Origin of the sequence: Pseudoduganella guangdongensis, from assembly GCF_009857475.1 — a bacterium.
GTDB lineage: Bacteria > Pseudomonadota > Gammaproteobacteria > Burkholderiales > Burkholderiaceae_D > Rugamonas > Rugamonas guangdongensis.
This window is the reverse complement of sequence record NZ_WWCJ01000029.1, coordinates 1-56,966: the sequence shown is the minus strand read 5'-3', so window position 1 is coordinate 56,966 and position 56,966 is coordinate 1. Positions and strand designations below refer to the sequence as shown.

52 protein-coding genes, 1 tRNA gene and 1 pseudogene (1 of these 54 running past the window's edge) are annotated in these 56,966 nt (G+C 64.1%); 30 read left to right on the top strand and 24 right to left on the bottom strand.

The annotated features are described in order from the left end of the window. Positions 1-1,374 carry the 3' portion of a polysaccharide deacetylase family protein gene (locus GTP41_RS25395; protein WP_229503069.1) on the top strand. The gene continues 1,302 nt to the left of window position 1, outside the view, so the window shows 1,374 of its 2,676 coding nt (coding positions 1,303-2,676); its start codon lies beyond the left edge, outside the window; it ends in the stop codon at positions 1,372-1,374. A 54-nt stretch (positions 1,375-1,428) separates the two neighbouring features. Here GTP41_RS25395 and GTP41_RS25390 read toward each other — a convergent pair whose 3' ends face one another. After that, a complete protein-coding gene (locus GTP41_RS25390; protein ID WP_161028385.1) occupies positions 1,429-1,821 on the bottom strand; it encodes a RidA family protein in 393 nt (130 codons plus the stop codon). A gap of 101 nt (positions 1,822-1,922) precedes the next feature. On the opposite strand from GTP41_RS25390, the gene GTP41_RS25385 reads away from it, so the two are divergent. After that, positions 1,923-2,828: a LysR family transcriptional regulator gene (locus GTP41_RS25385; RefSeq protein ID WP_161028384.1), complete on the top strand. Its 906-nt coding sequence runs from the start codon at positions 1,923-1,925 to the stop codon at positions 2,826-2,828. 39 nt (positions 2,829-2,867) lie between these two features. Then, positions 2,868-3,497: a pyridoxamine 5'-phosphate oxidase family protein gene (locus GTP41_RS25380; RefSeq protein ID WP_371867408.1), complete on the top strand. Its 630-nt coding sequence runs from the start codon at positions 2,868-2,870 to the stop codon at positions 3,495-3,497. Positions 3,498-3,512: 15 nt separating this feature from the next. Here GTP41_RS25380 and GTP41_RS25375 read toward each other — a convergent pair whose 3' ends face one another. Next, on the bottom strand, positions 3,513-3,752 hold the full coding sequence (locus GTP41_RS25375; protein ID WP_161028383.1) for a hypothetical protein: 240 nt from the start codon (positions 3,750-3,752) through the stop codon (positions 3,513-3,515). Between the two features lie 50 nt (positions 3,753-3,802). Between GTP41_RS25375 and GTP41_RS25370 the strand changes: the two genes are divergently transcribed. Beyond that, the gene (locus GTP41_RS25370; protein ID WP_161028382.1) at positions 3,803-4,498 is read left to right on the top strand and encodes a YjjG family noncanonical pyrimidine nucleotidase; all 696 of its coding nucleotides are present in this window, start codon (positions 3,803-3,805) and stop codon (positions 4,496-4,498) included. On the opposite strand, the gene GTP41_RS25365 is transcribed toward GTP41_RS25370, so the two are convergent. The 3 genes from GTP41_RS25365 to GTP41_RS25355 form a co-directional block, all read right to left on the bottom strand. After that, entirely contained in the window at positions 4,470-5,528 is a 1,059-nt protein-coding gene (locus tag GTP41_RS25365; RefSeq protein ID WP_161028381.1) for an acyltransferase family protein, read from the bottom strand. The genes GTP41_RS25370 and GTP41_RS25365 overlap by 29 nt on opposite strands. A 68-nt stretch (positions 5,529-5,596) precedes the next feature. Further along, complete coding sequence (locus tag GTP41_RS25360) at positions 5,597-6,514, bottom strand: aldose 1-epimerase (protein WP_161028380.1); 918 nt, start codon at positions 6,512-6,514, stop codon at positions 5,597-5,599. After that, positions 6,504-7,403: an SMP-30/gluconolactonase/LRE family protein gene (locus tag GTP41_RS25355; RefSeq protein ID WP_229503068.1), complete on the bottom strand. Its 900-nt coding sequence runs from the start codon at positions 7,401-7,403 to the stop codon at positions 6,504-6,506. The genes GTP41_RS25360 and GTP41_RS25355 overlap by 11 nt, the downstream gene beginning before the upstream one ends. A 130-nt stretch (positions 7,404-7,533) precedes the next feature. On the opposite strand from GTP41_RS25355, the gene GTP41_RS25350 reads away from it, so the two are divergent. The 4 genes from GTP41_RS25350 (at position 7,534) to GTP41_RS25335 (ending at position 15,844) form a co-directional block, all read left to right on the top strand. Next, complete coding sequence (locus tag GTP41_RS25350) at positions 7,534-8,553, top strand: LysR family transcriptional regulator (protein ID WP_161028379.1); 1,020 nt, start codon at positions 7,534-7,536, stop codon at positions 8,551-8,553. A gap of 69 nt (positions 8,554-8,622) precedes the next feature. Then, positions 8,623-10,581 (top strand): glycoside hydrolase family 97 protein, encoded by a 1,959-nt coding sequence (locus tag GTP41_RS25345; RefSeq protein ID WP_229503067.1) that lies wholly within the window; start codon positions 8,623-8,625, stop codon positions 10,579-10,581. 11 nt (positions 10,582-10,592) lie between these two features. Further along, positions 10,593-12,725, top strand: coding sequence for a glucosidase family protein (locus GTP41_RS25340; RefSeq protein ID WP_229503066.1), 2,133 nt, complete (start codon positions 10,593-10,595; stop codon positions 12,723-12,725). A 128-nt stretch (positions 12,726-12,853) separates the two neighbouring features. Next, on the top strand, positions 12,854-15,844 hold the full coding sequence (locus GTP41_RS25335) for a TonB-dependent receptor (protein WP_161028377.1): 2,991 nt from the start codon (positions 12,854-12,856) through the stop codon (positions 15,842-15,844). Here GTP41_RS25335 and GTP41_RS25330 read toward each other — a convergent pair. From GTP41_RS25330 to GTP41_RS25320, 3 genes are all read right to left on the bottom strand, one after another. Continuing rightward, positions 15,841-17,007, bottom strand: coding sequence for a glycerophosphodiester phosphodiesterase (locus GTP41_RS25330; RefSeq protein WP_161028376.1), 1,167 nt, complete (start codon positions 17,005-17,007; stop codon positions 15,841-15,843). The genes GTP41_RS25335 and GTP41_RS25330 overlap by 4 nt on opposite strands. Before the next feature lie 65 nt (positions 17,008-17,072). After that, entirely contained in the window at positions 17,073-17,336 is a 264-nt protein-coding gene (locus GTP41_RS25325; RefSeq protein WP_202419884.1) for a HigA family addiction module antitoxin, read from the bottom strand. Between the two features lie 3 nt (positions 17,337-17,339). Then, positions 17,340-17,549 carry a hypothetical protein gene (locus tag GTP41_RS25320; protein WP_161028374.1) on the bottom strand — a complete coding sequence of 70 codons (210 nt, stop codon included), beginning with the start codon at positions 17,547-17,549 and terminating at the stop codon, positions 17,340-17,342. Positions 17,550-17,665: 116 nt separating this feature from the next. Here GTP41_RS25320 and GTP41_RS25315 point away from each other — a divergent pair, with 116 nt between their 5' ends. The 7 genes from GTP41_RS25315 to GTP41_RS25285 all read left to right on the top strand — a co-directional run bounded on the left by GTP41_RS25315 (position 17,666) and on the right by GTP41_RS25285 (position 23,435). After that, complete coding sequence (locus GTP41_RS25315) at positions 17,666-18,790, top strand: DUF945 family protein (RefSeq protein ID WP_161028373.1); 1,125 nt, start codon at positions 17,666-17,668, stop codon at positions 18,788-18,790. Between the two features lie 12 nt (positions 18,791-18,802). Continuing rightward, positions 18,803-19,825 (top strand): tetratricopeptide repeat protein, encoded by a 1,023-nt coding sequence (locus GTP41_RS25310; protein ID WP_161028372.1) that lies wholly within the window; start codon positions 18,803-18,805, stop codon positions 19,823-19,825. A gap of 49 nt (positions 19,826-19,874) precedes the next feature. Next, positions 19,875-19,950 (top strand) — tRNA-Lys (locus tag GTP41_RS25305). Between the two features lie 82 nt (positions 19,951-20,032). Next, positions 20,033-20,338, top strand: a complete 306-nt coding sequence (locus tag GTP41_RS25300) for a YciI-like protein (RefSeq protein WP_161028371.1) — start codon at positions 20,033-20,035, stop codon at positions 20,336-20,338. A gap of 88 nt (positions 20,339-20,426) precedes the next feature. Further along, entirely contained in the window at positions 20,427-21,011 is a 585-nt protein-coding gene (locus GTP41_RS25295) for a hypothetical protein (protein ID WP_161028370.1), read from the top strand. Between the two features lie 32 nt (positions 21,012-21,043). Further along, positions 21,044-22,108 carry an aromatic ring-hydroxylating oxygenase subunit alpha gene (locus tag GTP41_RS25290; protein ID WP_161028369.1) on the top strand — a complete coding sequence of 355 codons (1,065 nt, stop codon included), beginning with the start codon at positions 21,044-21,046 and terminating at the stop codon, positions 22,106-22,108. After that, positions 22,092-23,435, top strand: a complete 1,344-nt coding sequence (locus GTP41_RS25285; protein WP_161028368.1) for an amino acid permease — start codon at positions 22,092-22,094, stop codon at positions 23,433-23,435. The genes GTP41_RS25290 and GTP41_RS25285 overlap by 17 nt, the downstream gene beginning before the upstream one ends. Here the strand turns inward: GTP41_RS25285 and GTP41_RS25280 are convergent. Then, positions 23,347-24,462 carry a sterol desaturase family protein gene (locus GTP41_RS25280; RefSeq protein ID WP_161028367.1) on the bottom strand — a complete coding sequence of 372 codons (1,116 nt, stop codon included), beginning with the start codon at positions 24,460-24,462 and terminating at the stop codon, positions 23,347-23,349. The genes GTP41_RS25285 and GTP41_RS25280 overlap by 89 nt on opposite strands. Then, positions 24,452-26,005, bottom strand: coding sequence for a DUF1444 domain-containing protein (locus GTP41_RS25275; protein WP_161028366.1), 1,554 nt, complete (start codon positions 26,003-26,005; stop codon positions 24,452-24,454). The genes GTP41_RS25280 and GTP41_RS25275 overlap by 11 nt, the downstream gene beginning before the upstream one ends. 99 nt (positions 26,006-26,104) lie before the next feature. On the opposite strand from GTP41_RS25275, the gene GTP41_RS25270 reads away from it, so the two are divergent. From GTP41_RS25270 to GTP41_RS25255, 4 genes are all read left to right on the top strand, one after another. Further along, positions 26,105-26,710 carry an IMPACT family protein gene (locus GTP41_RS25270; protein ID WP_161028365.1) on the top strand — a complete coding sequence of 202 codons (606 nt, stop codon included), beginning with the start codon at positions 26,105-26,107 and terminating at the stop codon, positions 26,708-26,710. Between the two features lie 58 nt (positions 26,711-26,768). Beyond that, a complete protein-coding gene (locus GTP41_RS25265) occupies positions 26,769-27,689 on the top strand; it encodes a GGDEF domain-containing protein (protein WP_161028364.1) in 921 nt (306 codons plus the stop codon). A 58-nt stretch (positions 27,690-27,747) separates the two neighbouring features. Then, positions 27,748-28,524 (top strand): hypothetical protein, encoded by a 777-nt coding sequence (locus tag GTP41_RS25260; RefSeq protein WP_161028363.1) that lies wholly within the window; start codon positions 27,748-27,750, stop codon positions 28,522-28,524. A gap of 94 nt (positions 28,525-28,618) precedes the next feature. After that, entirely contained in the window at positions 28,619-28,825 is a 207-nt protein-coding gene (locus GTP41_RS25255) for a DUF2970 domain-containing protein (RefSeq protein ID WP_161028362.1), read from the top strand. Here GTP41_RS25255 and GTP41_RS25250 read toward each other — a convergent pair. Further along, positions 28,744-30,381 (bottom strand): methyl-accepting chemotaxis protein, encoded by a 1,638-nt coding sequence (locus tag GTP41_RS25250; protein ID WP_161028361.1) that lies wholly within the window; start codon positions 30,379-30,381, stop codon positions 28,744-28,746. The two genes, GTP41_RS25255 and GTP41_RS25250, sit on opposite strands and share 82 nt — an antisense overlap. A 103-nt stretch (positions 30,382-30,484) precedes the next feature. Here GTP41_RS25250 and GTP41_RS25245 point away from each other — a divergent pair, with 103 nt between their 5' ends. Further along, positions 30,485-31,882: an L-cystine transporter gene (locus GTP41_RS25245; RefSeq protein WP_161028360.1), complete on the top strand. Its 1,398-nt coding sequence runs from the start codon at positions 30,485-30,487 to the stop codon at positions 31,880-31,882. A gap of 19 nt (positions 31,883-31,901) precedes the next feature. Continuing rightward, on the top strand, positions 31,902-32,558 hold the full coding sequence (locus tag GTP41_RS25240) for a thiol:disulfide interchange protein DsbA/DsbL (protein ID WP_161028359.1): 657 nt from the start codon (positions 31,902-31,904) through the stop codon (positions 32,556-32,558). An 83-nt stretch (positions 32,559-32,641) separates the two neighbouring features. On the opposite strand, the gene GTP41_RS25235 is transcribed toward GTP41_RS25240, so the two are convergent. Next, the gene (locus GTP41_RS25235) at positions 32,642-33,229 is read right to left on the bottom strand and encodes a M23 family metallopeptidase (RefSeq protein ID WP_161028358.1); all 588 of its coding nucleotides are present in this window, start codon (positions 33,227-33,229) and stop codon (positions 32,642-32,644) included. A gap of 221 nt (positions 33,230-33,450) precedes the next feature. On the opposite strand from GTP41_RS25235, the gene GTP41_RS25230 reads away from it, so the two are divergent. From GTP41_RS25230 to GTP41_RS25210, 5 genes are all read left to right on the top strand, one after another. Continuing rightward, positions 33,451-33,903: a VOC family protein gene (locus GTP41_RS25230; RefSeq protein ID WP_161028357.1), complete on the top strand. Its 453-nt coding sequence runs from the start codon at positions 33,451-33,453 to the stop codon at positions 33,901-33,903. Continuing rightward, the gene (locus tag GTP41_RS25225; protein WP_161028356.1) at positions 33,900-34,331 is read left to right on the top strand and encodes a hypothetical protein; all 432 of its coding nucleotides are present in this window, start codon (positions 33,900-33,902) and stop codon (positions 34,329-34,331) included. Before GTP41_RS25230 ends, GTP41_RS25225 begins: the two co-directional genes overlap by 4 nt. Positions 34,332-34,456: 125 nt before the next feature. Beyond that, the gene (locus GTP41_RS25220) at positions 34,457-35,221 is read left to right on the top strand and encodes a histidine phosphatase family protein (RefSeq protein ID WP_161028355.1); all 765 of its coding nucleotides are present in this window, start codon (positions 34,457-34,459) and stop codon (positions 35,219-35,221) included. After that, on the top strand, positions 35,218-36,144 hold the full coding sequence (locus GTP41_RS25215; RefSeq protein WP_161028354.1) for an NAD(P)H-hydrate dehydratase: 927 nt from the start codon (positions 35,218-35,220) through the stop codon (positions 36,142-36,144). Before GTP41_RS25220 ends, GTP41_RS25215 begins: the two co-directional genes overlap by 4 nt. Before the next feature lie 13 nt (positions 36,145-36,157). Continuing rightward, positions 36,158-36,514, top strand: coding sequence for a hypothetical protein (locus GTP41_RS25210; protein WP_202419883.1), 357 nt, complete (start codon positions 36,158-36,160; stop codon positions 36,512-36,514). Between the two features lie 139 nt (positions 36,515-36,653). On the opposite strand, the pseudogene GTP41_RS25205 reads toward GTP41_RS25210, so the two are convergent. The 7 genes and pseudogenes from GTP41_RS25205 to GTP41_RS25175 all read right to left on the bottom strand — a co-directional run bounded on the left by GTP41_RS25205 (position 36,654) and on the right by GTP41_RS25175 (position 49,759). Then, positions 36,654-38,924: pseudogene (locus GTP41_RS25205) on the bottom strand (alpha-amylase family glycosyl hydrolase). Positions 38,925-39,043: 119 nt separating this feature from the next. Next, complete coding sequence (locus GTP41_RS25200) at positions 39,044-40,480, bottom strand: OmpP1/FadL family transporter (protein ID WP_161028353.1); 1,437 nt, start codon at positions 40,478-40,480, stop codon at positions 39,044-39,046. 172 nt (positions 40,481-40,652) lie between these two features. Continuing rightward, positions 40,653-41,306, bottom strand: coding sequence for a PEP-CTERM sorting domain-containing protein (locus GTP41_RS27225; RefSeq protein WP_202419881.1), 654 nt, complete (start codon positions 41,304-41,306; stop codon positions 40,653-40,655). 123 nt (positions 41,307-41,429) lie between these two features. Continuing rightward, positions 41,430-44,639, bottom strand: coding sequence for an efflux RND transporter permease subunit (locus GTP41_RS25190; RefSeq protein ID WP_161028352.1), 3,210 nt, complete (start codon positions 44,637-44,639; stop codon positions 41,430-41,432). Between the two features lie 75 nt (positions 44,640-44,714). Beyond that, on the bottom strand, positions 44,715-47,924 hold the full coding sequence (locus GTP41_RS25185; RefSeq protein ID WP_161028351.1) for an efflux RND transporter permease subunit: 3,210 nt from the start codon (positions 47,922-47,924) through the stop codon (positions 44,715-44,717). Positions 47,925-47,937: 13 nt separating this feature from the next. Next, on the bottom strand, positions 47,938-49,122 hold the full coding sequence (locus tag GTP41_RS25180; RefSeq protein ID WP_161028350.1) for an efflux RND transporter periplasmic adaptor subunit: 1,185 nt from the start codon (positions 49,120-49,122) through the stop codon (positions 47,938-47,940). 217 nt (positions 49,123-49,339) lie between these two features. Continuing rightward, positions 49,340-49,759, bottom strand: coding sequence for a divergent PAP2 family protein (locus GTP41_RS25175; RefSeq protein ID WP_161028349.1), 420 nt, complete (start codon positions 49,757-49,759; stop codon positions 49,340-49,342). Between the two features lie 69 nt (positions 49,760-49,828). Here GTP41_RS25175 and GTP41_RS25170 point away from each other — a divergent pair, with 69 nt between their 5' ends. From GTP41_RS25170 to GTP41_RS25155, 4 genes are all read left to right on the top strand, one after another. Then, positions 49,829-50,863: a DUF475 domain-containing protein gene (locus tag GTP41_RS25170; protein WP_161028348.1), complete on the top strand. Its 1,035-nt coding sequence runs from the start codon at positions 49,829-49,831 to the stop codon at positions 50,861-50,863. Next, positions 50,860-51,222: a DUF8785 domain-containing protein gene (locus GTP41_RS25165; RefSeq protein WP_161028347.1), complete on the top strand. Its 363-nt coding sequence runs from the start codon at positions 50,860-50,862 to the stop codon at positions 51,220-51,222. Before GTP41_RS25170 ends, GTP41_RS25165 begins: the two co-directional genes overlap by 4 nt. A 193-nt stretch (positions 51,223-51,415) precedes the next feature. Continuing rightward, positions 51,416-51,835 (top strand): SRPBCC family protein, encoded by a 420-nt coding sequence (locus tag GTP41_RS25160; RefSeq protein WP_161028346.1) that lies wholly within the window; start codon positions 51,416-51,418, stop codon positions 51,833-51,835. Positions 51,836-51,865: 30 nt separating this feature from the next. Beyond that, positions 51,866-52,690, top strand: a complete 825-nt coding sequence (locus GTP41_RS25155) for a carboxylesterase family protein (RefSeq protein ID WP_161028345.1) — start codon at positions 51,866-51,868, stop codon at positions 52,688-52,690. A gap of 759 nt (positions 52,691-53,449) precedes the next feature. On the opposite strand, the gene GTP41_RS25150 is transcribed toward GTP41_RS25155, so the two are convergent. From GTP41_RS25150 to GTP41_RS25135, 5 genes are all read right to left on the bottom strand, one after another. After that, the gene (locus GTP41_RS25150; RefSeq protein WP_161028344.1) at positions 53,450-53,704 is read right to left on the bottom strand and encodes a hypothetical protein; all 255 of its coding nucleotides are present in this window, start codon (positions 53,702-53,704) and stop codon (positions 53,450-53,452) included. 74 nt (positions 53,705-53,778) lie between these two features. Beyond that, positions 53,779-54,246: a hypothetical protein gene (locus GTP41_RS25145; protein ID WP_161028343.1), complete on the bottom strand. Its 468-nt coding sequence runs from the start codon at positions 54,244-54,246 to the stop codon at positions 53,779-53,781. Positions 54,247-54,316: 70 nt separating this feature from the next. After that, positions 54,317-54,631, bottom strand: a complete 315-nt coding sequence (locus tag GTP41_RS28175) for an immunity protein CdiI family protein (protein WP_503826761.1) — start codon at positions 54,629-54,631, stop codon at positions 54,317-54,319. Positions 54,632-54,704: 73 nt separating this feature from the next. Continuing rightward, positions 54,705-55,109 (bottom strand): hypothetical protein, encoded by a 405-nt coding sequence (locus GTP41_RS25140; RefSeq protein WP_161028342.1) that lies wholly within the window; start codon positions 55,107-55,109, stop codon positions 54,705-54,707. A gap of 1,308 nt (positions 55,110-56,417) precedes the next feature. Then, positions 56,418-56,930 carry a hypothetical protein gene (locus GTP41_RS25135; protein WP_161028341.1) on the bottom strand — a complete coding sequence of 171 codons (513 nt, stop codon included), beginning with the start codon at positions 56,928-56,930 and terminating at the stop codon, positions 56,418-56,420. Positions 56,931-56,966 lie beyond the last annotated feature (36 nt).

Sequence of the window (56,966 nt, the reverse complement as noted above, 5' to 3'; positions counted from 1 at the left end):
TACAGCTTTGCCACCTGGGACGGCAGCGAATTCACCATCACCAAGGCAGGCAAGCCGGCGCCCGACAAAGTCGCCGTCAGCACGGGCTATGCCGACAGCTATGCGGTGGTCATCGGCATCAACGATTACCAGAAGTGGCCCAAGCTGCACTACGCCGTGCAAGATGCGAAGGCGGTCCGCGACACGCTGGTCAACCGCTTTGGTTTCGACAACAGCCGCGTCTTCACCCTGACCAATGGCGAGGCAACCCGCAACAACATCCTCGCCCTCTTCCACGACAAGCTGGCGAACGCCAAGCTAAAAAAGGACGACAGGATCTTTGTCTTCTTCGCCGGCCATGGCGCGACGCGCCAACTGAGTTCTGGCCGTAGCCTGGGCTACATCGTGCCGGTGGATTCCGATCCGGACCAGGTCAGCGTGGATGCGATCCCCATGTCGGAGCTGCAAAACGTCGCCGAGAGCGTGAACTCCAAGCACCTGCTGTTCGTGATGGACGCCTGCTACAGCGGCCTTGGTCTGACCCGCGCCGGCGGCACGTCCGCCTTCTTGCGCGACAATGCGCGTCGCATTGGCCGCCAGATGCTGACTGCGGGCGGCGCCGACCAGATGGTGGCGGATGGCGGCCCGAATGGGCATTCGGTCTTCACCTGGACGCTGCTGCAGGCACTGGGCGGCAAGGCCGACTTGAATAGCGACGGCATGATAACCGCCACCGAGCTGGCCGCCTACGTGGCGCCGGCCGTGGCCAGCGTGTCGCAGCAGACACCGGCTTTCGGCAGCCTGCCGGGTTCGGAGGGCGGCGAGTTCGTATTCCAGTTGCCTGCCGAGGCCGAGTTCCTGAGCGAGGGAAGCGCCCAGCTTTCGCCGGAAGCCATCGCCCTTAATAGCAAACTGGATACCGGACGGCGCCAGCAAGCCGATGGCAACAGCGTCGTCGTGAAAAACCTGCAAGGCGAGGAGCAGAAGCTGGCCGCACCGAAGCCGGTGGATGCTTCCAGCCGGCAGCTGGCACAACGCGCCAATGACCGTGGCCTGCAGTTGTATAAGGAAAAGCAGTACGCGCAGGCGGAAGCTGCCTTCACCGAAGCCTTGAAGTACCGCCCGGACTTCGGCCTGGCCGCCAATAACCTTGGCTTCGTGTACTACAAGCAGGGCAAATATGCGGAAGCGGCGCGCTGGTTCGAGAACACGACCAAAATCGATGCTTCGCGCGCCATCGCATACCTGAACCTGGGCGATGCGCTCCAGCGGCAAGGCGATCTTGAGCGGGGCCGGAAAGCCTACACCAGCTTCCTGGAGCTGGCGCCCAACCATTCAAGTGCGGGATATGCGCGTGAACAATTGGCGAAACTGGGGACTGGCAGGCCGCAGTAGCACCTGCCCCCGACCTGCAACCGCCAGGCGTCAAGGCTGGCGGTGCAGGTTTTTTCAGCCCGGAACCCGGGCAATCACTTTGATCTCGAAGTCGAACCCGGCCAGCCAGTTCACCCCGACTGCGGTCCAATTCGGATAAGGCGCTTGCGGAAACATCTCGTCCTTAAGCGCCAGGACCGTAGCGAACTGGCGTTCTGGATCGGTGTGAAAAGTCGTCACGTCCACGATATCATCCAACCCGCATCCGCCCGCCTTTAGGGTCGCCTTCAGGTTCTCAAATGCCAGGCGCACTTGCGCTTCAAATTCCGGCTCCGGCGCCCCGTCGGTGCGGCTTCCGACCTGGCCGGACACAAACAGCAAATCCCCTGACCGAATCGCAGCCGAGTATTTATGGACTGCGTAAAGTTCATGCCGCCCCGCAGGGAAAATGGTTTCGCGCTTATTCATGATGCTTAACTCCGTGTGGTGAACAGTGCGGTCACTATAAATCGGACTATCATTCGGATAAACCGCAAAAACATCACCACACTGTTTGAGAAAACCAAACTATGGACAAACTAGAGGGCATGCGCGCATTCGTCCGGGTTGTTGAAGCCGGCAGCTTTACCAAAGCCGCAGAAACGCTGGACGTGAGCAAAACCACGGTCACGCAACTAGTGCAGCAGCTGGAGGCCAGCCTGCGCATCAAACTGCTCAACCGAACCACGCGTAAGGTGAACGTGACAACAGCCGGCGCCGCCTACTACGAGCGGGTGATCCGCCTGCTGGCCGAGCTTGACGATATCGAAGACAACATCCTCACCGAATCCAGCGCGCCGCGCGGCCTGCTGCGGGTGGATGTGCCCAGCCCGTTTGCCAACATCCTCCTGGTGCCGGCGCTGCCCGAATTCCACGCCCGCTTCCCGGATATCCAGCTCGAAATCGGCGCCAGCGACCGCAAAGTCGACCTCATTGGCGACAACGTGGATTGCGTGGTGCGCGGTGGCGAAATCGAAGACAGTTCCCTCGTTGCGCGACGCATCGCCGACCTTCAGTTAGGCGTGTACGCCGCGCCATCGTACCTGGACCAGGCAGGCACACCGGCGCATCCGGACGATTTGCGTAGGCCCGGCCACCGCATTGTCCAATACCGGTGGCGGAATGGTTTGCCATACGTGATGGAAAAGTCCGGGGAGCGTGTTAAAGTCAGCGGCCGCTACTTCCTGGCGATCGATGACGGCAACGCTTACCTTACCGCCGGTCTGGCAGGGTTGGGCGCACTATGGCTGCCGAAATACATGGCCAACGCCCATGTCGCCAGCGGCGCACTCGTTCCGCTGTTCACAGACTGGCACATCGAGCCTATGCCGCTGCACGTGGCATATCCGCCGAACCGCTATGTCCGCAGGCAGCTTCGGGTGTTCATTGACTGGATCGTTGAGCTGATGGCGCGGCACGATCTGCAGCGGCGGTAGAATCCCTACTCTTCTTCACCATTCCGAGGACGCAAACAAGTGAGCCCACATTCCGCATCAGGCCTGATCGACACGCTGGAGCAACTGGAAGCGCTGTTCGGCGAGGTAGGGCAGGCGTCGATCCAGAAAGAGCAAGCCTTCATCCATCCGCACTACCGCGCCATGATCGAAGCATCGCCGTTCGCCGTGCTGGCAACGTCGGGACCAGGTGGGCTGGATGCCTCGCCGCGCGGCGATACACCAGGCTTTGTGGTGGTGGAAGATGAACAGACCTTGCTGCTACCCGACCGGCGCGGCAACAACCGTATCGACAGCCTGCGCAACCTGATCGCCGACCCGCGCATGGCCTTGCTGTTCCTGATCCCGGGCTTGGGCGAGACACTGCGGGTGAATGGCACAGCGCGCATCAGCGTCGCACCGGAGCTGCTGCAACGCTTTGCGGTAGACGGCAAGCCGCCAAAGTGCGTGCTGGTGATTCGGGTGGAGACGGCATACTTCCAGTGCGCGCGGGCGATTCAACGCTCGCGCTTGTGGCTAGACTCAGCGAATGGCCTGGCGGCCGGGTTGCCCAGCCCCGGCACCATGCTGGCCGACTTCAGCAACGCGCAGATCAATGCCGAGCAATACGACCGGGAGCTGCCGGAGAGGCAAAGAACCACGCTCTATTGAGGCGCACCTCTCGTGTCAGAGGAAGTGCTTAACGAACAAAACTCCGAGGAAAATTGCGGCAATAAGTTGCTTGAACCGCCCCACCAGCCCCACGGGATAACTATCTTTGATTGCGGCCAAGCCGAAGATGACTGCCACAGCGATGCTGGTAAAGCGCACACCTTTGTCCCGGGAAATGTAGCAATCCAGTACGATGGCAATTGTCGCGACGAGGAAAAGCAGTCGCGTTCCAATTTGCGTAGGTCGATATTCCATTCAAAAATTACCAAATAAATAAAACCGCGCAAGCTTAGCGGCAAACCACTATGAAGCACAACCTTTTCTTATTCGACCTGGACGACACCCTCCTCGATTTCCGCGCTTCGGAAAAACTCTCGTTTGAGCGCGTCATGCACGGCCTTGGATTCGAGCAGCCGATCGATGGCCTTTTCCAGCAGTACCAAGCCTTCAATATGGCGTTGTGGCGGGCGTTCGAGGCCGGCACGGTGACGAAAGAACTCCTCAAGGTAGAGCGCTTCCGCCAAACCTTCCACGCCAATGGCCTGGAAATCGATCCGGCAGCGGCAAGCCACCGCTACCTTGAGTCGCTGTCGGAAACGGTGGTGCTGGTGGATGGCGCGCGGCGCGTTTGCGAGGCGCTGGCGGAGATTGGAGAAGTGGGCATCATCACCAACGGTGTGGCGCATATCCAGGACCGCCGCATTGCCAGCTCGGGGCTGGGCGGCTACATCTCGTTCACGGCGACTTCGGAAGCGTGCGGCTACGCCAAGCCGGATAGCCGCTTCTTCGAGTTCGCCACAAACATGGCGCGCACCTTCGCCAAGCATTCAACCATCATCATCGGCGACCGCCTGGACGCCGACATCCTCGGCGCCAACCGCTTCGGCATCGACAGTTGCTGGTTCAATCCAAATCAGCAGGACAACGACAGCGAGGCGCTGCCAACGTTCAGCGTTTCCCGCCTCGACGAGATTATGCCCGCGCTGCGTGGCCGGGCATAACGCTGCGCGGCGTGCTGAAATAGCGGCCTAGCGGGAGTTCGATCCAGCGGTGGAAGGCGGCGCCGGCGGCGAGGCTGGCGGCCCACGCGCACAGCATGCCGAGGCCCTGCAGCTCCGGCTCGGGCGGCACGAAGCGGGTGAAGGCGGCATTCACCAGCAGGCTGACCGGGAAGTGGATCAGGAACACGGCGTAGGAAATCTGCGCCAGCCAGTTGATGACGGCCCAGTCGCGCCCCTCCCCCGGCGTGCGGATGCGGCCGAACAGCACCAGCACGCACGCCACTACCAGGGCAAGCGCGATGCGGCTGCGGTAGTCGACCACCAGGGCCACCAGCGCAAGCACAACCGCCGCCAGCATCAACGCCACGGCGCCGGCCTTACGGCGCGGGTCGCTGGCCCACCATGCGGCCATGCCGAGGGCATAGCTGCCGAAGAAGTACGGCGCCCAGCTGTCCCACGATGAATCAAGATTAAAGTGCAGCAGCGACAAGGCGCAGCCAATCGCCACCAGGATCGGCAGCATCCAGGCGCGGCGGCCGGACAGCCACAGCATCGCCACCACCAGCGCATAGAGCTGGAAATCGATGGCGACGTACCAGGCGCCGGCGGATAACGCGGGATATTCAAGCACGCTTTGCAGCAGCAAGGCGTGGGCCGCCAGCTGCCCCAGCGTGGCGGGGTCGGAAATGGAGTCGTGCGTCATCCACATGGCGGCCAGCGCGGTGGCACCGGCAGCGAGCAGGGTGGCGGCGATGAAGGGTGGCGCGAGCTTAAGGTAGCGGCGCCAGATGGCGCCCAGCGGGTCGGCGATGCCGGGCTGCGCCTGCGGTGCCAGCGATTTGGCGGCGAGGAAGCCGCCCACCACCAGGAACACCTGCACCGCGATACGCGCGCTGTCGGCCAGCCAGTCCACCAGTTCGGGCAGCATGTGGCGCACGTGGTCGGCCATCGGGCCGTAAAAGGCCAGATGATGCAAAACGATCAACTGCGCTGCGCCTGCTTTTAGAAAATTGATAACGCCAAACTTCATTACGTCTGCTGCCGATAACGCGAAAGGCCGTCATCTTAACCGAGCCCAGCAGAAAGGTGGCGCGCGGCTTACCTGATGGAAGTCTCTAATCGCAGGCTGGTCTGCAGGGTGGCGCCGGACGCCAGCACGCTGCCGCCGGTGGTTTCGGGCGGGTAGCCCTGCAGGTTGAGCCAGTCGGTGCAGTTGCTGACCGGCTCCACGCAGAACCAGGGCGATTGCGGCGGCATATACAGGGCGAGCAGCGTCAGGGGCGCCAGGGCGCGCAGGGTGAGCGCGGCGTGGCGGTGGAAACCGCTGGCGGGCCAGTCCACCCGTGCCACGCCCTGCCAGCCGCAGAAGTTGTTATCCAGGCGCAGGCCCTGCACCGTGCGGCCTTGCGCCAGCTGGTTCAGCAGGGGCGGACGTTCCAGCTGCGTGGGCAGGCATTCGGCGTCGGTGGCCCACATGCCGGCCAGGTCGGCGGCCAGGCGCGTGCCGCGCCGGCGCGGCAGGTAGGGGTGGTGGCCCAGGCCGACCGGCATCGGCGTGGTGCCAAGGTTGCGGATGGAGAGGTCGATCAGCAGGCCCTGGTCGTCCAGACGGATCTCCTGCGTGGCCAGAAACGGCCACGGCCAGCCGTCCGCGCCTTCATGGCTCAGGGTCATGCGCGCGTGGGCCGGGCCGATGCGCTTGGATTGCCACGGCATTTGCCAGCCCAGGCCATGCAAGGCGTGCGGCGAGGTGCTGTGGTGCGGCTGCAGCGCGATATGGCGGCCGCCATACGTGGCGCGGCCCTCGCGCAGGCGGTTGGAGAACGGCAGCAAAGGAAAGCTGGCCATGGCGCGCGCATCGCGGGCGCGCAGCGCGCTGTCTTTGGCGGGGCGCAGCCAATGCCAGCGGCGGCCGCCTTCCAGCTCGCTGTAGAAGCGCGCGATCGAGCCGCCGATGCCAGGGGCAAGCTGGGCGCGCAAAGCGCCGTGCCGCAGCTGCAGGAGATTAGTGCGCATGGATCTGGAACCGGCTTTCGGCAAGGCCGCGCACTTCCATCACGGAGACGCGGAACAAGGCGCCGGCACGCGGTTGCAACGCCAGTTGCGCGGGTGAGAGGGATTGGCGCGAGCTGGTGACGAACAGCTCGTCCATCCCTTCCCCACCCAGCGACAAGGAGCCCGGTTGCGCCACGGGCAGCGGCAAGGTGCGTTCCAGTTCGCCTTGCGGGGTATAGCGCGCCAGCTGCCAGCCGCCCCATTGCGCGGTCCACAGGTGGCCGCCGGCATCGACGCAGGCGCCGTCCGGCACGCCGATGGCGAGCGTGGCGAAGACGCGCACGTTCGCCAGCGAGGGGTAGTCGCAGCACAGGATGCGCGAGTCGCGTGAATCGCAGAAGTACATGGTGGCGCCGTCGGGCGAGAAGCAGATGCTGTTGGCGATGCCCACCGGCGGCAGGTCGAGCATTTCCAGCGCGAAGTCGCTGTTCAGCCGGTAGAAGCGGCCCAGCGCGGCGTGGCCGGGCGCCTCGTTCATGGTGCCAAAGACGAAGCGCCCGCTGCGGTCGCAGCGTCCGTCGTTGATGCGCACGCCTTGCGGCAGGTCGAGCTGATGCAGGGTGTGGATGTTGCGGTCGGCCACGTTGAACAGCGCCAGGCGCGTGGCCATGCCAAGCAGGACAACGCCCTGGCGCGAAGTGGGCGCGAGCGAGGCGACGCGTTCCGGCATCTCCCAGCGGCGCAGCATATTGCCGTTGCTGGCGCATGAATACAATGCCGCGCCTTCGATATCGGTCCACCACAGGCGCTTGCTGTCGGCGCACCAATGCACTCCTTCTCCCAGCATGTCGCAATGCGCGGTCAGCGCGCGCGCCGTGCTGCCCATATCTGTCCGCCACTGGTATGCCATGCACTTCCTTCGTGAAAATTGTGCTGAATATGCTAGTGGTGCGCGCGATATGAGTCCAATCAACATTTGGACAACACTGATATCAATTCAGGTATGTTAAAAGCGGGGCTTGAACTGAAAGAAAGCCGCCATGACCGCCATTAATCCGAACTGGTTCCTGCGTGCGCGCCTGAAGACGCGCCAGCTGCTGCTGCTGATCGCCATCGATGACGAGCGCAATATCCACCGCGCGGCCGAGGCGTTATGCATGACGCAGCCGGCGGCGTCCAAGCAGCTCAAGGACCTGGAGGACATGCTCGGCATCTCGCTGTTCGAGCGCCTGCCGCGCGGCATGGAGCCGACCATTTACGGCGAGAGCATGATCCGCCATGCGCGCATGGCGCTGACCAGCCTGGCGCGCGCGCACGAGGATATCGTTGCGCTTAAATCGGGCCTGGCGGGCCAGGTCGATGTGGGCAGCGTCATGACCCCTGCCCTGCGCTTGCTGCCGCGCGCTATCACCCGCGTCAAGCAGCAGGTGCCGCAGTTGCGCATCGGCGTGCAGATCGAGTCGAGCAATGAGCTGCTGGCGCGGCTGGAGCGGGGCACGCTGGACTTCCTGCTGGCGCGTATGACCAGCTTCCATGACAACGCGAACCTGCAGTATGAGGAGCTGGCGCCGGAGCCGGTGGTGGCGGTGGCGCGCGCCGGCCATCCGCTGGCGGCACGCAAGGACTTGCGTTTGCAGGACCTGGCGCAGGCGCCTTGGATCACGCCGCCGCCCGGCAGCATCCTGCGCCAGCGCTTCGACCAGCTGTTCCACAATGCGGGGCTGGAACCGCCGGTCGATGTGGTCGATACCAGCGAGATCGTGCTGATCACCAGCATGCTGCAAATAAGCGATGCGCTGAACGTCATGTCGGCGGATGTGGCGCTGCGCTACCAGGAGCTGGGGCTGCTGGCCATCCTGCCGCTGGAACTGGACTGCCGCATGGATGCGTTCGGCATTATCCGCCGCCGCGACCGTATTTTGTCGCCGGGCGCGGAGTTGCTGCTGCAGGCGATCCGCAGCGAGGCGACCGCGCCGCAGCCGCAGCCGACCCCGGTGCCGGTGCCCGTGCCGGCGCTGGTGCAGGCCATCGATACCGCATTCGATATCGAAATCGCATAAAAAGTCATTGGATCGGTATCGCGCCGGGCGCTTAGCATGGCCTGGCACAAGACTATCCGGAGACATCCCTTGAGAAAACGATTCCTCGCGCGCGGCCTGGCCGGTGCGCTGCTCCTGATCGCGCCGCTGGCCAGCTTTGCGGCGCGCTCCCTTGAACTCAGTTCGCCCGGCCGCCAGTTGCGTGTGACCATCGACACCGGCGAGCGCCTGGCGTTCTCGGTCAGCCATCGCGGCGTGCCGCTGGTGCTGCCGACGCCGATCGGCCTGACCCTGAACGGCATCGGCACCCTGGGCGATAAGCCGCGCCTGACCGGCCAGCAGCGCCATAGCGTGGATGCGACGGTGCGTCCGGTGGTGGCGCAGAAATCGCGCCAGGTGCGCGACCATTACAACGCTTTACAGCTCGATTTCGCGGGCGGCTACGCGCTGGAAGTGCGGGCTTATGACGAGGGCATCGCTTACCGTTTTCGCACCAGCCTGCCCGGCCAGGTGACGGTCGAGGACGAGCTGGCGGGCGTCAACGTGCGGGCGCAGGATACGCTGTACTGGCCGCAGGAAAAGTCCATGCAGTCGCATAATGAGCACTACTATCAGCCGATGCCGGTGGCGGAAGCGGCGGGCAAGCTGGTTGGCGTGCCGGCCCTGGTGCAGGGCGGCGGCGTGCATATCGTTTATACCGAATCCGGCTTGCGCGATTATCCCGGCCTCTACCTGCGCGGCGAAGCTGCGGGCCTGCGCGCGGTGTTCCCGAAAGTGGCGCTGGCCGATATCGCGCGCGATGACCGCAATGTGCCGGTCACGCAGGAGGCGCCCTATATCGCGCGCACTGCGGGCAAGCGCGCCTTCCCCTGGCGCATCCTGGGCATCTCGGCCGATGCCGGCGGCCTGCTGCTGAACCAGATGCCTTACCTGCTGGCCGACCCGCAGGAGCTGCAGGAGACCGGCTGGATCAAGCCGGGCAAGGTGGCATGGGACTGGTACAACGGCAACAAGCTGTATGGCGTGCCGTTCAAGGCAGGCCTGGATACGCGCACCTATCGCCACTACATCGATTTCGCGGCGGAGAACAGCCTGGAATACATCATCATGGACGAAGGCTGGTACAAGCTGGGCGACCTGCTGGCCGTGAAGCCGGAAATCGATATGCAGCAGCTGATGGATTACGGCCGCGAGCGCGGCGTGGGCATCATCCTCTGGGTCTCGTGGAAGACGCTGGATGCGCAGATGACGGCGGCACTGGACCAGTTTGCGCGCTGGGGCGCGGCCGGCATCAAGGTCGATTTCATGCAGCGTTCGGACCAGTGGATGGTGAACTACTACGAGCGCGTGGCGAAGGAGGCGGCGGCGCGCAGGCTGCTGGTGGATTTCCACGGCAATTTCAAGCCGAGCGGCTTGCAGCGCACCTGGCCGAATGTGCTGACCTTCGAGGGCGTGAAGGGGCTGGAGAACAATAAATGGAGCGACAAGCAAACGCCGGAGCACGACGTGACCCTGCCCTTCATCCGCATGTTCGCGGGTCCGGTCGATTACACGCCCGGCGCCATGAGCAATGCGCATCGCAAGGACTTTGTGGCCAGCTTTGACCGGCCCATGAGCCAGGGCACGCGGGCGCACCAGTTGGCCATGTATGTGATCTATGAGAGTCCGCTGCAGATGCTGGCGGACAGCCCTTCGCAGTATCGCGCCAATGCCTCTTCGCTGGAGTTTATCCGGCAGGTGCCGGTGGAGTGGGATGAGAGCCGGGTGCTGCATGCGCAGTTGGGGCGCTATGTGGCGATGGCGCGCCGGCATGGCGATACCTGGTACGTGGGGGCGATGACGGGGGCTGATGGGCGGGATCTTGAGCTGGATCTTTCGTTCCTGGGCGACGGGGAGTACCTGGTCGACAGCATGGAGGATGGGCCGAATGCGGCGGTGTTTGCGATCGATGTGCAGAAAGGGAGCGCGCGAGTGACCCGCGCGAGCCGCTTGAACATGCAGCTGGCGCCGGGCGGCGGTTGGGCCGCGATTATTCGTAAGGTGAAGTGAGGAGAACCAGAATGCAGAACAAATTCCAGGTGCGCTTGATCGCGCTCGCCGCCGCCATGGCCGCTGCCGGGACGGCCGGCGCGGCAAGCGATGCCCCGGGCGCCGCACCGAGCGGCAAGACGGAAGCCCGCAGCCCGGCGCGCGCAGAGAACGCGGCGCGGCGCCATGGCGCGCCAAAGACGGACGGTGCGGCGGCGGGGGCGATGCCGCTGCCGTTCACGCCGCGCTGGCGAATCGATGGCGATGCGATCCGCTGGGATGTGAAGGACGCGCACCGCGACCAGCTGGAGATGAGCGGGCGCCAGGTGTCGGCGGTGATCGACTACGGCAGCCAGGCCGACGGCTCGCTGCTGCTGTCGCGCACCGTGGTGTGGCCGATGCTGCGCACCATCCCGGACGACACGCATGCCAGCCTGATTCGCAAATTCGGCGCGGAGGCAACACCGGCCATCGAGATCGACGGCCGGCCCGTCGCCGCCGAGCGCCTGCAGCAAGTGCGCTTCGACGGCCGCCTGGCCCTGCAATCGCAGCTGGCGCCCGGCCTTCTGCTCAAGCGCACCCTGACGCCCTCGCCCGACGAACCAGCCCTGGTGGAGCGCCTGGAACTGGTCAACACCGGCACAAGCGCGCGCAGCTACCGCTTTGCCGCGCTGGAGCGCAGCGAAACCACGCCGGCGGAACGCGGCACGCACGGCGCCTACGCGGTGGAGGTGCGCGCCCCGGCCAGCGCAGGCGTGCTGGCGCCCGGCGCGCGCGTACATGTGGACGTGATCATCAGCGGCCGCCTGCAAAACGAAATGGTGTACGTGGACGGCGGCGAAGCGCTGCAGGCGCGCGCGCAGAAGGTGGCGCAATGGCGCGGCAACCTGGTGCTGGAGACGCCGGAACCGGCGCTGGACGCCATGTTCGCCTTCTCCAAAGTGCGCGCGGCCGAAAGCGTGTTCGCCACGCGCGGCGGCCTGCTGCACGGCCCCGGCGGCACGCGCTACTACGCCGCCGTGTGGGCCAACGACCAGGCCGAATACGTCAACCCCTTCTTCCCCTACCTGGGCGACCGCGCCGCCGTGCAAAGCGCCATGACCAGCTTCGGCCTGTTCGCGCGCTATATGAACGCCGACTACAAGCCGATCCCCTCCTCCATCATCGCCGAAGGGCGCGGCTTCTGGAACGGCGCGGGCGACCGCGGCGACTGCGCCATGATCTCCTACGGCGCCAGCCAGTTCGCGCTGGCCCAGGGCGACAGCGGCACCGCGCGCCAGCTGCTGCCGCTGATCGACTGGTGCCTGGAGTTCACGCGCCGCAAGCGCGATACGCAAGGCATCATCCACTCCGACAGCGACGAGCTGGAAGGCCGCTTCCCGGCCGGCAAAGCCAACCTGTCGACCAACGTGCTGGCCTACGCCGGGCTGGAAGGGGCGGCGCGCCTGACCGCATCGCTGGGCGACAGGCAACGCGCCAGCGCCCTGCAGGAAGAAGCGCAGCAGCAGCGCGGCGCCATCGAGCGCTACTTCGGCGCGCGCATGGCGGGCTACGACACCTACCGCTATTACGACGGCAACGAGAAGCTGCGCGCCTGGATCGCCCTGCCGCTGGCGCTGGGCATCAACGAGCGCCAGCAAGGCACGGTGGCGGCGCTGCTGTCGCCGCAGCTGTGGAGCGAGAATGGCGTGATGACCGAAGCCGGCGACAAGACCTTCTGGGACCGCGCCACCCTGTACGCCCTGCGCGGCCTGCTCAAGGCGGGCGAACTGGAACGCACCATGCCTTACCTGCGCTACTACTCCAACCGCCGCCTGCTCGGAGACCACGTGCCGTACGCGGTGGAGGCCTGGCCGGAAGGCCAGCAGCGCCACCTGTCGGCGGAGAGCGGCTTGTACGCGCGCGTCATCACGGAAGGCCTGTTCGGCATCGAGGCGGCCAGCCTGCGCAGCTTTACCATCGCCCCGCGCCTGCCGCAAGGCTGGCCGCGCATGGCGCTGCGGCATGTGCGCGCATTCGGCGCCGGCAGCGAAGGCAGCGGCATCGACATTGCCACCACGCGCACTAAACGAGGCCAGCACGTGCTGGTGCGCCACAACGGCAAGGTGCTTCTCGACCAGGCGTGGGACGGCAAGGCGCCCCTGCTGGTGACTGTGCCGGAGTAAATGCGCACCCCATCACGTTTTCGGTATTAAAAGCGCAGAAAGATTCATTAGATCGCTATCACCGCTTTCCCTAGCATGTCTCCACGGCCGCCTTAGCGCGGCCGCTTTTTTACCACTCAGGAGACAAAATGAAGAGCCCTTCCCAACGCGTGCGGTTGACCATCATCGCACACGCCCTCGCCACAGCATTTGCCGCGCCGGCCTTTGCGCAATCGAACGCCACCGGCACCATCTTCGGCCAGGTCGCCAACTGCAACGGCGCCAGCGTAGTGCTGGAGAACACCGCGAATGGCGCGCGCCGCACCGTCAGCGTGGATGCCAGCGGGCGCTATACCGCCAACTCCATGCAGCCGGGCTCCTACAAGGTGATGCTGGTGTGCGACGGCAGCGTGACCCGCGCGCTGGAAGTGGAAGCGCTGATCGGCCAGGGCGTGGAAGCCTCGTTCGAAGCCATCCAGGCCGTCACCGTCACCAGCCGCCGCCCGACCATCGATGTCAGCAACACCAACAACGGCGCCGTCTTCACCGCGCGCCAGCTGGCCGCGCTGCCGATTGCGCAAAGCCTGTCGGGCATCATCCAGCTTGCGCCCGGCACCACGCGCGGCAATTCACGCATCGGCGGCGACAGCTTCGGCGGTGCCGGGGTCACGGAAAACGCCTACTACATCAACGGCTTCCCGGTCACCAATGTGTACCGCCAGATCGGCTCCACCACCCTGCCCTTCTTCGCCATCGGCCAGGCGCAGATCCTGCAAGGCGGCTATAGCGCCGAATTCGGCCGCTCCACCGGCGGCGTGGTGAACATCACCACCAAGAGCGGCACCAACAACTGGGAAGCCGGCGCCATCCTGCAATACACGCCCAAGGCGCTGCGCGCGGCGCCGGAAAACACCTACTACCCGCAGACCGGCGTCCATCCCAAAACCGACGGCAAACTGCTGACCTATCGCAACGACGACACCTTCAACACCGTGTTCGGCAGCGCCTACGTGGGCGGCCCGCTGGTCAAGGACAAGCTGTTCATGTTCGCCAACATCGAGCAGGAGCGCCAGCGCAGCAGCTACGTCAGCAAGAATTCCGATAGCCTGAACAAGAGCAACGGCTGGACCGAGCGCGAAGCGCGCACGCCGCGCTATATGGTCAAACTCGACTACAACATCAGCGACGACCACCGCCTGGAATTCACCCAGATCCACGATGAAAACAAGAAGACGCAGAAGAACTTCGGCTTCGACTACGCCACCCTGCAGCGCAACAACGTGCGCACCGGCGGCACCACCGGCGACGGCGCCATCACCAACGATTCGATCCTCAAATACACCGGCTTCCTGACCGACAAGCTGACCGTGACCGCGCTGGCGGGCCGCTTCAAGTCCACTTATCCGCAGAGCCGCGAAGGCTACCAGCCCGGCATCGCGCAAATCAACGCGCCGCCGAATGCCCGCGTCCCAGGCCTGGTCTACAACAACCCGCAGACCATCGGCGGCACCGTGCAGGTGGCGAATGCGGAAGACAAACAGTCCACGCTGCGCCTGGACCTGGAGTACAGCCTGGGACGGCACGCGCTGCGCGTTGGCATCGACCGCAACAACGTCTCCTCCATCAACGGCTCCGAACTGGCGGGCGGCGCCAGCTGGAACTACTTCAAGGACAATCCGGACAAGCGGGTGGCAACCGGCCAGGGCACGCCGGCGTCGGGCGGCGGCTATGGCCTGCAAGGCTATTACGTCAGCAAGTACCTGCAAAGCGACTCGGCCGCGCCGAAGACCGACCAGTCGGCGCAGTACATCCAGGATCGCTGGCAAGTGACCGACAAGCTGCTGCTCGACCTTGGCCTGCGCAATGAGCAGTTCACCAACAAGAACAGCTTCGGCGAATCATATGCCGCACAACGCCACATGCTGGCGCCGCGCCTGGGTGCCGCCTGGGACGTGTACGGCGACAGCCGCCTCAAAGCCTTCGCCAACCTGGGGCGCTACCACCTGCAGATCCCGACCAGTGTCGCGCTGCGCCTGGCCGGCAACCCGGTCCACATCGACAACTACTACACCTACACCGGCGTCGATCCCGCCACCGGCATCCCGACCGGCCTGGTGTCCCTCGGCGCGCCCTACTCGCCGGGCAACGAATTCGGCAAAGCCAAGGACCCGCGCCAGGTGGCGTCGAGCAACCTGGGGGCGACCTACCAGGACGAGCTGGCGCTGGGCTTCGAAGCCGCCGTGTCGCCGCAGTACACCGCCGGCGCCAAATTCACCTTCCGCACCCTGCGCAATACGATCGAGGACTGGTGCGACGGGCGCCCGCTGCAAGCCTGGGCCAAGCGCAATAACGTGGACGCCAGCAAGTACAACATGCCGTGCCTGCTGATCAACCCGGGCCGAGACAACACGCTGACGCTGGACCTGGCCGGCAACGGCCAACTGGTCGCGATCCCGCTGACGGCGGAAGATATCGGCCTGCCCAAGGTCAAGCGCCTCTACACCGCGCTCGACTTGTTCGTGGAGCACCCGCTGCGCAACAACTGGTACGGCAAGCTGACCTACACCCTGTCGCGCAGCAAGGGCAATATGGAAGGCCAGGTCATGTCCGACATCGGCCAGGCCGATATCGCTGCCACCACCTCCTTCGACTTCCCGGAGCTGATGGACTATGCGAACGGCCCGCTGCCAAACGATCACACGCATGTGATCAAGGCCTATGGCTTCTACAAGCTGAACGAGGAATGGTCGTTGGGCAGCAATGTCAATATCGTGACCGGTGCGCCGAAATCGTGCATCGGCAATGTGCCGACCGCGCAGAACCCGGATGGCCAGAATCCGGGCGCGGGCTACGGTTCCTCGGTGTTCTATTGCGACCAGAAGCCGGCCCCGCGCGGCTCCCTGGGCCGCATGCCGACCGACCTGCGCATCGCGCTGAACGCGACGTACACGCCGCGCATGATCAAGGGCTTGTCGCTCAAGGCTGACGTGTTCAACCTGCTGAATCGCCAGACCACCATGGCGACCCAGCCGGTCTACAACTCGGGCGCCGATTCGGTCAGCGCGTTCTACGGCCAGGTACTGGGCCGCGCACCGGAACGCCAGGTGCGTTTGTCGGCCGAGTACCACCACAAGTTCTAACGGCCGGTATCCTTCAGGTATTCGGCGCGGGCGGCCAGGGCGGTGTCGGCAAAGTCGGTGAACAGGCCGTCGATGCCGATGGCGTAGAACTGCTTGTACTCCTGCACCGGATCACCCTTGTAGTTGCCAGCCAGGCGGCGCTTTTCGTTGCGGAAGGTGTAGGGATGCACGAACAAGCCCGCCTTGTGGGCGTCGGCCACCAGCGTGGTCGGCGCCTGGGTGGTGGTGTCGGTCTCGTTGATCTTGCCGTCGCCGTTCACGTCCATCACCTTGCCGCTGGCGTCCAGCGTGCCTTTCACGCTCACGATATAGCGCTTCCACGGGCCGATGCCATCGGCATAGGTCTTGATCTCGGCCAGGCCGGCCGGCGTCACCATATCGCTGAACATCCGTTTGTCGCCCGCCTGCGCCCAGTCGTAAGGACGGTTGTACGGCGCGGCGTAGGTCAGCGCGCCGGTTTTCAGGTCGACATCGTCGGCGTCGATCAGCTGCACCATTTTCAGCTTGGAACCCTTGCTGCGCATGTATTTCAGGCTGCCCGGCTCGAAGGATTGGATGAACACCGGCGCGCTGGCGTCGCTCCAGCCGGCGCTGGACAGCAATGCCAGCAGCTTGTCTTCCAGCGGCACGCCCTGCTGGCGGTGGAAGGTCGGGTTCTTGGTTTCCGGGTAGATGACGATATTGCGGCCGCTCTTCTTGATCATGTCGATGATCTCTTGCACGGTCGCGATCTTGTACTTGCCGTTGAACTGCTGCGGGCGTTCGGCGTCGGTTGCAATGCCGCCCAGGGTCTTGATCTCGGCCAAGGTGAAGTCGCTGGCGAACCAGCCTTCCTGCACGTCGCCATCGACGCTCAGCTTGCGCTTGCGCGCCGCGAATTCGGGATGGTCGGCGACGTCAGTGCTGAAGGCCAGGTTGGGATCGTGGCGCGCGATCAGCACACCGTCCTTGGTCGAGACCACGTCCGGTTCAATGGCGTCGGCGCCCTGCTCGATCGCCCTGGCGTAGGCTTCCACCGTCTGCTCCGGGATATAGCCGCTGGCGCCGCGGTGCGCCACCACCAGGGCCGGCTTGCCGTCCAGGGTCGGCAGCGGGGCTTGCCCGTTGCCGCCACAGGCGGCCAATGCCGCCGCTGCCGCTACTACCGATACCGTCTTCTTCATGTCCCGCCTCGTTAAAAGTTAAAAACGAGGCGGATTCTAGGTGGCGAAAATGACAGGCTTGTGAATTATGCAATCGTGCGCTGCCTGGCTTGCCAGATGTCGTAAGCGGCCTGCAGGTGCAGCCACGACTCAGCGCTGCCGCCCAGTGCATCGGATAAACGGATCGCCATCTCCGGGCTGACGGCCGCGTGGCCATGCAGTACTCTCGACAAGGCCACGCGCGAAATCCCCAACCGTCGTGCAAACTCGATGACGGTCATGCCGGATTCGGCAAACACGCCATCGCGAATCACTTTGCCGGGATGAGGGGGATTGTGCATAGTCCCCAGAGATTACTTCTTTTTCGCGAGAGACGCTTCGTAGATGGTTTTGGCGTCTTTGTGGGCTTGGTCGACGGTGCGCAGTTTCTTGTCCTCGTCGTGGCGGACGAAGAACTCGGCGTCTTGCGCGGCCATTACCAGCTTGACGGCGGCGGCATCTGGTACGTTGTATTTTTCGAAGATCAGGGTGGTCACTTCGTCGAGGTATTCTTCGTAGGTCATATTGGCTCCTTGGCGCGAGGGCAGCATTATGCCCAAGCTTGTGACAATGCGCGCATCTTTCTGGCAGGTATGGACTCTATAATGTTTCCCTGACTCAACAAAAATCCTTCCCGCCCGTGGTAAAACAGCTTCTCCTGTGGGCCGCCCTGGCCCTCTCCCCTGTCGCCCTCGCACAACCCGCCAAAGCCGCCGATCCGTTAAGCAAAGCGACCCTGGCGACCGATTATCTTGAGCGCGAACTAGGTGCGCGCTTGACTCCCCTGCCGGGGAAAGCCTTCCTGCCGGGGCAGTCCAGCAAGAACCAGTACTCGCCTGAACAGATGGCCGCCGTGCGCGCCGTGCTGGGTGCCGACAGCCCCCTGCAGGTCAAGCGCCTGCCAGCGGCTACCGGCAGCAGTTACAGTATCACCCTGCCGGCGGGCCAGTACCAGGACAGTGCAGAAAACCTGGCGTGGGAAACAGGCAGCCTGGTAGCACGCACGCAGCGCGATGGCAGCGTGACGGTGCGCGGCCAGATGGCTGCGCTGCGCATTGCCGACAAGGTCGGCGCGACCAACGCCAAGGGCATCCGCTTTGAATCCAGTCAGCAGCGCGACTACTGGAGCGGCAAAAGCGAGGTAATGGTCGACACGATCGACATCTCGCCAGCCGATCCGAAAGGGGTGTCGGGCAGCTTCGAGCAGTTCCGTCACCGCCTGCACATCGAGCGGGACGGCAAGGGCTATGGTGGGCGTCTGGAATTCGGCATCGGCCGTTTGCTGCTGGGCGGGCACGGCGTAGAGAACGTGCAAATCGCCGCGCGCCTGCATCAGCTCCACCCGGCGACACTGGGCCAACTGCAAAAGGAGGGACTGGCACGACAAGCCAAAGGCGGCACCGGCCGGGACTCGTTCGACGTACTCTCGCGCAATCTCCCCGCCATCAAACGCCTGGCCATGCGCGGCGCCACGCTGGAGCTGGAGCAGTTCAGCTTGCGCTACAAAGGACACGAACTCGCGATCAGCGGCAGCTTCGCCATGCCGAACGCCAGCGAGGCCGAATTCGCCTCGCGGGCGGCGGTGCTGAACAAGCTCCATGCCAAGCTTGACGTGACCGTGCCGCTGTCGCTGCTGCGCCAGATCGCCAACGACATCGCAATCAGCGCCACCGGCAAAGGGAAGCAGGAGATCTCGCCAGCCGAGTTGGGCGCGCGGATCTATGAGAAGCAAGTGGGTGACTTGATCGCCAAACAGTACGCCTAGCGTGAAAAGGACATGCTGCGCACCACGCTGGAACTGCAGGCCGGCGTCTTGAAGGTCAATGGCCAGGCCGTTCCTCTCGCGGTCTTATTGGCCGCATTAGGCAACAAGGATGGCAGCAAAACCCCGCCTGCCGACTATTCCGCTCCGGTCACCCTATCCATGCGCGAGCGCGGGCTGGAAGTGGCCGAGGTGTTTGCCTTGAATGGTGATGTGGCCGGGCAGTTTGACCTGTGCGACCGCTATTTGAATGGCATCGGCGTAGCAAAGGATACGGATGCCGCCGTCCGCTGGTGCCAAAAAGCCTACGCCGAAGGCAGCGGCAATGCGGCCCGTGCGCTGGCGCGGCTGAAGCTTCAAGGCCGCTACCATGGCGACTTCCAAAGCGTGCTGGCGCGGTTGCAGGAACAGGCCGATAACGACGGTTCCCGCGAAGCGCAATTTCTGATGTCGCGCCTGCTGGAAGATCGCGAAAAGGCAGACGCCTACCTGCGCAGCGCAGCAGCAAAGGGCTTTCCGGAAGCCCTGGCCCTGCTCCCGGGCAGTGTCGACGAGACGAAGGATGCGCCGTCGACCGATTCGCCCTGGCAGCTGGAATTGGAAGCCGCAGCCGGCCACTACGACCGTGAGGACTATCAATTCGAGCGGCGCATGAGTCGCCACCTGCGCATATCGCTCGACGACATCAAGCACCATGAGAAGTGGGCGCCCATGGCCGGGATCTGCCTGAATGCCGTCATGCCGAGCGACGCGGCGTGCCTGCGCCTGCAGGCAGACGCAAACACCAACCGCATTACCGTATCTGCCGAACTTATTTACAAAGGCGGCTCCAACAAGCCCCAGCGCAAGGCACTGAAGCAGCGCTTCGAGCCGGGCGAAGTGATTGACGTGGTGGCCTGGGCCGACGACTACCAGGCATATTTCGCCGTCAATGGCGGCGCGCCGCTCGTGCTCGACATCGGCTTCCCGGCCGAGACCATTTCCTTCCCCTGCTCGGGCGGCACCTGCCGCGTGGAGTTCCAGCGCGCACCGGAGTAAATGCGACTCTTGCAGAATGTCTTTTAGCTCTATATAATTCATGCCCTTCGGGTCGTTAGCTCAGTTGGTAGAGCAGCGGACTTTTAATCCGTTGGTCGCAGGTTCGAGCCCCGCACGGCCTACCAGTATCAGTGAAAACGCCAGCCTTCGGGCTGGCGTTTTCATTTCTGGCTATACTCGGTCTCCCCTCTTCCTTGCGAGACCGCCATGCATTACGTCCTGATGTACGATTACGCCCCCGACTACCTGGCGCGCCGCGCCGAGTTCCGCGACGAGCACTTGCAGCTGGCGTGGGAATCGCACGGGCGCGGCGAATTCCAGCTGGGCGGCGTGCTGGCCGAACCGGTCGACAGCGCGCTGCTGTGGTTCAAGGCCGAATCGGCGGCCGTGGTGGAGCAGTTCGTCGCGCGCGATCCCTATGTGAAGCACGGGCTGGTGCTCAATTGGCGCATCCGTCCCTGGATGACGGTGGCGGGCACGCTGGCCGATGCCCCGATATATCCAGTGCAATAAGCGTATATTTTTCACCAAGTGTGACTTTTGGAGAGCTTGCGCGAAAAAGCTCTGGCTAGAATCTGCTATCCAAGTTTCCGGACAGCAAATGAGCAACAATATTTACGCCGCCCCCCTCGCCAACCTCGATGAACAGCCGCGCGCTGCGCTGGATGACCGCTTCTACGTGGTCGCCACGCGCAAAATGCTGATCCTGTTCTTCCTCACCATGGGCATGTACCAGCTGTACTGGTACTACAAAAACTGGGCACTGTACGACCGCGCCACCGCCGCGCGCCTGTGGCCGATTCCGCGCGCGGTGTTCGCCCTCTTCTCCACCCACAGCCTGTTTCGCCGCATCGGCGAACACGACCCCAGCGGCAAGCGTGGCCCCTGGGATAGTGGCAGCTACGCTGCCGCCATGGTGTTCTTGCTGGTGGTGGGCTATGTGCTGGCCTGGGCCGGGCGCGACTCGTTCTTCTTCGACGTGATCAATATGTTCCTGCTGCTGCTGATCGGCCTGCTGATGAAGCAGGTGCAGCTTGAGGTCAACGCCCGCTGCGGCGACCCGGCAGGCGCCGGCAACAGAGAATTCACCGGCGCCAATTACGCCTGGTGCGTGTTTGGCGGCATGCTGTGGCTCCTGGTGCTGGCGGGCTGGCTGCTGCCGCTTCCCGCCGAGGGCAATTTATGAGAGAGTGAGCCTTTCCCGCCCCGGAGCCTGCCATGCCCCTGCAGGAACACTGCCGCATCGAACCGCTGGACCAGGCGCACGCGCTGCACGCCAGCTTCTACACCGAACCGCACTGGCTGGAGTTCGAGCAGCGCGAGGTGTTCGGGCGCAGCTGGCAGCTGGCGGCGCACACGGGCGAGCTGGCGGCGCCGGGCGACCATGTGGTGGGCGATGTGGCGGGCAAGCCGGTCATCATCGTGCGCCAGCCGGACGGCAGCCTGCAGGCCTTCTTCAATGTCTGCCGCCACCGCGCCGGGCCGCTCGCCACCTGCAACGGCAAGGGCGCCAAGGCGCTGCACTGCAAATACCACGGCTGGACCTACGAGCTTGACGGCGCGCTGCGCGCGGCCACGGAAATGCAGGACGCGCGCGGCTTCGACAAGTCCGCCATCGGCCTGCCGCGCGTTGCGGTGCGCGAGTGGCACGGCCTGGTCTTTGTGGCGCTGGACGCGGCCACGGCGCCGTTTGCGGAAGTCTTCGCCGGCATCGCCGAACGCGTCGCACCGGCCGGCCTGGCGCACATGCGCTTCGCCAAGCGCGACACCTACCGCCTGGCCTGCAACTGGAAGGTGTACGTCGACAACTTCCTGGAGGGCTACCACCTGCCCTTCGTCCACCCCGGCCTGTCGCGGGTGCTGGACTACCGCGCCTACGACACCGAGCTGGCGCAATGGCATTCGCTGCAGCATTCGCCGCTGCGCAATAACGCCGGCCTCTACGGCGACGGCCACGCCTGGTACTACTTCATCTACCCCAACACCATGCTGAATATCACGCCGGGGCGGCTGCAGACCAACCGCATCCTGCCGGCCGGGCATGGCCACTGCATCGTGGAATTCGACTACTACTATGCCGACGCGCCGGACGTGCAGGCGCGGGTGCAGGCCGAGCAAGCCTTCTCCGACCAGATCCAGGCGGAAGACATCAGCATCTGCGAGCAGGTGCAGCAAGGGCTGGCCTCCGGCTCCTACAGCGCCGGGCGCCTGAACCCGAAGCGCGAGGGCGGCGTGTGGCATTTCCAGAACCTGCTGCGCGCCGCCTATGCACGCCGGGGCTAAGCCGCTCGGCTTCTGGATGTGCACCGCCCTAATCGTGGGCAATATGATCGGCATGGGCATCTTCATGCTGCCGGCCGGGCTGGCGCCCTACGGCAGGAACGCCTTTGCCGGCTGGGCCATCACGGTGATCGGCTGCCTGTTCATCGCCCACGTTTTCGCCCGCCTGGCGCGCGCCATGCCGGACGAAGACGGGCCGTACGGCTACTGCCGGCGCGCCTTCGGCAACGGCATCGCCTTCTTCACCATGTGGTGCTACTGGGTCTCGATCTGGATCAGCAACGCGGCGCTGGCGATTGGCATCGTCGGCTACCTGGCGGCGCTGCTGCCGCCGCTGCGCGCCAACCCGGCCCTGCAGCCGCTGGCCGGCATGGCCATCATCTGGTGCTTCGTGCTGGTCAGCCTGCGCGGCGCGCTGGCGTCGGGCCGGGTGCAACTGGTGTCGGCCGCGCTCAAGCTGCTGCCGATGGGCGCCATCGTGCTGCTGGGGGCGTGGGTGCTGGCGGGCGACAGCGCGGCCTACGCGGCGCACCTGGCGGACGTGCCCTTTTCACTGGACGGCACGGCAGCCGCCGGCACCATCGCGCTGTTCGCCATGCTGGGCGTGGAGTGCGCGGCGCTGCCGGCCACCAAAGTCGACCAGCCGGAGCGCACCATCCCGCGCGCCACCATCGCCGGCACGCTGGCGGCGGCGACGGTGTATGTCGCGGTGTGCGCCATCCCGCTCCTGCTGCTGCCGGCGCGGGAACTGGCGGCGTCCGACGCGCCCTTTGTCGCCCTGTTCCAGCGCTATTGGGACGCCGGCAGCGGGCAATGGCTGGCGCTCGCGGTGATCGTCAGCGGCCTGGGCGCGTTGAACGGCTGGACCATGCTGGCGGGCGAAGTCACGGCCTCGATGGCGGCGCACGGCATCTTCCCGGCGCACCTGAAGGCGGCCAACCGGCACGGCGCGCCGACCTGGTCGCTGCTGCTGATGGGCGTGCTGGCCAGCGCCATGATCGGCATGAACTACACGCGCTCGCTGGCCGAGGGCTTCACCTTCCTGACCATGGTGGTGACGGCGGCCAGCATGCCGCTCTACCTGGTGGGCGGGGCGGCGGTGTTCAAGCTGGCGCAGCGCGGCGTGCTGGCGCGCGGCAAGGCGCTCACCGTGAGCGCGGCCATGAGCTGCGTGTTTTCGCTGTGGGCCTTTTACGGCATGGGGCGCGAGGCGTTCTGGTGGGGCATGGCGCTGGGGGCGCTCAGCCTGCCGGTGTTCTGGCTGGCGCGCTGGCGGCAGCAGCGCCGCGCGGCTGCAGGCAGTACGCCAACAGCAGCAGCGCCGCCGTAACCGCGCCCACCAGCGCCAGCTTGGGCAGCCAGGCCAAGCTGGCGGCGTGCGTCACCAGCTGGTTCTGCAGCAGCACAGCGGCCAGGAAGCACAGTACGGCGGCCACCGTCCAGCGCCGGCCTTCGCTGCCGGCGCGGGTGGCGCGGCACAGGCGCGCGGCCGGCAGCGCGAAGGGCGGCCAGGGGTCGGCGGCGGCGACGTCGGCCGGGCGCCAGCCGGTGCGGCGGAAGCAGAGCGCCAGCTTGTCGCGCCAGCGCGCGGCGCGGCGCGCATCCTGCCACATCACGGCCGGCCAGGTGAACTGGGCCCACAGCGCGTTCCAGCCCGGCGCGCCCTTGCGCACGCCGTACACGCATTCCTCGCCCTCGTCGATCCAGGTGCCGAACAGGCGGTCCCACAGCATCAGGGTGCCGCCGTAGTTGCGGTCCAGGTAGACCTCGTTCACGGCGTGGTGCACGCGGTGCGCGCTGGGCGTGTTGAGGATGCCTTCCAGCAGCGGCATCCGGCCCACCAGGCGGGTGTGAATCCAGAACTGGTAGAACTTGCTCAGCGTGAGCTGGAGGATGAAGACGCCGGGCGGGCAGCCCAGCAGCGCCAGCAGCATGAACAGCGGCGCGTGCAGCAAGTCCTGGAAGGCGCCCTGGCGCAGCGCCGTGGTCAGGTTGAATTCCTCGCTCTGGTGGTGCGGCGCGTGCACCGCCCATAGCAGGTTGATCTCGTGCGACCAGCGGTGCGCCCAGTAATAAACGAAATCGAAGGCGACGAAGGACCAGAGCCAGGTCCAGGCCGAGGCGGGGTCCGCCTGCCAGGGCGCTAGGTGCTGGAACACCCAGGCATAGGCCAGCAGCCAGGCGGCCTTGGTGAACACTTCCAGGGTCACGGTCCAGATGCCGCAGGCCATGCTGGTCAGGCTGTCGGCCAGGGTGTAGGCGGCGATGCGGCGGCGCCGCGCCAGCCAGGCTTCGGCGCCGATCAGCAGCAGGAAGACCGGGGTGGCGGCGGCCACCAGGGCGTTGTTATCGAGCATGGGCGGACTTGGCGTCGGCCCAGCGCCCCAGCACCGTGCGCAGCGAGTACCAGGCCGGGCGCGCGGGCGCCAGGATGACGGTGGGCGCGTGTTCCTGGGCGTGGGCGGCGGCCTGCGCGCGCGCCAGCTCCTGGGCGGCGCGGCGCGCGGCGGCGGCGTATTCGGCCAGCTGCGCCAGCTGCAGGGCGTTGGGGAAGCCGTCGGCCAGGTAGCGCGGCGGGCAATCGTCGGTGCGCTGCAGCAGGGCGCCGATCACCGGCAGCGCCTCGTCCCAGCTCACGGTGATGGGCGGCGCGCCGCTGGCCGGGTCGGTAAAGCACAGCAGGTCGGTCTTGGGCAGCAGGCTGGGCACGCCGCGCGTCCAGGTGCAGGCGCTGGTGCGGCGCTGCTCGGGGCCGGTCTTGCCGACCATATAGGTGGCGACGTACAGGTCCTGGCCGCTGGCCGCGGTGCGCGCCTTGAGCAGCTCCTTCTGCAGGCGGTAGTCGTTGCTCTCGGCGTATTTCGCCAAGCTGTTCAGGCGCCGGCTGAGGGCCGCCGGCACGAAGGGCTGCCAGCGGCCGTCCACCAGGCGCAGCATGCGCGGGGTCAGCATCTTCTCTTCGCGCATGGCGTCGATGGCGGCTTTCAGCATGGCTTCCAGCGCGATGTCGTTCTTGTCGCTGCACACCATCAGCAGGCCGCGCGTGGGCACCATCGCCACCGGGCGGCCGTGGCTCACCAGGCCGCTGAACAGCTCCGGCAGCAGCATGCGCGAGGAATCGTAGCCGTCGTCCCACAGGCCGCCGAACACGCCCTGCGGCGAAGACTGCAGCGGCAGGCTGGAACGGGCGCGCAGGTTGGCAAACGCGGCCTCGAAAGCGGCCTCCTCGTTCATGTCCCAGGCGTCCAGGTGGGCTTGCGCCACGCGGTGCACCACGCTGCCGCGCTGGTAGACCAGGCCCACCTCCAGCCCCTCGCACAGGGGGCGGAACAGGAGCGGCGAGTAGCCGCGCGCGGCGGCCAGCATGGCTTGCCCGCGCTCGGCGCTGTTGCGCACCGTGGGCAGCAGGTGGCGCGCGGCCTCCTCCACCATGCCGGGCGTGTTGCCCATCAGGACCATGCCGGCCGTGTAGCGCAGCAAGTCTTCGCTGGCGGCGGGCGTGGCGGCCAGCCATTCCTGGTACATGCGCTCAAGCGGCACCAGCAGTTCCAGCGGATAGGGCGAGGCCGGGCCGGGCACGCCGAACAACTCGCTGTCGGCGGCGATGAATTGCCAGCGCCGGCCGGGGTCGAGCGCCTGCAGCTGCGCCTGCAGCAAGGTGGCGTATTCGGCCAGGGTGGCGCGCGCCACCGGCAGCACGCTGTCCTCCTCGATCACGCTGTCGCAGCCGCAGCGCGCCAGCGCGTCGCGGTAGCGCACCGCGCTGTCCAGGTCCAGGCCTTTCTTCAGCAGGGCGCCGTTGCCGTCGGCCACCGGGCGCACCGCTTCCAGCGGGCGGCGGAACAAAAGCATCAGGCGTGCTTCGACCCGCTCGCGCTGCGAGCCTGCCTGTACGCCCAAGGTCCGGATTCGGAAAGTCGCCGCCATATTTCTTGTTGGAAAAGTTGCAACAGCATTGTAAGCCATGCCACAGGCTAAAGGCGGTATCATGTTGGCCCCATGCCACAAACCATCGCCTCCCCTGCTACGAGTGAGCTTTTGATCAAGAAAAGTCGCTTTCTAGGCTATATCCACCCGGTCGCCGACCGCGCGGCGGCGCAAGCCATCGTGGCCCGCCTGCGCGCCGCGCATCCGGGCGCGGCCCACGTCTGCTGGGCCCTGCTGGCGGGCGGCCAGTCGGCGGCGGTGGACGACGGCGAACCGGGCGGCACTGCCGGGCGCCCCATGCTGGACGTGCTGCGCCACCAGGACCTGGAAGGCGTGCTGGCGGCGGTGGTGCGCTATTACGGCGGGGTCAAGCTGGGCGCGGGCGGCCTGGTGCGCGCCTACACCGACGCGGTGGCGCAAGCCTTGCTGACGGTGGAGAAAGTGGCCATCGTGCGCTACACGGCGCTGCGCTGCAGCCTGCCCTACGCGCTGGAAGGCATGCTGCGGCGCGAACTGGCGGCGGCCGGCGCCGAGCTGCTGGCGGTGGCGCACGGGCAGGCGGTCACGGTCGCCTTCCGCCTGGCCGAGGGCGCGGCGCCGGCCCTGGTGGCGCGCCTGAACGAGGCGGCCGGCGGCCAGCTGGCGTGGCAGCAGGATGCCGACGCCGACTGTGAATAAGCATAAGTTTTTGGTAACAATTTTTTGCCGAATTGCCGGGCTCTGCTAACGTCGTGCCATGCGTGATGAAACACTATTTTTCGGCGACCAACTCGCTGCCATCCTGCGCGCCCTGCCCGATCCGGCCTTTGTCCTGACGCGCAGCGGCCGCTACATCGCCATTTTCGGCGGCATCGACACGCGCTACTACCACGACGGCGCGGGCCTGATCGGCAAGTGCGTGCACGACGTGCTGGCGCCGGACAAGGCCGACTGGTTCCTGCAGGAAGTCGAGCACGCGCTGCACAGCCACGGCCTGCACATTGTCGAATACAGCCTGGCGGCCTGCGATGTCCAAGGCCTGGAGAGCGAGGGGCCCGGCCAGCGCCTGTGGTTCGAAGGGCGCATCCAGGTGCTGGACTTTGCCGTGGCGGGCGAGGATGCCGTGCTGTGGGTGGCCAGCAACATCACCGCGCGCAAGGAGCTGGAGGTGCAGCTGCGCATGCAAAGCGAGATCGACGCCCTGTCCGGCTTGCTGAACCGGCGCAAGCTGCTGCAGGTGCTGGCCGAGCACTACGACACCTTCGAGCGCTACGGCACGCCGCTGACGGCGCTGGTGTTCGACATCGACCATTTCAAGCGCGTCAACGATGCGCACGGCCACCTGGCGGGCGACGCGGTGCTGCAGACCACGGCCGAGGTGTGCCGGCGCGAGCTGCGCAGCACCGACGCCCCGGCGCGCCTGGGCGGCGATGAATTCGTGGTGCTGATGCCACACACCAGCGGCGAGCAGGCCGCGCCGATCGCCGAGCGCCTGCGCCAGCGCGTCGCCGAGGCCCTGCAGGCCCTGGGCAGCATCGGCGCCGGCGTCACCATCAGCGGCGGGCTGGCGGGCTTCGCGGCGGGCGACGCGCGCGGCGAAGACGTGCTGAAACGCGCCGACGACGCCCTGTACCAGGCCAAGCGCGCCGGCCGCAACCGGATTTGCGGCATGCGCTGAGGCTTGCGGGGCCTTGGTAAAAGGTTCAGAATTTCCCCAACAGTTGAGGGAGGAAACCATGGACTCGATGCTCCAGTTGAAACCCGGCGCGCCCTGGCTTGTCAGCCGCCACCCGCGCCCACGCCACCACCTGCTGTCCCACACCCCCACTGCGGCCGGGCGCCTGGCCGCGCTGCCGGCCTTTGCCGGCTGGCGCGCACTGGGCACGCCGACCCCGGCGCCGCCGGTGCCGCCGCCCCTGCTCGACCATTTGCGCCGCAGCCGCGCCGAGTGCGCCTGGCGCCAGCAGCTGCAGCAGCTCGACGAGCGCGTGGCGCGCGCCGAACGCGCGCTGCCGCAGCTGGCAGCGGCCCAGCCCTGGCAGGTGCGCGGCAGCGGCCTGGTGCTGGGCGGCGACGCCCTGCTGGCCAGCTGGCACCTGCTGTTCATGGCCGGCGGCGAGGTGCTGGCCAGCCCGGGCCGGCTGGGGCGTGAATTTGCCACCTATGCCTGCCACCTGTCGGCCAACACGCGCCAGTTGCAGCAGGCGCTGGCTGATTTCGCCCAGCTGGGGCAGCAGGCGCCCGGCCATGCCCGCCAGGCGGCGCTGGCGGCCATGGCCGGGCGCCTGCTGGCCTGGGGCGACGCCCTGGTGGAGGACGAACTGCCGGAGGAAGTCATGCTGCGCGTGCAAAACTATCCGCTGCTGTACGAGGAAATGCTGGAAACCGCCGACGGCGGCAGCGACGAGGCGGCGGCCAGCCTGGAATCGCTGGGCGACGCCGACCTGCTGCGGCTGGACTGGGCCGGCGGCCAGCGCGCGGCGCTGCGCCGGGTCGCCGGCCCAGGCCGCTGATAGGCGCCCTGATACGGTCGAAAACAGGCGCTTCTGCGCCTGTTTTTCCAGGCGGGGCTGGCGCACAATAAGCCCAACCCTGAAAGGAAGCGACATGGACAAGCAACTCGAGAAACCGCCGCGCGGCTTCGGCGCCACCCTGCTGGCGGTGGCCTGGTCCTTCATCGGCCTGCGCCGCCGCAGCGACTTCGAGCGCGACGTGGGCGCCCTGCGCCCGGCCTATGTGCTGGCCGGCGCACTGATCGCGGCCGCCTGCTTTGTCGGCCTGCTGCTGGCGGCGGTGCGCTTGGCCACCTCCTGATGGCTGTGCAGGCGGAACACGCCGACCACGCGCTCCAGCTGGGCCGCCTGCTGCTTCAGCGCGTCGGCCGCTGAGGCGGCCTCCTCCACCAGCGCGGCATTTTGCTGCGTCACCGAATCCATCTCCGTCACGGCGCGGTTGATCTGCTCGATGCCGGCGCCCTGCTCCGCGCCGGCGGCCGAGATGTCGCGCATGAGGTGCGCCACCCGCTGCACCGACGCCACCACCTGCTCCATGGTGCTGCCGGCGCGCGCCACCAGGGCGCTGCCCTGCTCGACCTGGGCCACCGAGCCGACGATCAGGTCGCGGATTTCCTTGGCGGCGGCCGCCGAGCGCTGCGCCAGCTGGCGCACCTCGCTTGCCACCACGGCAAAGCCGCGCCCCTGCTCCCCGGCGCGCGCCGCCTCCACGGCGGCGTTCAGGGCCAGGATATTGGTCTGGAAGGCGATGCCGTCGATCACGCCGATGATGTCGGCGATGCGGTGCGAGGACTCGCTGATGCTGCCCATGGTCTGCACCACCTGCCCCACCACCGCGCCGCCCTGCTGCGCCACCGCCGTGGCGGCAGCCGCCAGCTCGTTGGCCTGGCGCGCGTGGCTGCCGTTTTCGCGCACGGCGCTGGTCAGCTGCTCCATGGAGGAGGCGGTTTCTTCCAGCGCGCTGGCCTGCTGCTCGGTGCGCGCCGACAAATCCATATTGCCGGCCGCGATTTCGCCGGCGGCGTGGTTGATGGTGGCGGTGCCCTGCCGCACTTCGGACACGATGCGCAGCAGGCTGTCGCGCATCAGGCCCATGGCCTGCATCATGCTGCCCTGGTCGTTGGGGCGGGTGTGCACGGCCACGGTCAGGTCGCCGGCGGCAATGCGGCCGGCAATGGCGGCCGCCACGTCCGGCTCGCCGCCCAGCTGGCGCAGCAGGCGGCGCGCGATCAGGGTGGCTGCCGCCACGCCGGCCACCAGGGCCAGCACGCTCATGGCCAGCATCAGGTTGCGGGCGGCGGCATAGGCCTCGCTGGCGGCGGCCGCGTCGCGCGCGTTGTGCTTGCGCTGCAGCTGCACGTCCTCGTCCATCGTATCCTGCCAGCGCTGGGTGACCGGGCCGGAACGCTCCATCAGCAGCGCCAGCGCCTCGGCGTCCTTGTGCTGCGCGGCCAGCTGCAGCACCTGGTCGGTCAGCGGGCGCGCCTCCCGCTGCAGGGCGCCGATGCGGGCGCGGATTTCCTTGCCCTCGGCGCTGGCCGGCAGGGCGTCAAGCGCGGCCTGGGCCCGGTTGTACTGTTCGCGCGCGGCCTGCAGTTTAGGCAACTCGCGCTGCATGGCCGCGTCGTCGGTCAGCAGCACCACGGTGCGCGTGACGCGCGCCACGATATGCACCGCTTCCGACATATCCTGCACGTGGGCCAGTTTGGCCACGTTCAGCTGCACCACTTTTTCCAGCTGGGCGTGGATGCGCTGCATATTGTAGATACCCAGGCCGGACACGGCGGCCATCAACAGCAGCACCAGGCCGAAACCCAGGGCCAGGCGGGCGCCCACCGTCATCGTTTGCTGTGACATGGCTATTCCTTTCGTAGTGACGTGGAACCCAGTTCTGCAAATAGGCAAGACTACACCAATTACATTAGAATCTGTCGATTCCAAAAAATAAGCCGCCCCCTTCATGAACCTGCAAGTGATCCTCAACCTCGCCGTCGCGGCCGTCGTGCTGGCCTTCCTCGTGTGGCAGCAGCGGCGCCATGCCAGTTTCACGGTGCGCGTGTTTACCGCCCTGGGCGTGGGGATCGCCATGGGCGCCGGACTGCAAGCGCTGTACGGCGCCGGCAGCGCCGAGGTCAAGCTGACCGGCCAGTACCTCGACATCGTGGGTAGCGGCTATGTCAAGCTGCTGCAGATGATCGTCATGCCGCTGATCCTGGTGTCCATCGTGTCGGCCATCCTCAAGCTGCGCAACGCCAGCTCGCTGGGCAAGATCAGCGCCCTCACCATCGGCACCCTGATGCTGACCACCACGGTGGCGGCGGCGATCGGCGTCCTGATGGCGAAAGTATTCGACCTGAGCGCGGTCGGCCTGGCCGCCAACGCGGCCGAAGTGGCGCGCGGCGCCTACCTGGAAGGCAAGCTGGCCGATGCCCAGGCCGTTTCGCTGCCGAACATGCTGCTGTCCTTCATCCCGAGCAATCCCTTCCTCGACATGACGGGCGCGCGCAAGACCTCCACCATCGCGGTGGTGGTGTTCGCCGTGTTCGTCGGCGTGGCGGCAATCGGCATCGCCGAGAAGAAGCCGGAGCACTTCACCTCCTTCGACCATGCGGTGCATGTGGCGCACACCATCGTGATGCGGGTGGTGACGCTGGTGCTGCGCCTGACCCCGTACGGCGTGTTCGCGCTGATGGCGCAGGTGGTGGCCAGCTCCAGCTATGCCGATATCCTGAACCTGATCGGCTTCGTGCTGGCGTCCTACTGCGCGCTGCTGCTGATGTTCGGCGTGCACCTGGCCATGGTCTCGGCCAGCGGCCTCAATCCCCTGCGCTACACGCGCAAGATTTTGCCGGTGCTGACCTTCGCCTTCACCTCGCGCACCAGCGCGGGCGCCATTCCCATGAGCGTGGCGACCCAGACCCAGCGCCTGGGCACGCCGGAAGGCATCGCCAACTTCGCCGCCTCGTTTGGCGCCACCATCGGCCAGAACGGCTGCGCCGGCATTTATCCGGCCATGCTGGCGGTGATGATCGCGCCCACCGTGGGCATCGACCCGTTCACGGCCGCCTTCCTGGTGCCGCTGCTGGCCATCATCACCATCGGCTCGGTCGGCGTGGCCGGGGTGGGCGGCGGCGCCACCTTTGCGGCGCTGATCGTGCTGTCCTCCATGAACCTGCCGGTGGCGCTGGCGGGGCTGCTGATTTCCATCGAACCGCTGATCGACATGGGACGCACCGCGCTCAATGTCAGCGGCTCGATTGCCGCCGGCACGGTGACCAGCCGCGCCATGGGCGAAACCAATATGGCGACCTTCGCCAGCGACCAGGAATTGCAGGTCGATTCCCAAACTACCCACTAAAGCACTTTAAGGAGACTTCATGCGTCGTCTTACCCTGTCCCTGGCGCTGGCCGCACTGTGCGCCGGCACCGCCCTCGCCTCGCCCACCAACCCGGTGAACGGCGCCGAATTCCGCACCCTGCCGACGCCGCAGCCGACCCAGAAGGTGGAAGGCAAGGTCGAGGTGATCGAATTCTTCATGTATCACTGCCCGGCTTGCAATATGGTGGAAGCGCCGCTCGCGGCATGGGTCAAGAAGAACGCGGACAAGGTGAACTTCCGCCGCATCCACCTCTCCAGCGGCGAGCCGCGCGACTTCGAAGCGCGCCTGTTCGCCACGCTGGAGGCGCTGCAGCTGCAGGACGCCATGCATGACAAGGTGCTGCAGGCCTGGCACCAGGAGCGCCGCCGCCTGCGCAGCGACGCGGAGAATCTCGAGTGGGCGGTGCGCAACGGCATCGACAAGGAGAAGTTCCTGGCGGCTTACAACTCCTTCGGCGTGAACATGCGCATGAAGGCGCTGGGCCGCATGGCGGACAGCTACGCCGTGACCGGCACCCCGACCATCATCGTCAACGGCAAGTACAGCACGGAGCCGAGCATGGTGGCACAGGCTAACCGCCACCTGGCCAATGATGATGTGATTCCGGCGTCCTTGCAGGTGCTGGATGCGCTGGTGGCACGCTCGCGCCAGTAAGCGTTAGACCAGGGGCGGCATGGTCCGCCCCATTTTGCGCTTGGCGCTGCGTAGCGCGTGCAGTCTCGTTTCAGCGGGCGGCGTCAGTTCTCCGCAAACAGCTTGCCCATGGCAGCGAGATCAAAGCGGATTTGCAGCGACTCCTTATCCCTCCATGCCCCCATGTGGATATGCGGGTGGCGCGAGAAGCCGTTGTTTCCCACATAGGCAATGTGCTGGCCGCTGTCGACTTTATCCCCGGGCTTGACGGTCATCCGGGTCACGTGGGCCAGGACGAAATGCACCCCGTCCTCGCGCTTCAACTCCACGAATCCTGCTGGCGCCTTGCCGAGTATTCCCGGTTTGTTTGGCGTCGGATTGTTCTTAACGTTGACCACCTCGCACGCACATGGCGACAGGACCTCCTGCCCCCAGCCATACCAATCCGAATTGCGGCGGCCATCGCCCTTGTGCGCCCGCATCCACAGGCGGCCTTTGACTTCGACCATTTGTTGGATCACGCAGTCGGCACCGAGCGCATCGCCGGGCGCTTTGAGGCTTCCCAGCCAATGCTCGGTGCAGGTGTAAGGCTGCTTGAAGATGGGGTGGGCGGTGACGCTTGGCAGCTCGCCGGGCGAAGCGAAGGCGCTGGATGCGTAGATGGACGCCAGGAGTACAAAAGTAGTTTTCATGGATTCAGGCTCGCAAAAAGGTTGGTTATGGCTGTATCTGAGCTAAGTTGCTTTTTTGGATACACCGCCAGTCTGCCGCAATTCGCCAGTGCACGCTCGGAGGCGCCTGTGCACACCTGTCGGCGACAGGCGTGCAGATGGCACCCGCACCCCAACGGCCTCAAATTGGCTAAACGCAAGCGCTTGCGCGATAATGCGGCTTTGCCAAAAAATCAACTTCCATGACCACAGCGCTTCGACCGAGCCAACGGCTGCACCTCATCCTGCTGGGCGTTCACGATGTCGCCGCCTCCAGCAAATTCTACGAATCCCTGGGCTGGGCGAAGTCGCCAACCAGCAATGACGGCTTCGTGAAATTCGACCTGGGCGGCTATGCGCTATGCCTGTTGTCGCGCGCGGCGTTCGCCAGCGACGCCATGGCACCGACCCCGCAAGGCTCGGGCTTTGCCGGCATCGGGCTGGTGTATCTGGCGCGTTCGGCCGACGATGTCCCGCGCATCCTCGAACAGGCCGTCGCCGCAGGCGGCACCCTCATCAAACCCGCGACAAAGACCGATTGGGGCGTGGCTGGCTATTTCAAAGATCCGGATGGCCACCTGTTCGAAGTCGATTATGAAGACGGCTGGCTACTGGATGCGGAGCACAGGCTGGTCGTCGATAAGGTGAACCCATGAAGTTTCAACAGATTATTACTCTCTTCTTCGCGCTGTCCGCCAGCATGCCGTGGCCAGCGCAGGCGGCAGCGGCATGCCCCGCCGATTTCAAAGCCTTCGTCGGCAAATTCGAAAGCGATCCCGCCTTCCAGCGCAAGCACACGCGCTTTCCCCTGGCCGCCTCGCGCATCGACAACCAGAGCCAGGATGAGCCCTTCGAGGTGAAATACGTCATCCAGGACACCAGCGACAAGGATGCGCAGCGCGCGACGTGGCCGACCCGTGCGCGCCAGGCCTCGGCGGGGCTGAAGCGGACCATTGCGCCGGAACCCGGCGGCGTGCGCGCCGTGACGTTCAGCCAGCCCGGCACCGACTACATGTTCTCCTTCTATTTCAAGAAAGCGGGCGCATGCTGGGCGCTGGTCAGGTTCGCCGACCACTCTTTGTAAACACACCTTAAAGGAAGCGCTAACCTAAGCCATCCTGCGGAAAGACATTTCCTGCGGCCATCGTGTGCCGTCCGCTGGGGGCATCGCGTACCATGCGTTTTTGACTGTCCGCCGAAGGGTTTGCGATGGAGCAAAAATGGCCGCAACATATCTGGCTGGTGCGTCATGGGCAGAGCGCGGGGAATGTGGCGCGCGATGTGGCGACGGAGGCCAATGAATTGTTGATCGATATCGCCGAGCGCGATGTCGACGTCCCCTTGTCGGCCCTGGGCCTGCGCCAGGCCGACGCGCTGGCGCAGTGGTTCGCCGCCATGCCGCCGGGGCGCCAGCCGAACGTGGTGCTGTATTCGCCCTATCTGCGGGCGCGCGCCACGGCGCAGGCGGTGCTGCAGTGCCTGGGGCCGGACGACATGCTGGCGGTGCAGGCCGACGAGCGCTTGCGCGAGAAGGAGTTCGGCATCACCGACCGCCTGACCGCACGGGGCATCGCGCACAAATACCCCGAACTGGCCGAGCAGCGCAATCACGTCGGCAAGTTCTACTTCCGCCCGCCGGGCGGCGAGAGCTGGTGCGACGTGATCCTGCGCCTGCGCAGCGTGCTCGACACCATCACGCGCGAGTACCGCCGCGAGCGCGTGCTGATCATCGGCCACCAGGTGATCGTCAATTGCTTCCGCTACCTGTTCGAGCGGCTCGACGAGGGCGCCATCCTGGCCATCGACCGCGCCGCCGACGTGCCCAATTGCGGCGTCACCTCCTACCAGTTCAACCCGCAGGCCGGCAAGCGCGGCAAACTGGTGCTGGAGCTGGAAAACTTCGTGACGCCGCTGCGCGACAGCGGCACGCCCATTACCGACAAGCCGGACATCCCGGCCGCGCCCAAGCCATGAGCCGCCTGCCAGCGACCGAACTCAATCCCGCCCTGCTGCGGCGCTGGCCGCTGCCGCAACCGGGTTTCGATGGCGACAAGGAGACGCGCGGCCATGTGCTGGTGGTGGCCGGCTCGGCCGAAATGCCGGGCGCGGCGCTGCTGGCGGCCGAGGCGGCCCTGCGCGCCGGGGCCGGCAAGCTGACCGTGGGCACCGCCGCCAGCGTGGCGCCGCAGCTCGGCACCGCACTGCCGGAGGCGCGCGTGATCGGCCTCGGCGAGACCGCCGCGCACGGCGTGCAGGCCGATAGCGCACGCCGCCTGGGCGAGCTGGCGGGCAAGGTGGATGCCTTGCTGGTCGGCCCCGGCATGCAGGACGAAGCGTCGTGCGTGGAACTGGTGCATGGCTTGCTGGAGCGCTTCGGCAGCATCCCCATCCTGCTCGACGCGCAAGCCATGTGCACCGTGCATCCGCGCCGCGAGCCGCACCTGCTGGACGAGGCGGTGGACTGGGAGCAGTTCCGCTTCCCCTCCCCGGTCCTGCTCACGCCGCATGCCGGCGAGCTGGCGCGCCTGACCGGCAAGGAACGCGCCGCGATCGAGCAGGCGCCGCACGACGCGGCCCGGGCGGCCGCCGAGCGCTGGAACGCGGTGGTGGCGCTGAAGGGCGCGACCACGGTGCTGGCGGCGCCGGACGGCAGCTTGTGGCAACACCAGGGCGGCAATGCCGGCCTGGCCATCTCCGGCTCGGGCGACGTCCTGGCCGGCATCATCGCCGGGCTCCTGGCCCGTGGCACCACGCTGGAGCAGGCTGCGGCCTGGGGCGTGGCGTTGCACGGGGCAGCCGGCGAACAGCTCGCGCTACGCTGCGGCCCGCTGGGCTACCTGGCGCGCGAAATCGCCGCCGAAGTGCCCGCCTTGCTGCGGGTGCTGGCGGCCCAATGAAAGGAGTTGAGCAATGAACACTTTAGCAAAAGCAGGCGCCCTGTTGCTGGGCGCAGCACTGGCGGCCGGCGTAGCTGGCTGCAAGAACCGCACGGACGACACTGCGGCGCCGGTAACCACGCCGGACACCACGACGCCGGCCCCGCCGCCCGTCGCACCGCCGGAGACGGCCCCGGTCAGCCCGGCCACGCCGCCCGCCGATAGCACGACCCCGCCGCCCGACACCACCACGCCGCCGGCCACCGGCACCACGCCCAGCAGCGGCACCAGCGGCACCCAGGGCACGCAGGGCAGCGGCCTGCCCTCCAGCACCGCGCCGGACAAGGTGGACCACAAGGATCCGCAACGCGACCGCCGACCGGGCTATTGAGCGCGGTGACGGCCACGCGCCGCCCGCACGGCGCGCACGCTGGGACCGCCGCCGGCCCCGGTCACGCCCGCGCCCGCCAATGCCGGCCCGGGCACCGGCGCCGGCAATTCGGAATCGGGCGCCAGCGGCAACGCCATGGCTATTTGGCGATCAGGAGCAGCACGCCGCGCCCGCACAGGCCGTAGACATAGTTTTCACCGCCGATCGCATCTTCCGCGCCGGGCGCGCGTACCTGGCCGGCGCCTTCGGCCCAGCCGCAGGTGTCGGTCACGCGATACTAGCTCTTGCCATTGCCCGGCCAAGGCAGGGTGAAATTCACGCTGGCGTTCCAGCCGTTGTAGGCCACATAGAGGGCGGAAGCACTGTCGCCGAACTCGCTGCCATCGATGCGCCAGGCCAGCGCGTGGTTGGCGCTGTTGCCGAAGTAGCCGGCATCCGCCACTGTGCCATCGGGCTTGAACCAGCGCAGTTGCTCCATCACGTTGCCGTTGCCGTCGCCGCTGGCATAAAAGTTGGCGGGCCGTAGCGCCGGATGCGCTTTGCGGAATGCCAGCAGGCCTTTGGTGAACGCCTGGAAATTGGCCTGGTCCGTCGTCCAGCTCCAGTTCTGCCAGTTGGCGCTGGAATCGAGGTTGTACGGGTTGTTGTTGCAATTGATGCTGCGCAGGGCTTCGTCGCCGCCCACCAGCATCGGCACCCCGGCCGACAGCAGCATCAGCGCCATGCCGTTGCGCGCCGCCTTGCGCTGCTCGCCCGCCGCCCCGCCCTGGTCCCAGCTGTTGTTATTGTCTTCGCCGCCGTCGCTCGGGCCGTAGGGCCAGGCCTGGCTGTTGTTCTTGCTGTTGCAGCTGTACAGGTCCTTGAGCGTGAAGCCGTCGTGCGCGGTGATGAAATTGACCGAGTGCCACGGCTTGCGGCCGTCGTCGCCATACAGGTCGCTGGAGCCGGCGAAACGCGTGGCCAGCGTGCCCGGCGTGACCGCCGCCACGCCCAGCTTGTTCTGGTCCTGGCGGATGGCATCGCGGTAGATGCCGTTCCATTCCGCCCAGCCGCTGGGAAAACCACCGACCTGGTAGGAATTGCCGCCAATCGCCCACGGCTCGGCAATGTGGTCGACGCCGCTGCCGCCGGCGGCCGGGCGCGGCGGCAGTTCCGCCACGATGCGGTTGAGGGCATTGCCGCTGTCCATCTTATCGAAGTTAAAGCAGCCATGCTGGCACGTGTTACCGAGCACCGAGGCCAGGTCGTAGCGGAAGCCGTCCACGCCCAGCTGGTCGCGCCAATAGGCCAGCGAGTCGACGATCAGGTTCTGCGCCACGGTATTGCGCGTGTTGTAGTTGCCGCCGACGCCGGTGTTGTCCCAGGCGTTCTGGTAGTCGGCGGTCAGCGAATAGTAGGTCGGGTTGTCCAGGCCGCGCATGCCGTACAGGTTGTAGGTGCTGGTGTCGCCGGCATTCCACGCCCCGCCCTCGCCGGTGTGGTTGTACACCACGTCGATGTACACCTTAATGCCGCTGTCATGGAATGCCTTGACCATTTCCTTGAACTCGCGCGTCGGGCCGCCCGGGCTCTTGTCGTAGCTGTAGCGGCGGTCGGGCGCAAAATAGCCCAGGGTCATGTAGCCCCAGTAATTGTCGCCCGTGGTGGTCAGCGGATCGGCGTCGTTGGTGTCGTTCTGGGTTTCCTGCAGCGGCAGGAATTCGATGGCGGTCACGCCCAGGCTGGCCAGGTAAGGCGCTTTCAGCCCTGCCCCTTTGTACGTGCCGCGGTAGGCGGCGCTGATGCCGGCATCGTTTTTGGTCAGGCCGCGCACGTGCGCTTCATACACGATATCGTCCTTCAGGGCGCGCGTGGGCTTGCTGCCGATCGACTGGCTGTCGCCTTGCAGCACGATCCCTTTCGGCGCGCTGCTGCCGCTGTCGATATTGCGGTACAGCGGCCCGCTGGCGTAGATGGTGCCGTTGCCCATGCTGGCCGTCACCGGGTCGTGGCTGATTTCCAGCGCATAGGGGTCGGTCAGCAGCTTGTTCGGGTTGAAGCGGTTGCCGCTGGCATCGACGTCGCTGATGAAACCGGTGGCGGAACCCTTGGCCCAGGCCGCGTTGTACGGCCAGTTCGGGCCCCAGGCGCGGTAGCCGTAGTAGACCGTGCCGCCGATGCCATAGCTGGCGAGCTGGACGCTGGTCACGTTCAGGCTCCAGACGCCGCCGGCGCCCAGGGTCAGCGGCAGGCGGGCCTTTTCCTGCTGGCCGGTGGCGGCGCTGTACAGGAACAGCTCGATGCGCGTGGCGCGGCTGGAATACACCTTGAAATTGATGCTGGATTTGCTGGCGTCATAGGCGGCGCCAAGCTTGCTGGCATTGATGGCGGCATGCGCTAGCGGGCTGCCCAACAAGGCGCAGCCCAGCATCGCCACCCCGAGGGCACGGCGAATTTTCATAACGTCTGTAATTTCACTACAGGCCCCGATAAAAAAAACCGGCGCCTCCTTGCGGAGGGCGCCGGTTTCTGGTTCAGGCCGGAAGGGGCTTAGAACTTGTGGTTGTACGACAGGCCCAGCAGGTGCAGGCGGGTGTTCCATGCGCCAACGGTGGTTTCGCCGTTGCCGGTGCAGGAGCCGGCTGGGTGCAGCGGGCTGCAGTCGTTCTTGTAGGTGGTCTTGGCTTCGTCAAACTTCAGGAAGCTGTAGGCCAGGTCGATCGAGGAATTGTTCGACAGCTTCCAGTTGGCGCCGAAGGACAGTTGCTTGCGGTCGGAATCCGGCAGCGCGGCGTGACGCAGGGTCGCGTTTTCCACTGGCGCTTCATCAATCGCCACACCGGCGCGCAGCATCCAGTTGCTGTTCAGCTTGTAGTTCATGCCGAGCGATGCGCGCAGGGTGTTTTTCCACTGCTGGCGGATCACTTCGTCGCCTTCGGTGGTGCCGACGAACTCGATGTGCAGGTCCTTCATGCGGGAATGACGGGACCAGGTCACGTCAGCCATCAGGGCCAGCTCGTCGTCCACCTGGGAGAACATGTTGACCGACAGGGTTTCCGGGGTCTTGATGTCAACCAGCGCGGCCGAATTGGTCTTGCGCGAGGACGCTTGCAGCACCTTGTTCACCACGGCGTCGGTGGTCACACCAGAGAAGTCCCACACGGCCTTGCCGCGCAGCTTGTGGTGGATCGAGGAGCGGTAAGCCACGCCGAAACGGGTGTCTTTGCTCAGGTGGTACATATAGCCCAGGTTGAAGCCATAGCCCCAATCCTTGCCGTCCATCTCGGCGTGGCCATCCTTGATGGAGGCCAGCGCGGCTGGGTTGCCGCCGGCGGCGACGATGTGCTTCAGCAGCTCAGCGCGGCGCGCTTGCGCTTCCGGGGTTGGCGAGCTCAGTGCCAGCACGGAACCAGGCACGTCCACGCCCTGGCCCAGGTAGGCCTTCATGAACTCGGCGTCCAGGCCGAAACCGAAGGAGTGCTGCTCGTTCAGCTTGAAGGCCACGCTTGGGTTGATGGTCATCGACTTCAGGTCGATGTTGGTCAGCGCGTAGCGGCCGGTCCAGCCGTAGTCATAGGACAGCTTGGCGCCGTACGGCACGAAGGTGCCCAGGCCCACGGTCCACTGGTCGTTCAGCTTCTTGGACAGGTAGAGGGACGGTGCGGCGACAGCGGTCGGCGCGTAGTCATCCAGGCTGGCGACGCCGCCGGTCGGGGTGCCGGTGAAGCGCTTGGAGCCAGCATCCTTGTATTCGGAATGCGGCACCACGGCGGTTACGCCGCCCACGAACTGCATGCCGTCCAGGCGGGTCAGGCCGGCCGGGTTGGCGAAGATGGTGGAGGCGTCGGCCGCTTCGGCGCCGTTGGCATCGGCCGTGCCTTGACCGGACACGGACTGGGAACCAAAGCGGTAACCGGATGCGTTAGCGGAGAAAGAAGCAGCGGACAGCGCGGCCGCTACCAGCAGAGTGAGGTATTTTGGGTTCAAGGTAAGTCTCGGCTTGTTAGTTATTGATATATGTTTAACCTTGCGCTGGGGGAAATGCGCAAGGGCACCGAAGTTTACACTAAAAGCGCACGAGAGTGCTTTTAAATTGCGAATTGTGTAACAAAAAAGGGCCCGAAGGCCCTTGTTCCCGCTGTTATACGGTGGTGTGCGCTCAGCGAACCTTGCGGCGGCGCGCTGCCGCCAGGCCGGCCAGGCCCAGGCCCAGCAAGCCCAGGCTGGCCGGTTCCGGCACGTCGGCCGGCGCCGCCACGGCATCCTGCACCAGGATCAGGCGGTCCCACTCGGTGGACGAGTTGAGCCAGGTCACATTGCCGGCGCGCCAGCCGCCGGCCACGAAGTTCGGATCGCCGTTGACGTGCCAGCTCAGGCGGTCGTTTTCCGGGTTCGCGCCGAAGCCGTCGCCGCCAGTGTCTGCCGAATCCTGGGAAATCAGATCGCCCAGGCCGGCAAAGCCGATCGAGGAGCCGTTGTAATACCATTCCGCGCCGTTGGCGGCGTGGGTCTGGTTGTGGCCGGTCAGAGAGAAGACCTGTTCCTTGGCCGCATAGCTCAGCAGCTTGAAGGTGGCCGAGCCGTCTTGCAGGGCGGCAAACATCACGTTCTTGCCCGCCGCAATACCGCTGATGACGTCGCCCAGGTTGAAGCCGGTGCCGTAATCGCCACGGTACACGACCGACCAGCCGCCGTTCAGCACCGCGTTATAGCTGACATCGTTCTGCACGCCAACGGCGGTGTAGGCCGGGCCGGCATGCGCGACACCGAGGGTGGCCAGGGACAGTACGGCAGCGATCAAGGTCTTTTTCATGTTGCAGCTCCAAGTGAGTTAGTTTCACCTTGATAGCAATAGTTGTGCCATGTATAAAAATCAATAGCTTATCTCAGCGGCAATATCTGTTTGTAAAGAATATCGACACATAACTAAAGGCAATTAAGCGCTGCGGGCCCGCAGGCGCCCGCCCGTCAGCCGGCGCAGCAGGCCGCGCAGCAGGCGGAACACCATGCGCAGCATCAGCAGCGCCGCGAGCGCCTCGCCCGCGGTCAGCAGGAAGGCCATGGCCGCCCCCCAGCGCGCATCGCGCTGCAGGAATTTGGCCACCATGCCCTCGCGCGCCTGCTCGATGCTGTCGTAGAAGGTCGGCACCACCAGCAGGGTCAGCAAGGTGGAGGTGATGGTGCCACCGATGATGGCGACGGCCATCGGGCGGTAGAACTCGCCGCCGTTGCCCATGCCGATCGCCACCGGCATCATGCCGGCGATCAGGGCGAAGGTGGTCATCAGGATCGGCCGCAGGCGCATCTGGCCGGCCTGCATCAGCGCCTCCTGCCGCCCGGCGCCCTGCTCTTCCAGCTTGCGCGCCGCGTCCAGCAGCAGGATGGCGTTCTTGGCCACCAGGCCCATCAGCATGATGACGCCGATCAGGCTCATCAGGTTAAGGGTGCCGCCGGTGAGCAGCAGGCCGACCACCACGCCGATCAGGGACAGCGGCAGCGACAGCATGACCGCGCCGGGCGCAGTGAAGGAGCCGAACTGCATCACCAGCACCAGGTACATCAGGCCGATGCCCGACAGCAGGCCGATGCCCATCGAGGTGAAGATCTCGTTCTGCTCGCGGCTGGCGCCGCCCACGTCCTGGCCGAAGCCTTCCGGATAGACCATATTGTCGGCGATCTTGCGCGCGTCGGCCGTGACCTCGCCCGGCGAGCGCCCTTCCACATTGGCCGTGACGGAAATGGTGCGCTTGCCATTCTTGTGGCGGATGGTGGCCGGGCCTTTGCCCATAGTGATGCTGGCGATCTGCTCCAGCGGCACCATCTGGCTGCTGCCGGCGACGCCGATCGGCAGGCGCGCGATGCTGTCCAGGCCGGCGCGGTCGGCCGGGTGCAGGCGCACCGCCACGTCGCGCGCCTCGCCGGTCGGATCGACCCAGTCGCCGACCTCGATGCCGGCGAAGGCCACGCGCAAGGCGGAGGCGGCGTCGCCGGCGGCGATGCCCATGGAATTGGCCAGGCCGCGGTGCAGCTCGATCTGCAGCTCGTCTTTCGGATCCTGCTCGGACAGGCCGACATCGACCGCGCCCGGCACCTGGCGCAGCTTGCCCATGAATTCGTTGGTGATCTCCATCAGCTTGCGCGAGTCCGGGCCGACAAAGTCGATCTGCACCGGCTTGCCGCCGCCGCCGCCCAGGTCGTCCACCACGGTGTACTCGCCGCCCACCAGGCCGGCCAGCTTCTGGCGCAGCTCGGAGGCGATCGCCACCGCGTCGCGTTCGCGCTCATTGCGCTTGCCGATATTGATCCAGATATTGCCGCCGGCCAGGTTGATATAAGCTTCGGTCGCTTTCACTTCCTTGATGCCGTGCGCGATCGCTGCCACTTTGTCCATCTTGGTGGTGGTGTACGCCAGGCTGGAGGAGGACGGCGTGCGCACGTCGACGCGGATGGTGCCGCGGTCCTGCTTGGGCACGAAGCTGGTGCCGCCCAGGGTCGCCTGCAGCACAATGGCGCCGGCAAAGCTGGCCAGCGCGATGGCGCCCATCCAGCGGCGGTGGCGCAGCGCCCAGGCGATCACCTTGCCGTAGCGGCCGGCCTGCTGGTCGAACCAGTGGTTGAAGCGATCAAGCTGCTTGCCGATGCCTTTCTTCGGCGCGCTGTGGTGGTCCGGCGGATCGCCCCAGTAGGCCGACAGCATCGGGTCGAGCGTGAAGGAGATGAACAGCGACACCGCCACCGAACAGGTCACGGTCAGGGCGAAGGGACGGAACCATTCGCCGGCCAGGCCCGGCATGAAGGCGACCGGGATGAACACCGCCATGATGGAGAAGGTGGTGGCGGCCACCGCCAGGCCGATTTCGGCCGTGCCTTCCAGCGCCGCGGTGCGGCGGTCGGAACCGTTCTGCATATGGCGCACGATGTTCTCGCGCACCACGATGGCGTCGTCGATCAGCACGCCGATCGCCAGCGACAGGCCGAGCAGGGTCATGAAATTCAGCGTGAAGCCGCACAGCCAGACCGCGATAAAGGCGGCGATCACCGAGGTGGGCAGCGCCAGCGCCGTGATCAGGGTCGAGCGCCAGGAATTGAGGAAGGCGTACACCACGAAGATGGTCAGCACGGCGCCGAACACCAGCGCCTCGATCACATTGTCCAGCGATTCCTGCGCGTTCTTGCCGTCGTCCTCGGTAATATCGAGCACGGTGCCGTCGGCGGCCAGCTCCTTATTGATGTCCGCCGTCAGCGCGCGCACCGATTTGGCCACCGACACGGCGGAGGCGTCGCGTGCGCGCACCACATGCAGGGCCACATTCGGCTTGAGGTTCTGCTTGCTGATAGTGTGGATCTCGGCGAAGCCGTCTTCAATTTGCGCCAGCTGGCCCAGGCGGATCACCTCGTTGCCACGGCGCTTGACCACCACATCCTTGAATTCCTCCGGGCGCTCGATGCGGCCCACCAGGCGGATGCCCTTCTCCTCCAGCGCGCCGCGCACCTTGCCCACCGGCGCATTGGTGTTCTGCATCTGCAGCGCGTGGCTCACCTCGCCCACCGAAACATTGTATTCACGCAGCTTGTCGGCGCGCAGCAGCACCGACAGCTCGCGCCGCAGCGCGCCGTTGACGTTGACCACTGCCACCCCGTCCAGGGCGCGGAAGCGGTCGGCCAGCTTGTCTTCCGCCAGGCGCGAGATGGCCGCATGCGACAGCGTCTTGGACGACAGCGCCAGCTGCATCACCGGCTGCGCCGAGGTGTCGATGCGCTGGATCATCGGCTCGCGCATTTCGGTCGGTAGCTTGTAGCGCACCGCGGCGATGGCGTTGCGCACTTCGTCCGAGGCTTCGATCAGGTTCTTGTCGAAGTTGAAGCGGATCTCGAACTGGGCCCCGCTTTCGCCCGAGGTGGAGAACAGGTCCTCCACGCCGGCAATCGACTGCAGCGATTTTTCCAGGCGGTTGACCACCTCGCGCTCCACCGTTTCCGGCGAGGCGCCCGGATAAGGGATGGAGATGAACAGCATCGGCAGCTCAACATCGGGTTCGCGGTTGACGCGCAGCTTGGACAAGGCCAGCAGGCCCACCGCCATCATGGCGATGATCAGCACGATCATCGACACCGGGCGCTTGATACTGAAGTTTGACAGGAACATTGATTGTATTTTTATTAATATCAAGGGTAAGAAAAAAGGGCCCGCGGGCCCTTCTTTCATTCTGCTGGCGCAGGGTCAGGCCAGCTTCGGCTGGCGACGGAATGCCAGGTTGACCAGCTTCATCACCAGGCGGAACACCAGGCGCACAAAGGTCAGCGCCAGGATGGCTTCGACGAAGGTCAGCACGAAGGCCACGGCGGTATTCCAGCGCTCTTCGCGGTACTTGTACTTGGCGAACATGCGATCACGCGTGATCTCGATACTGTCGTAGAAGGTCGGCACCACCAGCAGGGTCAGGAAGGTGGAGGTGATCGTGCCGCCAATGATCGCCACCGCCATCGGGCGATAGAACTCGCCGCCCTCGCCCATGCCAATGGCCACCGGCAGCATGCCGGCGATCAGGGCGAAGGTGGTCATCAGGATCGGACGCAGACGCATGCGGCCGGCGTACATCAGCGCATCCTCGCGGCCATAGCCTTCTTCCTCACGCTTGCGCGCCGCATCCAGCAGCAGGATGGCGTTCTTGGCCACAAGGCCCATCAGCATGATGACGCCGATGAAGGACATCAGGTTCAGCGTGCCGCCGGTCAGCAGCAGGCCGACCACCACGCCGATCAGGGACAGCGGCAGCGACAGCATGACCGCGCCCGGCGCCGTGAAGGAACCGAACTGCATCACCAGCACCAGGTACATCAGGCCAATACCGGACACCAGGGCAATGCCCATGGCGCCAAACACTTCGCCCTGGTCTTTGCCGGAGCCACCCACGTCCATGCCGAAGCCTGGCGGGTAGTCCATTTCCGCTGCCAGTTTCTTGGCCTCGGCAATCACTTCACCGGTCGAACGACCTTCCACGTTGGCGGCCACGGACACCATGCGCTTGCCGTTCTTGTGGCGGATGGTGGCTGGGCCCTTGCCCATGGTGATGGTGGCGATCTGGTCCAGCGGTACCATCTGGTTGGTGCCGGAGACCGAGATCGGCAGGCGCTCGATGTTTTCCGGGCTGACGCGGTCGTCCGGATGCAGGCGCACGGCCACGTCGCGGGTTTCGCCGGTCGGGTCGACCCAGTCGCCCACTTCGATACCGGCGAAAGCCACGCGCAGCGACTGCGCCGCATCACCGGCGGAAATGCCCATCGAGTTGGCCAGGCCGCGGTTCAGCTCAATCTGCAGCTCGTCTTTCGGGTCCTGCTCGGACAGGCCGACGTCCACCGCGCCCTTGACCTGGCGCAGCTTCTCCATGAACTGGCCGGTGATTTCCATCAGCTTGCGCGAATCCGGGCCGACGAAGTCGATCTGCACCGGCTTGCGGGCGCCGTTGTTGATATCGTCCAGCACCACGAACTCGCCGCCCACCAGGCCGGCCAGCTTCTGGCGCAGTTCGACCGCGATTTCGCTGGCGTCGCGCTCACGCTTGGTACGCTTGCCGATATCGACCCAGATACGGCCGCCCGACAGGTTGACGTAGGTGGAGGTGGCTTTGACTTCCTTGATGGTGTGGGCGATCTGCGCCGCCTTGTCCATCTTGGTCTTGGTGTATTCCAGGCTGGACGAGGACGGGGTACGCACCTCGATCGCGATCGAACCGAAGTCCGATTTCGGCAGGAAGCTGGTGCCGCCCACGGTGGCCTGCAGGGCCAGCGCGCCAACGAAGGATGCCACCGCAATCACGGCCATCCAGCGGCGGTGGTGCAGCGCCCAGGCGATCACTTTGCCGTAGCGGTCAGCCTGGTGGTCGAACCAGTGGTTGAATTTGTCCAGCACCTTGCCGATGCCCTTTTTCGGGCGGGTGTGGTGGTCCACCGGGTCGCCCCAGTAGGCCGACATCATCGGGTCCAGGGTGAAGGAGATGAACAGCGATACCGCCACCGAGCAGGTCACGGTCAGCGCGAACGGACGGAACCACTCGCCCGGCATGCCGCCCATGAAGGCGACCGGGATGAACACGGCCATGATGGAGAAGGTGGTCGCCGCCACGGCCAGGCCGATTTCAGCGGTGCCTTCCAGCGCCGCCTTGCGGCGGTCGGAGCCTTTCTCCATATGGCGCACGATGTTTTCACGCACCACGATCGCATCGTCGATCAGCACGCCGATCGCCAGCGACAGGCCGAGCAGGGTCATGAAGTTCAGCGTGAAGCCGCACAGCCAGACCGCGATGAAGGCCGCGATCACGGAGGTCGGCAGCGACATGGCGGTGATCAGGGTCGAGCGCCAGGAGTTCAGGAAGGCGTACACCACGAAGATGGTCAGCACCGCGCCGAACACCAGCGCCTCGATCACGTTGTTCAGGGAGCTTTGCGCGTCCTCGCCGCCGTCGCGGGTGATTTCCAGCGAATTGCCCAGGCCTTCGGCCTTGAACTCCTCGTTGATTTCATCGGTCAGCTTGCGCACCGCCTTGGCCACCGACACGGTGGAGGCGTCGCGGGCACGGATCACGGCCAGGCCGACGTTCGGTTTGCCGGAACGCAGGCTGACGTTGTTGATGTCGGCAAAACCGTCCTCAATGGTCGCCACCTGGCCCAGGCGGATCAACTGGTCGCCGTTACGCTTGACCACCACGTCCTTGAATTCTTCCGGACGCTCGATGCGGCCCACCAGGCGGATCGCCTTCTCTTCCAGGTCGCCGCGCACCTTGCCCACCGGGGCGTTGGTGTTCTGCATGCGCAGGGCGTTGGCCACTTCGGCCACGGAGACGTTAAATTCGCGCAGCTTCTCGGCGCGCAGCAGCACCGACAGCTCGCGCCGCAGCGCGCCGTTGACGTTGACGATCGCCACGCCGTCCAGCGCGCGGTAGCGGTCGGCCAGCTTGTCCTCGGCAATGCGCGACAGCACGGCGTGCGACTGCGTCTTGGACGACAGCGACATTTGCATGATCGGGTCGGCCGAGGTGTCGATGCGCTGGATCATCGGCTCGCGCATCTCGGTCGGCAGCTTGTAGCGCACCGAGGCGATGGCGTTGCGCACTTCATCGGACGCTTCGATCAGGTTCTTATCGAAGTTGAAGCGCATCTCGATGGTGGCGCTGCCCTCGCGCGAGGTCGAGTAGGTGTCGGTCACGCCGGCAATCGACTGCAGCGATTTTTCCAGGCGGTTGATGACTTCGCGCTCGACCGTCTCCGGCGACGCGCCAGGATAAGGAATGCTGACGATCAGCAGCGGAATCTCAACGTCCGGGTTCTGGTTGACGCGCAGCTTGGACAGGGCCAGCAGGCCCATGGCCATCATCGCCACGATCAACACGATCATGGCGACTGGGCGCTTGATACTGAAGTTAGACAGGAACATGGTTTAGATTCCTTTAGTTGCCTTTGCTGGCGCCGGCTGGCAGGGTGGCCGAGGCAACCGCCTTCGGCGCTTGCATTTCGACCTTCTGGCCATCGCGGAAGCCGGAGGCCGGGGTGCGCATTACGATATCGCCCGTGGCCAGGCCGGTCTGCACCTGCCAGTTGCCGCTGCGCGCGTCGCGTGCGCCCATTTGCAGCGGGGTCTTGGCCAGCGCCTTGTCCTTGATCTTCCACACATAGGTGGAGTCGCCCTGCTTGACCAGCGCCGATTCAGGCACCATCAGCGCCGAGGTGGATTCCGCCTCGATGCGGCCTTCGGCGAACAGGCCCGCCACGCGTGGCAGGTTCTTGTCGGCGAAATCAACCAGCACTTCCACCTGGCGGGTCACAGGATTGGCAGCCGGATCGACGCGCTTGACCTTGCCCAGGAAGTTCTGGCCCGGGTAGCCGTTGATCGAGAACACCACGCCCTGCCCTGCCTTGACCACGCCCACCGAGTCGGCGGAGATGCGGCCTTCAAAACGCATCGAGTTAGGATCAACCACCTTCACCAGTTCCTTGCCGATTTGCGCGGTATCGCCAGCCGACACTTTACGCTCGGAGACGATGCCGTCGAACGGCGCGCGCACCAGGGTACGGGTCATCTGCTGGTTGGCGGTGACCAGGCGTGCCTTGGCCGCCGACAGGTCGGACTGCGCGTTATTGCGGCGCACTTCCGCATCTTCCAGCACCTGCGAGGAAACCATGCCGGACGCCTTCAGGGTTTTCTGGCGGGCCAGCACGCGTTCGGCTTGTTCCATCGACTGGCTCGAGGCGCGCACCGCTTCCTGTGCCGAAGCCAGGTTGTCGCGCAGCGCGGTGTCGTCCAGGCGTACCAGCAGGTCGCCTTTCTTGACAGCTTCGCCATTTTCTTTAAGTACTTGCATGACCACGGCGCCGACTTCGGCGCGCATGTCGGCTTTGCGCTCAGGCTGGATGGAGCCGGTGATCACCGGGCCCGACGCCAGGGCGTTGCTCTCCACCTTCACCAGATCCTCGGACGAAACCTGCAGCGTGGCCAGTTTCTTTTCATCGCCCTTGCCTTTGGCGTCAGCCGTGGCGGACGCGCTGGCCTTGCCGGCTTCCGGGCCTTTGCCGGAATTACCGCAAGCGACCAGCGCAGATGCAACAGCGAGAGCTAATAGGGTTTTACGCAACATGAGAATCTCCAGGTTTGGTGGACAGCTTATTTATATATTCGAATGCATACTTCCGCAGCGTGCAAAAGTATCCTTTTACAGAGGGAGAGTGTCAATTAACAGGAGCCAGAACGCCGGTTTCGGGGGCTGGACTGCAGGATTTGCGGATGAACCGCAAATTTGGGGAGTAGACGGGAGGAAAGGATTGCTACATTCATGTAGCAATCCTCGGGGGAATTTAACGCGGGAACAGGGCGAAAACCAGGTGGCCGATGGCGATGCCGGTGGCCAGGCCGCCGGTGATTTCAACCACGGTATGGCCCATCCGTTCGCGCAGCCATTTGTGGTCCGTGGCATCCTTGGCCAGGCGGTTGATGGCGGCAGCCTGGCGGCCGACGTGCTGGCGCAGGCTGTTGGCGTCGATGACGACGATGAAGCACAGCGTCACGGCGACACCAAAAGCCGGGTGGCCCATGCCCTCGCGCAGGGCGATCAGGGTGGCCATGCTGGACACCACCGCGCTGTGGTTGGACGGGAAGCCGCCATTGCCGACCAGATTGAAGGCCCATTGGCGGGCTTTGATACTGTTGATCAGGAATTTGATCGGGCCGACCGTAATCCAGGTCAGCAGCGGCGTCAGCAAGTAAGCAAGATCCATGTATGGCGTCCTAAAGGGGCAATCCCCCATTATAATCGGCGCACCAACAATAATTAATACCAAAAGAATATGAAGCATTTCAGGATCTCAATCCTCGTCACCATCATCCTGATGGGCCTGGCCGGCTGGTGGGGCTTTGAGCATGGCGGCTGGCGCGCGGCGCTGACGGCGCTGTGGATCACCGGCGTGCTGGGCGTGATGGAAGTCTCGCTGTCCTTCGACAACGCGGTGGTCAACGCCTCGGTCCTGAAAGACTGGAATCCCTTCTGGCAGAAACTGTTCCTGACGGTCGGTATCCTGGTGGCGGTGTTCGGCATGCGCCTGGTATTCCCGCTCGCCATCGTGGCAGTCGCGACTGGCCTGAACATGTTCCAGGTATGGGATATGGCCACCACCACGCCGGCCGAGTACTCGCGCCACCTGATGAGCGTGCACGAGGAAGTGGCCGCCTTCGGCGGCTCCTTCCTGCTGCTGGTGTTCCTGAATTTCCTGTTCGACGAGGAAAAAGATGTTCATTGGATTCACTGGTTCGAAGAGAAGGTCGGCAAATACGGCACCGAAAGCCTGGCCATCCTGCTCACCCTGCTGGCGGTGTTCGCCTGCGTGCAGCTGGTGCCGGAAGCCAAGCAGTATTCGGTGCTGTATGCCGGCGTGACCGGCACCGCGATTTACGTCGGCGTCGGCTGGCTCAGTAGCATCCTGGAAAAGGAAGGCCACGACGAAACCGGCAAAGTGGTCGCAGGCGGCAGCTTGGGCGGCTTCCTCTATCTCGAAGTGCTGGACGCCTCCTTTTCCTTCGACGGTGTGATCGGCGCGTTTGCGATCACCAGCGACGTGGTCATCATCATGCTCGGCCTGGCGATTGGCGCCATGTATGTGCGCTCGCTGACCGTCTACCTGGTGCACAAAGGCACGCTGGACGAGTTCATCTACCTGGAACACGGCGCCCACTATGCGATCGGCATCCTGGCCGTGATCATGTTCTCCAGCGTCAAGTACCATATTCCGGAGTGGTTCACCGGCCTGTCCGGCGTCGCGTTTATTGTTGTATCGCTGTGGTCTTCCCTCAAATACAAGAAATTACATCCTGTGGAGTCTGAATGAGCCGTGTGTTGGTGATTGTTGGCGGCCTGCTGGCCGCCGTCGCGCTGCTGTTTGCAGCCTATGTCTGGGTAGCCATGAGCTACTCGTATTCCGAAGGCGAACGCGCCGGGTACTTGCAGAAGTTCTCCAAGCGCGGCTGGATCTGCAAGACCTGGGAAGGCGAGATCCTGCTCACCTCCATGCCCGGCGCCATCCCGGAGAAATTCGAATTCACGGTGCGTGACGACGCCGTGGCGAACCAGATCGCCGCCGCCGCAGGCAAACGCGTCGTGCTCCACTACGCCCAGCACAAAGGCCTGCCGACCAACTGCTTCGGCGACACGCAATACTTCGTCGAATCCATCACCATCCAGCCTTAAGCGAGGCAAGGCCAGGCCCTCCGGGCCTGGCGGGTTCAAGCGCGCGATCGTTTGACACCCAATCCGCAAACTCCTGCCACATGCTGCAGAAGCGCATGCTATATTGCCAACATCTGTGACGTATCCGCTTCGGTCTGCGCGAGAGTACTGCCTGGCTACGAGCCCAATCAATCCCACGGCCCCTTCCCTCCTCATGCAAGTTGAGCATCGCATCAAAGTTGCTGCCGCCCCCGAATCAATCTTCCACATCTACCAAGACGTCGAGAACTGGCACACCTGGGACCCGGATACCAAGCATGCAACTCTCCAAGGCCCATTTGCGGTCGGAAGTCGCGGCCGCCTTACGCCAACCAAGGGGAACACAGTCCCCATGCTTCTGACGAAAGTGGTTCACGACCGCTGCTTCACAGTGGAGTCGAAGATCCCATTATTCCGCATGGTGTTCGAGCACGAGCTGATGCCCTTGCACGGAATGACCGAGGTCATTCACAGGGTCACGTTCTCGGGGCCGCTGACATTTGTGCTCGGCAGAATGCTCGTAAAGCAGTTGAACTCGGGGCTACCCATTACCCTGCAACGGCTCAAAGCGCTGTCGGAGTCATCGAGATCATGAATTCACCTAAAAAACCATTGCGGTGAACTGATGACAAAAACAATTGCGTTCGGTATCTTCCTTTGCGCGGCTCTTGCAAGCTGCACCACGGCTCCCCGTCAACACGATTTGATTGCCAATCCAACGCCCTTGGGGCGAGATATCTTCAGCGCCGTCTCACCCAATCGATTCGAGAGCGGCAGTTTCACCTCTTCCCGAGGGATGCAAGTGCCCTACCGCCTGCTTCGCCCATCGAAGCTAAGCCCAGGCAATACCTATCCGTTGGTAGTTCAGTTGCACGGGTCCGGCGGCATCGGCACTGATAATCTAAGCCAGCTGGAACGCATGGCCAAAAGCTGGGCAATGCCGGATGTGCGCGATCGCTATCAAGCCTTTATCTTGATTCCCCAATTTCCGATCAGAAGTGCGAACTATGGACCGCCCGCGCCAGACCAGCATGCCGTTGCCTCCCAGGCCCTGAGCGATGCAATGGAACTGGTACGCGAGTTTTCGTCAGTCCATCCAGTCGATAAATCACGGATCTACGCAACAGGATTCTCCATGGGTGGCTCCGCCGCGTGGCTGCTCCCATCGCAAGCTCCCGAAGTGTTCGCCGCCATCGCTCCTATTTCAGGAATTGCCCCTCCAGACTCTCAGGTAGCCAATTTTACGAATCTTCCGGTGCTCGCGATCCACGGTGGTTCGGATGTGGAGAATCCGATTGTTGCGGACAGGCGGTTTATCCGAACCATTGCAAGCCACGGTGGACAGCAAGTGTCGTTGAGAGAGTACGTAGGCCTGGAGCACCAGCCCCCTGCCGATATCTACCCAGGATTCTGGTGGCGGGATTGGCTGTTTCGTCAACGACGCAGATAGCACCTGACCACTCAAACGCTGTTCAATCCAGCGCAGCCGGACGGCGCCGCTGATCGTAGAAGTCTGACCGTTCTAGCCACCTATTGGAGGTCGTAGTGAAGAAAGTACTACTGCTAATCATCTTCCTGTTTACCCATTCTGCATTTGCCCAGGAAGCGAAAAGCACTAGGCTTCTTCCCACCAAAAATTTTTGCAAGGATATTCATTTCTAAATCTACATAGGTGTCAGGCTTACAGAAAGCTCAATTGTTGGCTGCGCCGCGAAGAACAGTTGACCGTCAGGTTCTGGCCATTAGCCATCAGGTTCAAAAGAATACAAAGTACAGAACTGGTGCGGCAACTTCAACAGCGCCCCAAGCTAAAGCTATTAAGTGCCAGCGTTTGGGGAACAGGTGATGCCGTACCCGCTTATATCCAAAATACATAGCGCCAATGCCAAAGCTCAGTAAAGCGAGTCCGTATGAAAATACTGACATCATTGCTAGGCCAATCGCATCTCCGGTTAGTGGGTGCCCTGCGTTTCGTGCCGCCGTCAACTGAAGAAATAGAACTATGAATGCTAACAACGGAAGCCCGCCCAAAACAGCACAGCTTGCTACAATGTTAGGTATCTTTCCCGTCAATGTTTGCATACGAACCGCGCCCTGTAATGTCTGTTTTTGGCCGTTCTCGGCTTCCGTACTGCTGCGCCAAAATGTGCCTCGTGGTATCGGCGCGGCTAACGGGTAGCCTTGGGGCATGGTCCTAGCGAAATTACAGTTAAAGACTCGGCCGAATTTGAACCTCGGCATCAGGGTCAGAAACGTAAATTATTGCGTGCCCTTTTTCCCACCACCCCTCAATTGTGTACTGAGCACTTACAACCCAGCCGCAATCCTGTTTGCCAATTCCCAAACGGCGATCCATATACGTGGCATTGATCGGGCCGTCGATAACGGAGACGCCGTCTTCTTTTAGAGCTACCAATGCCAATTCAATAGCTAGCTCCTTGCTGACCGAAATTGCCTTGCTCAACTTTAATCCATTCTCGAATACTTGGTGAAACTGGGAGGCGGCTGCTTGTGGCCGTTAAGGCACGCCTTAAGTTTTCATGGTTCGATGATCTGGATCGACGGCGAATGGGTTAACCAGGAGTCGGTTTCACGGTGTCGACCAAGTCCCACCGATTCAAATTCATCGCTGTCCTTTCCTGTTCGAACACCAAGCAATTGAAGTGCGTAGTTGATGGCGTCGTTCGCTACTATAGGTGACCCGGCCTTGCCCCCACTGAACAAGACATAGGCTTGAGTTCCTGCTCCCCCGAAGACTTCCGCTTCGATGTAAGCGAAATCTCCGCGCATCGCGATCTGAGTGCAGAGCTGCGTTAATGCAGATGGCAATTCCACGTCACCTTCGTCCGTCAAGGGCAAGAATGGAATCCCGTGAAATTCCCGCGCAATAGTCCCAAGCGGAATCATCTCCACGCCGCCTTTGAGCTCCACAACTTCCAAGGCATCAGGTAATTCACATGGAAAGACCCCTCGCAGGGCCACAATAGATTGAATTGAATAACTCACACTCGTCCTACATCAACAAAAACTAGGCGGCACTATCATTCGCCGGCCGTCTGCATTTGGCCGGCCTAGGTCAGCGGCTGCAATCTTGTATCTCAAAGCCAGCCCCCAGGCATTCCTGCAGTGACCGGAGCAATCCGGCAGCATCAGCCAGAAAATGCTCACGTTCCAAACCCGACCATAGCGAAGGCCCTGCCGGGTCACTCCAATCCAGGGACGTATCAAATCGTGTTATCAGTTCTTCCGCCCGCTTCTTCACAGACGGCGTAATTTCAAGGCTATCCAACTCAACAGGGTATCCGAACCTATCTCTGGCCAGTTCATTTTCCGACCAAAGGCAAATGCCAGAGCCTGGATCGAAAGAGAATCGTAGCTTATAAATTTCCATGTGACTCACAAGCTCAAATGTCGGCTGTTGGCCGGGATGCGCCAGTATCAGTTCGCATGGCAATTCAATAAGATCAATCCGCCCTCACGAATGAAGTTGTAACTCCTATGTTCGCACATGCGATCTTTGCCTGCTCGACCTCGAAGTCCAGAAAATACCCGAGCTCCCATGTAAGCTTTCCTGCTTTCTGCTGCTCTTCTAGTTTGAATGGTTCAAAGCGTTCAGCGAATGCCAGCACTTTCTTTAGTTTAATTAGGGCTTTCAGAGCTTCTGCGCTCGACCCTATGAATGCAGTCCCAATGAATAGTTCATGTCCTGTAATTCCCGATAAGTCCGGAAGATAATGGCAATGAACGGCCAGCTCACCGCCACAGTCTTTGCAAATCCAGATCTCCAGTGCAGATGCCACCTCGGGTCGTTCAAGATTGGAGCTACCGCATTTCAAGCAATTCATGGTTTGTAAAAGATCTGGTTCCAATGAAGGGCCTCATGGCCGACTACTTGCGGTCCGATGCACCGGTGCGGCCTTGGTCTTGAAAATATATCTGATGCCCAATCTCTCGCGCATCGGAAAGTTCAAGATCAAAAACGCCCATTATAAGTAGAAGGCATTCGTGCTTCCGAAACCCATCCTGGCGTGCTTTGCGATATACCTCATGCACAGTAGCCCCTCGCTGTTTCATGGTCAGATACGGACCAAGGTCTTGGTTCATTTTGGCCATCACAATCTATTCAATGCCAGTTCTTAGCGTCCGGCAGCCCCTGGCCGAATTTGACCAGAGCGTGATCAATCTTCAAACCAATGCTTTCGCATTTGACTTAGGAACTCGGTCGTCACAGGAAATCCAGAACTGGACCCAATCACCGAGTCGATCCCGCAGTTTGGGCACAATGCTGTCGTCCCGGCATCAAGCTCCAGCTCAGGCGGCGTGCCTTCCGGCCAATCAACCCAGTCTCGAATTTCGCTCGGACTAAAGTTAGCGAGGCAATGGAAGCACCCGCATTGGGTACTTCCCATTATTTCAGCGCGATGCCGCGAGCTATGTTTATGTGCAGCGAGAATGTCGTTCATTACAAGGCTAACAGATGATTTTGAAAAGCGGCCGCTCCTGGCCGACTGCAGCACATGATTCTACGTCTTGTACCTGGTTGCCCAAAAATATCCCCCGACAATTACTCCGACCAGACCAACTAGGCTCAACCCAGCTTGCGATAGTCCCGACCAAAACAATGAGCTTGACAAGGCGTGAGTCAAAATCGGTTGCGCTTGCAAAGCGCTTAGGCCGACGCCAAAGAATATCGCACCTCGGATTGTGCGAGGGGACCAATCTTTCATTCATTTCCCTTTCCAAAAGTCAGCGGCTGCAGTTGGCCGATGTCCGATACCTCAAGACTGGCATTCCCCCAACAAATAATCAAACTACTTCAACGATATTAGATGAAGCTCATCGGGCAGTGCTCCTCCCCGTAGGGCCGCGCTCATGACCAAAACATCCACTGGAGAGTTGATACTCAGAGCAATATCCCTGGCCAGTGGTCCTGCAATCAGGACGCGATCTAAAACTTTCCCTTCCCATTCGATGAAAAGCAACCTGCCTGATGCGCCCTGAGTGAGCGCAGCGACTCGCCTAGCGGCGCTTTCAGTTAGACGGATGGCCAGCTCTTTACGCGATCCTCTGCTACTGCGAGGTATGCAGTTAAATAGATCCGCGAAAAACGAATGTTCATATTGCCTTTCATAAACCATTGGGATACCTGAACTTGGAAAGTCTGCTAATGGCCGCATTCAGTCGACCTCATCAAGGGAGCGCCTTGGCCGGGCTCCGTCAACTTGAACGAGGATAGACTCATCCCGCCCAACAATGTCGAATTTCCCGCCATCGCGCTCATACACCTCTGCGGCCCAAAATGAAATCGTGTGACCGTCAATCACGATTTCGACGCGCAGAATCGCGTTTGGGCCGTCATCTTCAGGAACCACAACGGTCGCCATGCCTATTGGAAGCTCGGTCAAATGCCGCGTACGAAAAATCGTCCCCGACTCCGCAATGGATGGAGTATCGATCACATCTCGATCACTCAGGCACAACCCATAATATTCGCTCCCGTCATCCGACTGCGAAGCCATTCGAAAGACCGATCCATCGCTCAGTTGAAGATCAATGCTTATAAGCTGCAGGTAAGGTACCGTCGAATGCTCCCATAGTACGGGACCATTCTCCGCGTCACCATCAGATAACGCCATTTCGGTCCCAACCCATCTCGTGATGGAGTGACCATTTAGCTTCGCAATTTCCATAAACTCAAAAAAGGTTCACATGCCAACGGCCGTTTG

Bases quoted from the DNA above. Each gene is read 5' to 3' on its own strand.
- GTP41_RS25390 (WP_161028385.1), bottom strand. From the start codon at position 1,821: ATGAATAAGCGCGAAACCATTTTCCCTGCGGGGCGGCATGAACTTTAC.
- GTP41_RS25385 (WP_161028384.1), top strand. From the start codon at position 1,923: ATGGACAAACTAGAGGGCATGCGCGCATTCGTCCGGGTTGTTGAAGCC.
- GTP41_RS25375 (WP_161028383.1), bottom strand. From the start codon at position 3,752: ATGGAATATCGACCTACGCAAATTGGAACGCGACTGCTTTTCCTCGTC.
- GTP41_RS25370 (WP_161028382.1), top strand. From the start codon at position 3,803: ATGAAGCACAACCTTTTCTTATTCGACCTGGACGACACCCTCCTCGAT.
- GTP41_RS25365 (WP_161028381.1), bottom strand. From the start codon at position 5,528: ATGAAGTTTGGCGTTATCAATTTTCTAAAAGCAGGCGCAGCGCAGTTG.
- GTP41_RS25360 (WP_161028380.1), bottom strand. From the start codon at position 6,514: ATGCGCACTAATCTCCTGCAGCTGCGGCACGGCGCTTTGCGCGCCCAG.
- GTP41_RS25355 (WP_229503068.1), bottom strand. From the start codon at position 7,403: ATGGCATACCAGTGGCGGACAGATATGGGCAGCACGGCGCGCGCGCTG.
- GTP41_RS25350 (WP_161028379.1), top strand. From the start codon at position 7,534: ATGACCGCCATTAATCCGAACTGGTTCCTGCGTGCGCGCCTGAAGACG.
- GTP41_RS25340 (WP_229503066.1), top strand. From the start codon at position 10,593: ATGCAGAACAAATTCCAGGTGCGCTTGATCGCGCTCGCCGCCGCCATG.
- GTP41_RS25335 (WP_161028377.1), top strand. From the start codon at position 12,854: ATGAAGAGCCCTTCCCAACGCGTGCGGTTGACCATCATCGCACACGCC.
- GTP41_RS25330 (WP_161028376.1), bottom strand. From the start codon at position 17,007: ATGAAGAAGACGGTATCGGTAGTAGCGGCAGCGGCGGCATTGGCCGCC.
- GTP41_RS25320 (WP_161028374.1), bottom strand. From the start codon at position 17,549: ATGACCTACGAAGAATACCTCGACGAAGTGACCACCCTGATCTTCGAA.
- GTP41_RS25310 (WP_161028372.1), top strand. From the start codon at position 18,803: ATGCTGCGCACCACGCTGGAACTGCAGGCCGGCGTCTTGAAGGTCAAT.
- GTP41_RS25300 (WP_161028371.1), top strand. From the start codon at position 20,033: ATGCATTACGTCCTGATGTACGATTACGCCCCCGACTACCTGGCGCGC.
- GTP41_RS25295 (WP_161028370.1), top strand. From the start codon at position 20,427: ATGAGCAACAATATTTACGCCGCCCCCCTCGCCAACCTCGATGAACAG.
- GTP41_RS25290 (WP_161028369.1), top strand. From the start codon at position 21,044: ATGCCCCTGCAGGAACACTGCCGCATCGAACCGCTGGACCAGGCGCAC.
- GTP41_RS25285 (WP_161028368.1), top strand. From the start codon at position 22,092: ATGCACGCCGGGGCTAAGCCGCTCGGCTTCTGGATGTGCACCGCCCTA.
- GTP41_RS25280 (WP_161028367.1), bottom strand. From the start codon at position 24,462: ATGCTCGATAACAACGCCCTGGTGGCCGCCGCCACCCCGGTCTTCCTG.
- GTP41_RS25270 (WP_161028365.1), top strand. From the start codon at position 26,105: ATGCCACAAACCATCGCCTCCCCTGCTACGAGTGAGCTTTTGATCAAG.
- GTP41_RS25265 (WP_161028364.1), top strand. From the start codon at position 26,769: ATGCGTGATGAAACACTATTTTTCGGCGACCAACTCGCTGCCATCCTG.
- GTP41_RS25260 (WP_161028363.1), top strand. From the start codon at position 27,748: ATGGACTCGATGCTCCAGTTGAAACCCGGCGCGCCCTGGCTTGTCAGC.
- GTP41_RS25255 (WP_161028362.1), top strand. From the start codon at position 28,619: ATGGACAAGCAACTCGAGAAACCGCCGCGCGGCTTCGGCGCCACCCTG.
- GTP41_RS25250 (WP_161028361.1), bottom strand. From the start codon at position 30,381: ATGTCACAGCAAACGATGACGGTGGGCGCCCGCCTGGCCCTGGGTTTC.
- GTP41_RS25245 (WP_161028360.1), top strand. From the start codon at position 30,485: ATGAACCTGCAAGTGATCCTCAACCTCGCCGTCGCGGCCGTCGTGCTG.
- GTP41_RS25240 (WP_161028359.1), top strand. From the start codon at position 31,902: ATGCGTCGTCTTACCCTGTCCCTGGCGCTGGCCGCACTGTGCGCCGGC.
- GTP41_RS25235 (WP_161028358.1), bottom strand. From the start codon at position 33,229: ATGAAAACTACTTTTGTACTCCTGGCGTCCATCTACGCATCCAGCGCC.
- GTP41_RS25230 (WP_161028357.1), top strand. From the start codon at position 33,451: ATGACCACAGCGCTTCGACCGAGCCAACGGCTGCACCTCATCCTGCTG.
- GTP41_RS25225 (WP_161028356.1), top strand. From the start codon at position 33,900: ATGAAGTTTCAACAGATTATTACTCTCTTCTTCGCGCTGTCCGCCAGC.
- GTP41_RS25220 (WP_161028355.1), top strand. From the start codon at position 34,457: ATGGAGCAAAAATGGCCGCAACATATCTGGCTGGTGCGTCATGGGCAG.
- GTP41_RS25215 (WP_161028354.1), top strand. From the start codon at position 35,218: ATGAGCCGCCTGCCAGCGACCGAACTCAATCCCGCCCTGCTGCGGCGC.
- GTP41_RS25210 (WP_202419883.1), top strand. From the start codon at position 36,158: ATGAACACTTTAGCAAAAGCAGGCGCCCTGTTGCTGGGCGCAGCACTG.
- GTP41_RS27225 (WP_202419881.1), bottom strand. From the start codon at position 41,306: ATGAAAAAGACCTTGATCGCTGCCGTACTGTCCCTGGCCACCCTCGGT.
- GTP41_RS25190 (WP_161028352.1), bottom strand. From the start codon at position 44,639: ATGTTCCTGTCAAACTTCAGTATCAAGCGCCCGGTGTCGATGATCGTG.
- GTP41_RS25185 (WP_161028351.1), bottom strand. From the start codon at position 47,924: ATGTTCCTGTCTAACTTCAGTATCAAGCGCCCAGTCGCCATGATCGTG.
- GTP41_RS25180 (WP_161028350.1), bottom strand. From the start codon at position 49,122: ATGTTGCGTAAAACCCTATTAGCTCTCGCTGTTGCATCTGCGCTGGTC.
- GTP41_RS25175 (WP_161028349.1), bottom strand. From the start codon at position 49,759: ATGGATCTTGCTTACTTGCTGACGCCGCTGCTGACCTGGATTACGGTC.
- GTP41_RS25170 (WP_161028348.1), top strand. From the start codon at position 49,829: ATGAAGCATTTCAGGATCTCAATCCTCGTCACCATCATCCTGATGGGC.
- GTP41_RS25165 (WP_161028347.1), top strand. From the start codon at position 50,860: ATGAGCCGTGTGTTGGTGATTGTTGGCGGCCTGCTGGCCGCCGTCGCG.
- GTP41_RS25160 (WP_161028346.1), top strand. From the start codon at position 51,416: ATGCAAGTTGAGCATCGCATCAAAGTTGCTGCCGCCCCCGAATCAATC.
- GTP41_RS25155 (WP_161028345.1), top strand. From the start codon at position 51,866: ATGACAAAAACAATTGCGTTCGGTATCTTCCTTTGCGCGGCTCTTGCA.
- GTP41_RS28175 (WP_503826761.1), bottom strand. From the start codon at position 54,631: ATGGAAATTTATAAGCTACGATTCTCTTTCGATCCAGGCTCTGGCATT.
- GTP41_RS25135 (WP_161028341.1), bottom strand. From the start codon at position 56,930: ATGGAAATTGCGAAGCTAAATGGTCACTCCATCACGAGATGGGTTGGG.